The organism is Clostridium moutaii (genome assembly GCF_041205085.1).
GTDB lineage: Bacteria > Bacillota > Clostridia > Clostridiales > Clostridiaceae > Clostridium_B > Clostridium_B moutaii.
Map to the genome: position 1 here is coordinate 1 of NZ_JBGEWD010000003.1, position 56,671 is coordinate 56,671.

The 56,671-nt window shown below is 31.3% G+C and carries 71 protein-coding genes and 1 pseudogene (1 of these 72 cut by a window edge); 63 read left to right on the top strand and 9 right to left on the bottom strand.

The features are described 5' to 3' along the window. The first annotated feature begins 310 nt into the window (after positions 1-310). From AB8U03_RS04250 to AB8U03_RS04265, 4 genes are all read left to right on the top strand, one after another. Positions 311-1,369 carry an FAD:protein FMN transferase gene (locus AB8U03_RS04250; protein ID WP_369703311.1) on the top strand — a complete coding sequence of 353 codons (1,059 nt, stop codon included), beginning with the start codon at positions 311-313 and terminating at the stop codon, positions 1,367-1,369. Positions 1,370-1,590: 221 nt separating this feature from the next. Further along, positions 1,591-1,899, top strand: a complete 309-nt coding sequence (locus AB8U03_RS04255; protein ID WP_369703312.1) for a hypothetical protein — start codon at positions 1,591-1,593, stop codon at positions 1,897-1,899. Between the two features lie 13 nt (positions 1,900-1,912). Continuing rightward, positions 1,913-2,827, top strand: coding sequence for a GH25 family lysozyme (locus tag AB8U03_RS04260; protein ID WP_369703313.1), 915 nt, complete (start codon positions 1,913-1,915; stop codon positions 2,825-2,827). Positions 2,828-2,911: 84 nt separating this feature from the next. Beyond that, positions 2,912-3,520, top strand: coding sequence for a hypothetical protein (locus AB8U03_RS04265; protein WP_369703314.1), 609 nt, complete (start codon positions 2,912-2,914; stop codon positions 3,518-3,520). A gap of 72 nt (positions 3,521-3,592) precedes the next feature. Here AB8U03_RS04265 and AB8U03_RS04270 read toward each other — a convergent pair whose 3' ends face one another. Then, on the bottom strand, positions 3,593-4,072 hold the full coding sequence (locus AB8U03_RS04270; protein ID WP_369703315.1) for a GNAT family N-acetyltransferase: 480 nt from the start codon (positions 4,070-4,072) through the stop codon (positions 3,593-3,595). Positions 4,073-4,215: 143 nt separating this feature from the next. Here AB8U03_RS04270 and AB8U03_RS04275 point away from each other — a divergent pair, with 143 nt between their 5' ends. From AB8U03_RS04275 to AB8U03_RS04305, 7 genes are all read left to right on the top strand, one after another. After that, positions 4,216-4,971, top strand: coding sequence for a DNA adenine methylase (locus tag AB8U03_RS04275; RefSeq protein ID WP_369703316.1), 756 nt, complete (start codon positions 4,216-4,218; stop codon positions 4,969-4,971). A 100-nt stretch (positions 4,972-5,071) separates the two neighbouring features. Continuing rightward, a complete protein-coding gene (locus AB8U03_RS04280) occupies positions 5,072-5,458 on the top strand; it encodes a hypothetical protein (protein ID WP_369703317.1) in 387 nt (128 codons plus the stop codon). Between the two features lie 144 nt (positions 5,459-5,602). After that, positions 5,603-6,358 (top strand): adenylate/guanylate cyclase domain-containing protein, encoded by a 756-nt coding sequence (locus AB8U03_RS04285; RefSeq protein ID WP_369703318.1) that lies wholly within the window; start codon positions 5,603-5,605, stop codon positions 6,356-6,358. Between the two features lie 24 nt (positions 6,359-6,382). Further along, a complete protein-coding gene (locus AB8U03_RS04290) occupies positions 6,383-6,952 on the top strand; it encodes a hypothetical protein (protein WP_369703319.1) in 570 nt (189 codons plus the stop codon). 26 nt (positions 6,953-6,978) lie between these two features. After that, positions 6,979-7,689 carry an adenylate/guanylate cyclase domain-containing protein gene (locus AB8U03_RS04295; protein WP_369703320.1) on the top strand — a complete coding sequence of 237 codons (711 nt, stop codon included), beginning with the start codon at positions 6,979-6,981 and terminating at the stop codon, positions 7,687-7,689. Between the two features lie 387 nt (positions 7,690-8,076). After that, positions 8,077-9,369 carry a cell wall-binding repeat-containing protein gene (locus tag AB8U03_RS04300; protein WP_369703321.1) on the top strand — a complete coding sequence of 431 codons (1,293 nt, stop codon included), beginning with the start codon at positions 8,077-8,079 and terminating at the stop codon, positions 9,367-9,369. Between the two features lie 34 nt (positions 9,370-9,403). Then, a complete protein-coding gene (locus AB8U03_RS04305; protein WP_369703322.1) occupies positions 9,404-10,513 on the top strand; it encodes a thermonuclease family protein in 1,110 nt (369 codons plus the stop codon). 42 nt (positions 10,514-10,555) lie between these two features. On the opposite strand, the gene AB8U03_RS04310 is transcribed toward AB8U03_RS04305, so the two are convergent. After that, complete coding sequence (locus AB8U03_RS04310; RefSeq protein ID WP_369703323.1) at positions 10,556-11,155, bottom strand: helix-turn-helix domain-containing protein; 600 nt, start codon at positions 11,153-11,155, stop codon at positions 10,556-10,558. Between AB8U03_RS04310 and AB8U03_RS04315 the strand changes: the two genes are divergently transcribed. From AB8U03_RS04315 to scpB, 41 genes are all read left to right on the top strand, one after another. Continuing rightward, positions 11,072-11,743, top strand: coding sequence for a GspE/PulE family protein (locus AB8U03_RS04315; RefSeq protein ID WP_369703324.1), 672 nt, complete (start codon positions 11,072-11,074; stop codon positions 11,741-11,743). The genes AB8U03_RS04310 and AB8U03_RS04315 overlap by 84 nt on opposite strands. Beyond that, positions 11,731-12,948 carry a type II secretion system F family protein gene (locus AB8U03_RS04320; RefSeq protein WP_369703325.1) on the top strand — a complete coding sequence of 406 codons (1,218 nt, stop codon included), beginning with the start codon at positions 11,731-11,733 and terminating at the stop codon, positions 12,946-12,948. Before AB8U03_RS04315 ends, AB8U03_RS04320 begins: the two co-directional genes overlap by 13 nt. A gap of 34 nt (positions 12,949-12,982) precedes the next feature. Beyond that, positions 12,983-13,402, top strand: coding sequence for a type II secretion system protein (locus AB8U03_RS04325; RefSeq protein ID WP_369703326.1), 420 nt, complete (start codon positions 12,983-12,985; stop codon positions 13,400-13,402). Next, on the top strand, positions 13,392-13,859 hold the full coding sequence (locus tag AB8U03_RS04330; protein ID WP_369703327.1) for a type II secretion system protein: 468 nt from the start codon (positions 13,392-13,394) through the stop codon (positions 13,857-13,859). Before AB8U03_RS04325 ends, AB8U03_RS04330 begins: the two co-directional genes overlap by 11 nt. Further along, the gene (locus AB8U03_RS04335) at positions 13,859-14,329 is read left to right on the top strand and encodes a type II secretion system protein (RefSeq protein ID WP_369703549.1); all 471 of its coding nucleotides are present in this window, start codon (positions 13,859-13,861) and stop codon (positions 14,327-14,329) included. The genes AB8U03_RS04330 and AB8U03_RS04335 overlap by 1 nt, the downstream gene beginning before the upstream one ends. Continuing rightward, positions 14,292-14,795 (top strand): prepilin-type N-terminal cleavage/methylation domain-containing protein, encoded by a 504-nt coding sequence (locus AB8U03_RS04340; RefSeq protein WP_369703328.1) that lies wholly within the window; start codon positions 14,292-14,294, stop codon positions 14,793-14,795. Before AB8U03_RS04335 ends, AB8U03_RS04340 begins: the two co-directional genes overlap by 38 nt. Before the next feature lie 56 nt (positions 14,796-14,851). Beyond that, positions 14,852-15,196, top strand: coding sequence for a hypothetical protein (locus AB8U03_RS04345; protein WP_369703329.1), 345 nt, complete (start codon positions 14,852-14,854; stop codon positions 15,194-15,196). Between the two features lie 6 nt (positions 15,197-15,202). Next, on the top strand, positions 15,203-15,934 hold the full coding sequence (locus tag AB8U03_RS04350; protein WP_369703330.1) for a hypothetical protein: 732 nt from the start codon (positions 15,203-15,205) through the stop codon (positions 15,932-15,934). 89 nt (positions 15,935-16,023) lie between these two features. Next, positions 16,024-16,464, top strand: a complete 441-nt coding sequence (locus AB8U03_RS04355; RefSeq protein WP_369703331.1) for a hypothetical protein — start codon at positions 16,024-16,026, stop codon at positions 16,462-16,464. 58 nt (positions 16,465-16,522) lie between these two features. Beyond that, on the top strand, positions 16,523-16,939 hold the full coding sequence (locus AB8U03_RS04360) for a hypothetical protein (protein ID WP_369703332.1): 417 nt from the start codon (positions 16,523-16,525) through the stop codon (positions 16,937-16,939). 232 nt (positions 16,940-17,171) lie between these two features. Further along, positions 17,172-18,248, top strand: coding sequence for a M24 family metallopeptidase (locus tag AB8U03_RS04365; RefSeq protein ID WP_369703333.1), 1,077 nt, complete (start codon positions 17,172-17,174; stop codon positions 18,246-18,248). 293 nt (positions 18,249-18,541) lie between these two features. Further along, the gene (gene efp, locus AB8U03_RS04370; protein WP_369703334.1) at positions 18,542-19,099 is read left to right on the top strand and encodes an elongation factor P; all 558 of its coding nucleotides are present in this window, start codon (positions 18,542-18,544) and stop codon (positions 19,097-19,099) included. A gap of 38 nt (positions 19,100-19,137) precedes the next feature. After that, a complete protein-coding gene (locus AB8U03_RS04375; RefSeq protein ID WP_369703335.1) occupies positions 19,138-19,548 on the top strand; it encodes a CD1247 N-terminal domain-containing protein in 411 nt (136 codons plus the stop codon). A gap of 261 nt (positions 19,549-19,809) precedes the next feature. Continuing rightward, the gene (gene spoIIIAA / locus AB8U03_RS04380) at positions 19,810-20,727 is read left to right on the top strand and encodes a stage III sporulation protein AA (protein ID WP_369703550.1); all 918 of its coding nucleotides are present in this window, start codon (positions 19,810-19,812) and stop codon (positions 20,725-20,727) included. Between the two features lies 1 nt (position 20,728). After that, positions 20,729-21,247 (top strand): stage III sporulation protein SpoIIIAB, encoded by a 519-nt coding sequence (gene spoIIIAB, locus AB8U03_RS04385; RefSeq protein ID WP_369703336.1) that lies wholly within the window; start codon positions 20,729-20,731, stop codon positions 21,245-21,247. A 58-nt stretch (positions 21,248-21,305) separates the two neighbouring features. Then, a complete protein-coding gene (gene spoIIIAC / locus AB8U03_RS04390; protein ID WP_294181305.1) occupies positions 21,306-21,503 on the top strand; it encodes a stage III sporulation protein AC in 198 nt (65 codons plus the stop codon). A 9-nt stretch (positions 21,504-21,512) separates the two neighbouring features. Beyond that, complete coding sequence (gene spoIIIAD / locus AB8U03_RS04395) at positions 21,513-21,896, top strand: stage III sporulation protein AD (RefSeq protein WP_369703337.1); 384 nt, start codon at positions 21,513-21,515, stop codon at positions 21,894-21,896. Positions 21,897-21,904: 8 nt separating this feature from the next. Next, positions 21,905-23,125, top strand: coding sequence for a stage III sporulation protein AE (gene spoIIIAE / locus AB8U03_RS04400; RefSeq protein WP_369703338.1), 1,221 nt, complete (start codon positions 21,905-21,907; stop codon positions 23,123-23,125). Positions 23,126-23,141: 16 nt separating this feature from the next. Beyond that, the gene (spoIIIAF, locus tag AB8U03_RS04405) at positions 23,142-23,738 is read left to right on the top strand and encodes a stage III sporulation protein AF (RefSeq protein ID WP_369703339.1); all 597 of its coding nucleotides are present in this window, start codon (positions 23,142-23,144) and stop codon (positions 23,736-23,738) included. A 14-nt stretch (positions 23,739-23,752) separates the two neighbouring features. Then, positions 23,753-24,397 carry a stage III sporulation protein AG gene (gene spoIIIAG, locus AB8U03_RS04410; RefSeq protein ID WP_369703340.1) on the top strand — a complete coding sequence of 215 codons (645 nt, stop codon included), beginning with the start codon at positions 23,753-23,755 and terminating at the stop codon, positions 24,395-24,397. Between the two features lie 58 nt (positions 24,398-24,455). Further along, on the top strand, positions 24,456-24,986 hold the full coding sequence (locus AB8U03_RS04415; protein WP_369703341.1) for a SpoIIIAH-like family protein: 531 nt from the start codon (positions 24,456-24,458) through the stop codon (positions 24,984-24,986). A 125-nt stretch (positions 24,987-25,111) separates the two neighbouring features. Continuing rightward, the gene (locus tag AB8U03_RS04420) at positions 25,112-25,504 is read left to right on the top strand and encodes an Asp23/Gls24 family envelope stress response protein (RefSeq protein WP_369703342.1); all 393 of its coding nucleotides are present in this window, start codon (positions 25,112-25,114) and stop codon (positions 25,502-25,504) included. Between the two features lie 266 nt (positions 25,505-25,770). After that, a complete protein-coding gene (gene nusB / locus AB8U03_RS04425) occupies positions 25,771-26,232 on the top strand; it encodes a transcription antitermination factor NusB (protein ID WP_369703343.1) in 462 nt (153 codons plus the stop codon). A 39-nt stretch (positions 26,233-26,271) separates the two neighbouring features. Further along, a complete protein-coding gene (gene xseA / locus AB8U03_RS04430; protein ID WP_369703344.1) occupies positions 26,272-27,468 on the top strand; it encodes an exodeoxyribonuclease VII large subunit in 1,197 nt (398 codons plus the stop codon). Between the two features lie 14 nt (positions 27,469-27,482). Beyond that, positions 27,483-27,701, top strand: a complete 219-nt coding sequence (locus tag AB8U03_RS04435) for an exodeoxyribonuclease VII small subunit (protein ID WP_369703345.1) — start codon at positions 27,483-27,485, stop codon at positions 27,699-27,701. Positions 27,702-27,769: 68 nt separating this feature from the next. After that, entirely contained in the window at positions 27,770-28,651 is an 882-nt protein-coding gene (locus AB8U03_RS04440; protein ID WP_369703346.1) for a polyprenyl synthetase family protein, read from the top strand. Between the two features lie 75 nt (positions 28,652-28,726). Next, complete coding sequence (dxs, locus tag AB8U03_RS04445; RefSeq protein ID WP_369703347.1) at positions 28,727-30,601, top strand: 1-deoxy-D-xylulose-5-phosphate synthase; 1,875 nt, start codon at positions 28,727-28,729, stop codon at positions 30,599-30,601. A 19-nt stretch (positions 30,602-30,620) separates the two neighbouring features. After that, positions 30,621-31,442 carry a TlyA family RNA methyltransferase gene (locus AB8U03_RS04450; RefSeq protein WP_369703348.1) on the top strand — a complete coding sequence of 274 codons (822 nt, stop codon included), beginning with the start codon at positions 30,621-30,623 and terminating at the stop codon, positions 31,440-31,442. Then, entirely contained in the window at positions 31,439-32,302 is an 864-nt protein-coding gene (locus tag AB8U03_RS04455; RefSeq protein ID WP_369703349.1) for an NAD(+)/NADH kinase, read from the top strand. The genes AB8U03_RS04450 and AB8U03_RS04455 overlap by 4 nt, the downstream gene beginning before the upstream one ends. Next, a complete protein-coding gene (locus AB8U03_RS04460) occupies positions 32,289-32,741 on the top strand; it encodes an arginine repressor (protein ID WP_369703350.1) in 453 nt (150 codons plus the stop codon). The genes AB8U03_RS04455 and AB8U03_RS04460 overlap by 14 nt, the downstream gene beginning before the upstream one ends. 11 nt (positions 32,742-32,752) lie before the next feature. Beyond that, positions 32,753-34,447: a DNA repair protein RecN gene (recN, locus tag AB8U03_RS04465; RefSeq protein WP_369703351.1), complete on the top strand. Its 1,695-nt coding sequence runs from the start codon at positions 32,753-32,755 to the stop codon at positions 34,445-34,447. A gap of 201 nt (positions 34,448-34,648) precedes the next feature. Continuing rightward, positions 34,649-35,755: a SpoIVB peptidase gene (spoIVB, locus tag AB8U03_RS04470; RefSeq protein WP_369703352.1), complete on the top strand. Its 1,107-nt coding sequence runs from the start codon at positions 34,649-34,651 to the stop codon at positions 35,753-35,755. Positions 35,756-36,035: 280 nt separating this feature from the next. After that, a complete protein-coding gene (gene spo0A, locus AB8U03_RS04475; RefSeq protein ID WP_369703353.1) occupies positions 36,036-36,851 on the top strand; it encodes a sporulation transcription factor Spo0A in 816 nt (271 codons plus the stop codon). Between the two features lie 60 nt (positions 36,852-36,911). After that, positions 36,912-37,082 (top strand): hypothetical protein, encoded by a 171-nt coding sequence (locus AB8U03_RS04480; RefSeq protein WP_369703354.1) that lies wholly within the window; start codon positions 36,912-36,914, stop codon positions 37,080-37,082. 67 nt (positions 37,083-37,149) lie between these two features. After that, positions 37,150-37,671 (top strand): NUDIX hydrolase, encoded by a 522-nt coding sequence (locus AB8U03_RS04485; protein WP_369703355.1) that lies wholly within the window; start codon positions 37,150-37,152, stop codon positions 37,669-37,671. A 72-nt stretch (positions 37,672-37,743) separates the two neighbouring features. After that, entirely contained in the window at positions 37,744-38,394 is a 651-nt protein-coding gene (spoIIM, locus tag AB8U03_RS04490; protein WP_369703356.1) for a stage II sporulation protein M, read from the top strand. A gap of 256 nt (positions 38,395-38,650) precedes the next feature. Beyond that, the gene (gene xerD, locus AB8U03_RS04495) at positions 38,651-39,529 is read left to right on the top strand and encodes a site-specific tyrosine recombinase XerD (protein ID WP_369703357.1); all 879 of its coding nucleotides are present in this window, start codon (positions 38,651-38,653) and stop codon (positions 39,527-39,529) included. A gap of 121 nt (positions 39,530-39,650) precedes the next feature. Further along, positions 39,651-40,862, top strand: a complete 1,212-nt coding sequence (locus tag AB8U03_RS04500) for a D-alanyl-D-alanine carboxypeptidase family protein (protein ID WP_369703358.1) — start codon at positions 39,651-39,653, stop codon at positions 40,860-40,862. Between the two features lie 102 nt (positions 40,863-40,964). After that, positions 40,965-42,152: a tRNA nucleotidyltransferase/poly(A) polymerase family protein gene (locus AB8U03_RS04505; protein WP_369703359.1), complete on the top strand. Its 1,188-nt coding sequence runs from the start codon at positions 40,965-40,967 to the stop codon at positions 42,150-42,152. Further along, the gene (locus AB8U03_RS04510; RefSeq protein ID WP_369703360.1) at positions 42,153-42,908 is read left to right on the top strand and encodes a segregation/condensation protein A; all 756 of its coding nucleotides are present in this window, start codon (positions 42,153-42,155) and stop codon (positions 42,906-42,908) included. Then, a complete protein-coding gene (gene scpB, locus AB8U03_RS04515; RefSeq protein ID WP_369703361.1) occupies positions 42,892-43,461 on the top strand; it encodes an SMC-Scp complex subunit ScpB in 570 nt (189 codons plus the stop codon). Before AB8U03_RS04510 ends, scpB begins: the two co-directional genes overlap by 17 nt. A gap of 233 nt (positions 43,462-43,694) precedes the next feature. Here scpB and ytfJ read toward each other — a convergent pair whose 3' ends face one another. Next, positions 43,695-44,156: a GerW family sporulation protein gene (ytfJ, locus tag AB8U03_RS04520; protein ID WP_369703362.1), complete on the bottom strand. Its 462-nt coding sequence runs from the start codon at positions 44,154-44,156 to the stop codon at positions 43,695-43,697. A 32-nt stretch (positions 44,157-44,188) separates the two neighbouring features. Next, positions 44,189-44,728, bottom strand: coding sequence for a DUF2953 domain-containing protein (locus AB8U03_RS04525; RefSeq protein WP_369703363.1), 540 nt, complete (start codon positions 44,726-44,728; stop codon positions 44,189-44,191). Between the two features lie 163 nt (positions 44,729-44,891). On the opposite strand from AB8U03_RS04525, the gene AB8U03_RS04530 reads away from it, so the two are divergent. Together AB8U03_RS04530 and AB8U03_RS04535 are read left to right on the top strand one after the other, a co-directional pair. Further along, positions 44,892-45,995: a D-alanyl-D-alanine carboxypeptidase family protein gene (locus AB8U03_RS04530; protein WP_369703364.1), complete on the top strand. Its 1,104-nt coding sequence runs from the start codon at positions 44,892-44,894 to the stop codon at positions 45,993-45,995. Between the two features lie 199 nt (positions 45,996-46,194). Beyond that, positions 46,195-46,587 (top strand): annotated as a pseudogene (locus tag AB8U03_RS04535) (cell wall-binding repeat-containing protein); the annotation flags it as partial. A gap of 42 nt (positions 46,588-46,629) precedes the next feature. On the opposite strand, the gene AB8U03_RS04540 reads toward AB8U03_RS04535, so the two are convergent. After that, positions 46,630-47,109: a hypothetical protein gene (locus tag AB8U03_RS04540; RefSeq protein WP_369703365.1), complete on the bottom strand. Its 480-nt coding sequence runs from the start codon at positions 47,107-47,109 to the stop codon at positions 46,630-46,632. A 284-nt stretch (positions 47,110-47,393) separates the two neighbouring features. Here AB8U03_RS04540 and AB8U03_RS04545 point away from each other — a divergent pair, with 284 nt between their 5' ends. The 7 genes from AB8U03_RS04545 (at position 47,394) to rnfB (ending at position 52,993) form a co-directional block, all read left to right on the top strand. Continuing rightward, positions 47,394-47,810, top strand: coding sequence for a SoxR reducing system RseC family protein (locus AB8U03_RS04545; protein WP_369703366.1), 417 nt, complete (start codon positions 47,394-47,396; stop codon positions 47,808-47,810). 140 nt (positions 47,811-47,950) lie between these two features. Further along, positions 47,951-49,315 carry an electron transport complex subunit RsxC gene (gene rsxC / locus AB8U03_RS04550; RefSeq protein WP_369703367.1) on the top strand — a complete coding sequence of 455 codons (1,365 nt, stop codon included), beginning with the start codon at positions 47,951-47,953 and terminating at the stop codon, positions 49,313-49,315. A gap of 18 nt (positions 49,316-49,333) precedes the next feature. Continuing rightward, the gene (locus AB8U03_RS04555; protein WP_369703368.1) at positions 49,334-50,329 is read left to right on the top strand and encodes an RnfABCDGE type electron transport complex subunit D; all 996 of its coding nucleotides are present in this window, start codon (positions 49,334-49,336) and stop codon (positions 50,327-50,329) included. Positions 50,330-50,335: 6 nt separating this feature from the next. After that, on the top strand, positions 50,336-50,893 hold the full coding sequence (locus tag AB8U03_RS04560) for an RnfABCDGE type electron transport complex subunit G (RefSeq protein WP_369703369.1): 558 nt from the start codon (positions 50,336-50,338) through the stop codon (positions 50,891-50,893). 2 nt (positions 50,894-50,895) lie between these two features. Beyond that, positions 50,896-51,534, top strand: a complete 639-nt coding sequence (gene rsxE, locus AB8U03_RS04565; protein WP_369703370.1) for an electron transport complex subunit RsxE — start codon at positions 50,896-50,898, stop codon at positions 51,532-51,534. Continuing rightward, entirely contained in the window at positions 51,534-52,115 is a 582-nt protein-coding gene (locus AB8U03_RS04570) for an electron transport complex protein RnfA (RefSeq protein WP_369703371.1), read from the top strand. The genes rsxE and AB8U03_RS04570 overlap by 1 nt, the downstream gene beginning before the upstream one ends. 17 nt (positions 52,116-52,132) lie before the next feature. After that, positions 52,133-52,993, top strand: a complete 861-nt coding sequence (gene rnfB / locus AB8U03_RS04575; protein WP_369703372.1) for an RnfABCDGE type electron transport complex subunit B — start codon at positions 52,133-52,135, stop codon at positions 52,991-52,993. A 159-nt stretch (positions 52,994-53,152) separates the two neighbouring features. Here rnfB and AB8U03_RS04580 read toward each other — a convergent pair whose 3' ends face one another. Further along, on the bottom strand, positions 53,153-53,668 hold the full coding sequence (locus AB8U03_RS04580; protein WP_369703373.1) for a Gx transporter family protein: 516 nt from the start codon (positions 53,666-53,668) through the stop codon (positions 53,153-53,155). A gap of 33 nt (positions 53,669-53,701) precedes the next feature. After that, the gene (locus AB8U03_RS04585) at positions 53,702-54,085 is read right to left on the bottom strand and encodes a NusG domain II-containing protein (protein WP_369703374.1); all 384 of its coding nucleotides are present in this window, start codon (positions 54,083-54,085) and stop codon (positions 53,702-53,704) included. 213 nt (positions 54,086-54,298) lie between these two features. Between AB8U03_RS04585 and AB8U03_RS04590 the strand changes: the two genes are divergently transcribed. Beyond that, positions 54,299-54,940, top strand: a complete 642-nt coding sequence (locus AB8U03_RS04590) for a lactate utilization protein (protein WP_369703375.1) — start codon at positions 54,299-54,301, stop codon at positions 54,938-54,940. 63 nt (positions 54,941-55,003) lie between these two features. Here AB8U03_RS04590 and AB8U03_RS04595 read toward each other — a convergent pair whose 3' ends face one another. Both AB8U03_RS04595 and AB8U03_RS04600 read right to left on the bottom strand, forming a co-directional pair. Further along, a complete protein-coding gene (locus AB8U03_RS04595) occupies positions 55,004-55,663 on the bottom strand; it encodes a DUF4397 domain-containing protein (protein WP_369703376.1) in 660 nt (219 codons plus the stop codon). 91 nt (positions 55,664-55,754) lie between these two features. Further along, complete coding sequence (locus tag AB8U03_RS04600; protein ID WP_369703377.1) at positions 55,755-56,234, bottom strand: DUF4883 family protein; 480 nt, start codon at positions 56,232-56,234, stop codon at positions 55,755-55,757. A 127-nt stretch (positions 56,235-56,361) separates the two neighbouring features. Between AB8U03_RS04600 and AB8U03_RS04605 the strand changes: the two genes are divergently transcribed. Then, positions 56,362-56,671, top strand: the 5' portion of a protein-coding gene (locus tag AB8U03_RS04605) for a Cof-type HAD-IIB family hydrolase (RefSeq protein ID WP_369703378.1). Its footprint extends 515 nt past the window's final position; the window shows 310 of its 825 coding nt (coding positions 1-310); its start codon is at positions 56,362-56,364; its stop codon lies off the right edge, out of view.

Below are 56,671 nucleotides of genomic sequence, written 5' to 3' on the forward strand. Positions count from 1 at the left end.
GGAAGCAAATTAATAGATAGTTTGGATAATCAATTTGAAGTTAGGGTGATGGTACCAAAGGGCTAGAGATAGCTTTTTTATTTTTGTCTTTTTTAATAATAGTATGGTAATATTAAGTTGCAGTTTTAAGTTATCACGACTTAAGAATTAATGCTTAAATGATGAATTATATAATATGTAGTACAGGATTTTTTAAGTTACAATTAAACCTTTGAAATTATGAAGCTTTAATTAATGTATAAGATAATTTAGAAGACGAAAGTCTATATAACATCTAAAGCAATATATCAAATACAATGGAGGGATACTAATGATAAAAAAGGTTTGTATAATATTAGTATGTATATTATTTGTCTTACCTCTCAGTGCATGTTCTAATAGCGACAGTACTAGCAACCAACCATACGAACGAACATTTATAACTATGGATACAGTTATGAAATTAAGGGCGTATGGGGATAATGGAAAAAAAGCATTAGATGAAAGTGAAAAAAAGTTATATGAGCTTAATGATATGGCAAGTTCTACAATAGCAACCAGCGATGTAAGTAAAATTAATAATGCTGCAGGAAAAAACTATGTAAAGGTTCACTCAGAAATAATAAAAATGATAGTAGCCTCACAAAAATATTCAAAAATAAGTAATGGAGTATGGGATATTACTGTCGGTCCTCTAGTAAACCTATGGAAAATAGGAACTGATAAAGCCAGAAAGCCTTCAGATGAGGAAATCAAATCGAAGCTACCACTGATTGGGTACAGTAAAATTAGCATCAATGAAAAGGATAATAGTGTTATGCTTATGCAACCAGGTATGTCTATAGATCTAGGTGGTATTGCAAAAGGCTTTGCGGTTGATGAAGTATTTAAGATATATAAAAAGTATAATATTCAAAGTGGGCTGATAGATCTAGGTTCCAGCTCTATATATGCTGTCGGAAAAAATGGCTCAGGGGACCCATGGTCAATTGGTATTCAACATCCCAGAAGTGATCAAAGTGGCAATTATCTTGGTATTGTAAAAATCTCGGATGAAGGATTATCTACTTCAGGCGATTATCAACGTTATTTTATACAAAACGGTAAAAGGTATCATCATATACTTAACCCATTTACAGGGTATCCTGTAGACAATGGTGTTATGAGTGTTACAGTTATAATTGATGGTAGCGTACCGGATAATGGGATGTTGGCAGATATTTTATCATTAACTGTTTTCGGACTTGGACCACAAAAGGGTATTGACCTTATAAACAGTATGAAAAATGTTTCTTGTGAAGTTACCACAACAAATTATAAGATTTACACATCAGTAGGGTTTAAAAATAAATTTTCAAATTTAAACAGTGATTTTAAGTTTTCCAATTAACCGTTATAACTGAGATTATACCAAAATAATATCATGTTATAAGTATTTTATTCTATAACTTAAGCATTTAATTAAATCAAATATTTACGTTAGAATGAAAATAATTAATAATTGGATTATAAGATATTTTGGCTTGTAACATTCTTATACTATGAGCTAAAACATAAAGAGTTTTGGAGAAATCCAGAGCTTTTTTTATATTAAAAAATAGGAGGCTAGGAATGAGTGAATGTTATGATGCAAAGTTATGTGAGGAAAGACATAAACAAATAAATGAGACTTTTGATTTACATGAGAGAAGGTTGAATGACCATTCATCCAGATTAAAAAAGATAGAGAATGAAAATGTAGGTACTGCAAAAGATGTTCAAAATTTCAAGGATACACTTGAGGATATAAAGCAGCTTATAGAAAAAATGACAATGCAATTAGAAGGTTTAAAAGAAAAGCCAGCTAAGAGATGGGATAGTCTAATAAATCAGATTATTACCGTATTAGTTGGCATTATTATTGGTAAGTTTTTAAAGTAAGGAGGAATAATTTATGTTAAAAGGGGTAGACATAAGCAATCTTAATGGCCCTGTAAATATGGACCTTATTAAAAATGCAGGTAATTCCTTTGTAATCGCAAAGGCCACCGAAGGGAGTACTTTTGTAGATAAATACTACGAACGGAATATTAGAAATGCTAAAGCCCTGGGACTTGTTACCGGGGCTTATCATTTTGGCAGATTTACAACCATAGCAAAGGCCATCCAGGAGGCAAACTTTTTCAAGCAAATTGCTGCAGGAGCCAATCCGGATTTTGTAGTCCTGGACTTTGAGCAGCAGTGCAGCGGGGACATGACAGATGCATGTCTGGCATGTCTGGATACTATCTCAGCTATAGCACCAGCACTTATCTATTGTAATCCAAGCTATATAAAGGCATATTTGAACAGCAAAATAACCAAGCATCCTTTATGGGTGGCTCATTACGGGGTTAGTTATCCAAATATTGTTCTGTGGAATGAATACGCTATATGGCAGTATTCCGAAAAGGGGCAAATACCTGGCATAGGTGGTTATCTGGATTTAAATTATATGTCAGAGGATTTTTACAAGAGTCTGGGAGGTACAAGACAACCAGATCCACTTGTGGAGCAGATAAGGGCGCTACAGTATGATCTAAACTCTGAATACAATGCTGGATTGGTTGTAGATGGAGTAGCAGGGCCGGCAACCATGGCAGCATTAAAGGGGATACAAAATATTATTGTAAAAGGTCATAAAAGTTATGTAGTCCTTTGGGTACAACAGAAGTTACAAAGTTATGGCTATTTAAAGAAAGATTCCTATGAAGAAAAAGTATATGATGAACCAACTTTCCAGGCTGTTACTAATCTACAGAAAAATTGGGGAAGGCCTACGGATGGAGTTCTAAGACCAGAAACATGGAGTATATTTTTAAATAACTAGAATAATTTACAACATGTCCTGTAAAGTCAGGGCGAATTTTTTATAAAAATGTAAAGTAAAAAATGATAATGGAGGAATGTAAAAATGACAAATTTAAATGTATTATTTATAGTTTTAGGGTTGGCCGTGGGAGTAGGAGCTACAGTATTAGTTCTGCTTCCTTTTTTAAAGAAAAAGGGTGTTAACACAGCAGATGTTTTACAAAAGGTTGATACTGGCTTGCAAGAGGTTAAAAAGTATACAGATGCAGCGAAGGCACTGGTGCCTGGAAGTAAATTTTTAAATATATTAAGCATCATAGAACACTATGCAGAAATAGGAGTGGGACAGGCTGCACAATTAAATGTATCTTCACAACTCCCTGCAGACCAGAGGAAAAAGAGTGCAGAAGATTATGTATATAATGTATTGAATAAACTGGGCATAGGGGTGGATGATAATGTCAAGACCATAGTTTCCGGAGTTATTGAGAATAAAGTATATGATTTAAAAACTCCAGAAGAAAAGAAGTCAGCTGGGCAAACGGCAGTTCAAACTCAGGTATCTCAGCTTCAAACTCAAAACACGCAGCTTCAAAGTGAAAAAAGCCAACTACAACAAGAAAATGAAAAATTGAAGCAAACTATTGCTAGTATACAAGGAGCTGTAACTCCCGTGCAGAATACAGCAGCTCCAGCCAATACAGCTCAATAATTTTAGCCCCGGGTCATTAATTTGGCTTGGGGTTTATTTTAGTTCATAAAAATAGAATATCATGTGATAAAATTATAAATTTAGTTCCATTTTTCTATTTCTTGTTGACATTCCCAATGTTTTGTAAAACTTAATAGCATTTTTATTAAATTCACTTACGGTCAACTGTATAGATGAAGCGCCTTCTGATTTTGCATAATCTACTATGTGGTTGAATAATAATTTTCCAATACCAGCCTTTTGATGGTTTGATTTAACGCAAAAATCATTTATATAAACAAATTTAGATGGTACAAGTAACTGAATATTTTTTTGATGCATAATTTGAACAATGCTATATGCTATCAACTCGTTGCTATAGATATCTTCTACTACAAATAACTTTGTATTGTTACTATTCAATAAATCTTCAAATCTATCTTTCATCAAAGGATTATCAACTTCCAAATAAATATCTGGTCTATTTTTGACATGTAACTTATGTACCTCTCTAACAAGATTACTAATGTGAATATAATCATTTGCAATCGCTTCTCTTACTTTTAAATTCATAAAAATCCCTCCTTTAGTAATCCATAATAATTTATTTTTATGAATAATATAAATATCATAACATATTTGTTATCCATATTCTACCTTGAAATAGAACATCTGTTTGTATATAATAATATTATCTGGAACATAGGAGGTACTGTATGAATAGTTTTATAGGATGGATAGGTGGAAAGAAATTACTCAGGAAGGAAATAGTTAAAAGGTTCCCTGAAAAGTTTAATAGATACATAGAAGTATTCGGGGGTGCAGCATGGGTTCTTTTCTCAAAAGACAAACTGACCAACATGGAAGTATACAACGACATAAATGGTGACCTGGTCAATTTATTTAGGTGTGTGAAATTTCACTGTGGAGAGCTGCAGAGAGAACTCTCATTTATGTTGAATTCAAGAGAGCTGTTTTATGATTTTGCAAGTCAGTATGATACCAGGGGAATGACAGATATTCAAAAGGCAGCACGATTTTTTATGCTGATAAAGACAAGCTATGGGAGTGATCACAGGTCTTATGGATGCGTAAAGAAGAATGTAAATGTAATGATTAAATATCTTACTGATATTCAGGAGAGGCTTTCTGATGTTGTAATTGAAAATAAAGATTTTAAGGATTTGCTTAAAGTCTATGATAAAGAGGATGCACTTGTATATCTTGACCCGCCGTATTATGGCACAGAAAGATATTACCAGGTGAAATTTTCTAAAGAGGATCACAAGAGGTTATGTGAAGTACTTAAGAATATAAAAGGAAAGTTTATTCTTTCGTATAATGATTGTGGATTCATAAGAGACTTATACAAAGATTTTAATGTAGATGAGGTTCAGAGAAATCATAATCTTATGGGAAAGTATAAGGATAAAGAGCACAGGTATGATGAATTGATTATTAGGAATTATTAAACACCAATTTTAGAACGATTAAGATACTATTGGTAAACTTTATTTTTTACAGAGGATTTTATAGAATTTATTGATATAAAATATGAAAGAAGGTATTTAGATGGATGTGAAAAGTATAAGTAAGGGTGAATTGATCGAAATATTTGCAAAGAGTATTGGCTGTTTTTTAATGTGTATTGGTTGGAATAAAGATAAACTAGCAAAATTATCAGGGATTGATTCTCAGACTATTGAATATATACAGAATGGAAAAGTTAAATTAAGTACAACTCAATTTGTTGTATTAGCTGGAATAATAGATAATCAATTAAGGAATAATAGTTCTTTGATTAAATGTCTTGATACAGTAAATGAAAAGAAATATTCTAATTTATTTTTAAAAGAACAATTTCATTCAATGGAGCAAATAGCTCCTGGCGGTTCCAGAAGAGATGAAATAAATAAGTATATAATTGATTTGTGGATAGAAGTAACACAGAATAAATGACTAACATTTTATTAAAAGAAATATAAATTTTTAGTTTATCGCCTAGAGTAAAATGCTCTAGGCTTTATTTTATTTGTAAAATTAAGCAGGAATATAGTAATTTATGGAGAAATGTTAATTAGGTTTATAAAAGGTGGTGAATGAATGGAACTTTTAGATATAGACATTAATGAATTAAAAAGGGAAGTCACTGAAAAGTTTGAATTAGCTAAAAAAAATGTTTTAAATGAGTTAACTATTGATAAAAAATTTGCTAAAGATATATCAAATAATATACCTAATTATGATATTAACAAAATGAAATTTGGAGCTTATGAAAAGGATAAATTTGTTAGCTTTTTTGCTGACATGAGGGATTCAACTAATAGAGCAATGGATATAGGAGCTAAAGATACATTTTTAACAATCCATGCTATTATGCCTGCAATGATATATATTATAGAAGCATATGGAGGAAGTATAGTTGATTTACCTGGCGATGGAGTTATGGCATTGTTTAAAGGTAATCCTAAAAACATACGTTGGGTAGTAGGTGGAAAATATTTAAATGAAGAATCATTAGCAGTAGGTTGTGGGAAAGATCTTTTAACGACTTTTGAAGAAATAGTTAATCCTATATTAGTTGATAATAATATTAAATCGGTTACTTTTGGAGTTGGCATAGATACTGGAGAAGTTATAGTTACTAAAGTTGGGACAGATAAAATTAGAGATATAAAAGCAATAGGAAATTGTATAAATAATTCGTCAAAAAATTCTGATGGTAGCAATGAAATATGGATTTCAGTAGATACATATAATTCTATGGATGAAAGGTTAAAGAAAAATTTTTATTTATCATACAGAGTAGATAAAAAAACGGGAGAAAATATAAAAATATATAGGCAAAAAATTGATTAATGCATTAAAAGGAGGTAATTACAAATGACAAATAGTGATAATCTTAATTTTGTCTATAAAGCTATAGATGATACGTGTAATACTATTAGAGCATTAGATGTTAAAATATACTATATTTTTGTTACTATGGGATTAGTTTTTGGACTGATAGGTGTAACTTTTGATAAAATTTTACAATTCTATAATCAATATAAATATATACCAATTATAGATGGGTCTTTGCTATTATTAATAATAGTTTATGGTACTATGACAGCTAGAGCCATTTGGTATGGTTATAGGACATTAGCTCCAGAGAATAACCCCTTAGAGCATATAGATTATGGTGATATAAAGCCTAATCAGTTATGGTATTTAACTAATAATGAAAAAGGTAAAATTTCAATTCCGTTAGATGAATATTATAAGAAAATAAGTTGTTTAGGCATAAATGATTTGTTATTATCTGCTTCATTTGAATTGATGAAATTAAGTTTTATGAGAAATACTAAGCTTAATTATGTGAATAAGAGTATTTTTAATTTTATGGTATCTCTATTTTCATTTATAATTATTCTTGCATTTGTGTTTATTTATAATTTCATAATTGTTTAATTATAAAGTGTATATGAGGTGGGACAATGGTTGATATTATAGAGATAGAAAAAATCGCTAGAGAGAAATTTAATAATGCAAAAGACAATATACGAAAAGTTAAAGGATTATACGAATTTGCTAATAAGGCTATTTCAGATGGGATACCAGGATATAAAGCTGATCTTTTAAAATTTGAGAGTTTTGACAGTGATAATTATTCGGTATTATTTATTGATATAAGACAGTCTACTAACAGGGCAAAGACTATTGGACCAGAAAAGACATATATGTCTATGCATGCTTTTATGCCAGCTATGTTGGAAGTTATTAAATATTATAGGGGTTATGTAATAGATCTTATGGGTGATGGAGTAATGGTGTTCTTTGGTGGGAAAAAATCGGGGATATCCAAAATACAAGCGACTCAAAATGCAGGATTATGTGGTATCGATATGCTAAATGTTTTGAAATTAGTTGTAAATAAAATTTTAAATGAAGAAAAAATATGGCAAATAACATGTGGCATAGGTATAGACTATGGTAATGTTATTGTTACTAAGATAGGTATAGATGGTATATTTGATGTAAAGGCATATGGAGATTGTATTAATACAGCATCTAAGTATTGCGATGAGGCAGTTAGCCAAGTTTTAGTAAGTGATAAGATTGAAGAAATGTGGCCTATTGGAAAGCATGGTAAAATGACGTTTAAAAAACATAAAAGTGGTGCTAATATTTTAATAGAGGATAAATAAATTTGTTTCTTTTTTTGTTTCCGATAGCTTGATATAAATAAGAATAGATGACATATATTAAAAAGTAAAATAGCTATATACCAGAGATTGAGGAGCATTTCAAATTATATAAATATGCTCTTCGAAAACAGGGTTCTATAGTTCAAATCTGATTTTGGATACCTGTGAGAAGTAAATAAGTAGAAACTTCCACCAAAATTAAGCTGGAGTTATGTTTTGCCGTCAAAAATTCGTCAAAAATAATTTACAAATTACTGATTTTCCTCCTAAAAAGGAGGATCTTTTTACATATTTAAATAAAATTTAGCAGGAATATACATATTATTGTAGAATGTTAAGTATGAACAAATTGTTACAATATAGTAAATTTCAATAAGGGGGATTATTATGTATAAGAAATTTTTAAGTATTATGGCTACATTGGCATTAAGCATATTGTTGATTATGCCTAGTCAAATAGTTAACGCAGCATCATTTAATCAAAGATTAGCCGGGCAAACTAGATATGAAACTGCGGTAAAGGTTGTACAGCAAGGATGGACAAGTTCTGATTATGTAGTATTGGCAAGTGGACAAGATTTTCCTGATGCATTGAGTGCAGCACCTTTGGCTAAAAAATATGACGCTCCAATACTTTTAACTGGAAAAAGTACGTTGGATTCTAATGTTAAAAGTGAATTGCAAAGTCTTGCTACAAAAAATGTATTTCTAATTGGAGGCACTGGCTCGATATCTTCTAATGTTGAATCACAATTAAAAGATATGGATATTACAGTAACTAGAATTGCGGGATCAGATAGATTTCAAACTTCTTTAGCAGTTGCTAAAAGCTTAGGAGATTTTACTGGAGTAGTTTTAGTAAATGCATATGGATTTGCAGATGCATTATCTATAGCACCAGTTGCAGCAAGTCAAGGAATGCCAATAATTTTAACAACACCGAACGCTTTGCCTTCTGAAGCTAAATCATTTTTAGATAGTAGTAATTATAGTAAAAGTTACATACTAGGTGGAAATGGAGCTGTAGGCAATACCATAGCTTCTCAACTAAAGAATGTTACAAGAATTGGCGGCCCAAATAGATATGCTACAAACGCAGCCGTATTAAAACAATTTGAAGATAGTTTTAATTATGATAAAGTTTACGTAGTATCAGGTGAAAATTATCCTGATGCACTTTGTGGGAGCGCGCTAGCAGCTAAGTACAATTCACCATTAATTTTAGTCGGTAGTTCAGTTGATACTTCTGTAATAGATGCAGTAAAAGCAAAACTTAGCTCATATGGAAGTGTTATAGCACTTGGAGGTAAGTCTGGGGTATCTGATTTAAATGCTGGAGATATTTCTAAGGGAAGTATAACCCAAAAGCCTACACCAAAACCTGAACCAATACCACAGCCAGAACCTATGCCAGTTGTTACTCAAGTAACTGCAAGTATAGATAATGCTAATCCTAAAAAGAATTCTACTATATATTTAACAGTTACAGGATCCATAGGATCAGGAGTAACTGCTGTATGTAATTATAAAACAACTACGACACCATATAGTGGAACAATAGGAAGTGATGGAAAAGCAGTTATTCCAATTAAAATAGGAAGAGCAACATCAGGTTATACAGTAGTTATAGATGTTACTGTGGGGAGTAGCAGTGTACAAACTTCATTTACTCCACAATAACTAAATAGCATTTAATATTTAAGGGGATGAGCAATTGAAAGATATTTTAAAGCATATACCTGGATTTAGATCTGGGAAAAAACCTAAAATGATAGTCGCTTCAATCTATTATTTTATTTGCTTAGCAGCTCTTACATCAAGCTTTTGGACTTTTTTGGCTGTAGTAGCATTACCTTTTGTAGTTTTTTCTGCCATAGATGCATTTAGAAATAAATCTAAGAAATCAATTGCAGCATTATTGGTTTCTTTCATAATAATGTGGATTGGAGCATTTAATATGCCTGATACTCAGTCCAAAGAATCCAACGTGGTCTCTAATGCACAAACCCAAAGTACTACTTCTAAAAAATCCAATACACCAGTTAAGAGTGCAGTTAAAACTACCAAAACAGATACCACTTCGACTAAAACTCAGGAAATTAAATCACCAATAAAGCTAGAAAAAGCCACTGTAACCCATCATACAGATGGTGACACCATAGGGGTAACATTAGAAAATGGGCAATATGAAAAAGTCAGATTTATCGGTGTAAATACTCCTGAAAGCACAACAAAGCACGAGCAATATGGAGAAGAAGCATCTAATTATACGAAGTCACAATTGTATGGGAAAACGGTATATCTGGAAAGTGATGTAGGAAATACAGATACTTATGGAAGGTTGCTTAGATATGTGTGGATTGAGCCTCCGACTGAAATAACTGAAGATGAAATTAGGAATAAGATGTTTAATGCCATATTAGCCTATAATGGTTATGCTGAACAGATGACTGTACAACCTAATGTAAAATATGCTGAATATTTTAGGGAATTTTGTGCAAGCGCCAGAGAAAATAGCAGAGGACTGTGGACCATAAATCCTAATGGTACCACTAAAGGAGACGGTATAAGTGCGCCTTCAAGTTCCAGCTCTGCATCAAGCACTAGCAGTAGCAACAATCAAAAAACTTCAACTATACAGCAACAGGCTCCTACACAGTCATCCACAACAAATCAAAGCGAAACTGTCTATGTAACCAAAACTGGTGAGAAATATCACAGAGCAGGATGTAAATATTTAGCTAGAAGCCAAATACCAATATCATTAGGAGATGCTAAATCACAAGGATATACGCCTTGCAGTATTTGCAACCCACCTCAATAATAGAAAGCCTTGGAGAAATCCAGGGCTTTCTAAAAACTTACATTAATATATAATGTATTTTTTCATATCATAAATTTTCAATTTAAATAGAGCATTTCTTAATTTAATATAATTTATCTTTGAAATTTTAATACCTTTTTGCCATGTTAAATAGTTAGATAAAGAAAACCCAAGAATATTTTTTATGTCTCTATAAGTCCAATCATTTTTAGCTTTTAATTCTATAAAAAAATTTTTGTAATTTGGGTTATATATAAATAGAAGATAATCATCCATAAACTGTTTAGCATCAATTTTAAAAATCTCTGCCATTTTGTTTAGTAGCTCTAATTTTGGGCATAATTTGTTATACTCAAAAGAATATATGCGTGTCTTAGATGTTTTTGTTAGCTTGGCTAATTTTCTTTGGGAAAGATTACTAATTAGCCTGTATTTCTTAATTTTATCTCCAACCGTGTTTGTTGTTATTTGACTGTCTTTTAAAATAGTAATTGCTTTGAATGTCGCAATTTTGTTCCACTGCCTACTGGCAGCGGAAAAACCACTACGGTTTATTCCATGATTAATAATATAAATTGCAGGGAAAAGAATATAGTCAGCATAGAAGATCCTGTAGAATACATACTGGATAATGTAAATCAAGTAAATGTAAATTGGAAAATAGGACTTGATTTTGCACGGGGACTTAGGAGCACGTTAAGGCAGGATCCAGATGTTATAATGCTTGGAGAAATAAGAGATGAAGAAACAGCACATATGGCCGTAAGGGCAGCAGTGACGGGGCATCTGGTTATAAGCACACTGCATACAAATAATTCAGTTGAATCCGTAATAAGACTTAAAGACATGGGGATACCGGAATACTTTATACAGGATGCACTTATAGGTGTAATATCTCAAAGATTGGTCAGGAAAATATGTCCCTATTGTAAAACGAAATACCAAGCTTCTCCAGAAGAAATTATAAAATTGAATCTGTCTTCTCAGCAAGCTTTATATAAGGGAAAGGGATGTGTTAAGTGCAACTACAAGGCATACAAGGGCAGGACAGTGATATATGAGATTTCCTATAGAGATAATGATGTGAGAAATTTTTCTGAAAGCAGTAAATTGAGTCTTGAAAATAGTATAAAAGAGTCAAGCGGGGTTTCCATGAAGGAAAATTGCATACAACTTGTTAAAGCAGGTGTTACTACTTATGAAGAGTTTCTCAGAGTGTGTTTGCAGTAAAGGAGGTGAATATTATAATAAAGTACTGGGCAATAAATACCAGCGGTAAAAAAATTAGGGGTAAATGTGAAAAATATAAATTCAGCCAATTAAAAACCTCTTTAAGAGAAAAACAATATTTTATATATAACAAGGTATATGTAAAAAAATACAATGAGATATTTTTTAAAAAACCTAACATGATGGATATAAGTATTTTATGCAGCCAATTAAGTATTATGTTAGGTGCTGGAATATCTGTATCCAAGGCATTTGATGACTTGGAAAAACAGTGCAGTAAAAGTTTAATGAAAAGGGCTTTGGGAATTGTAAAGGAAGAAGTAACAAAAGGAAAAAACTTGTATGAAAGCATGGCGGAATTCAGAAATACATTTCCGATTTTTATGGTAGAGATGATTAAAATAGGTGAGGAATGTGGAAGAATGGATGAAATATTCAAAAAATTATCTGAATATTATGAAAAATACTACGGCATCATAAGCGCTATAAAGGCTTCTCTTATATATCCTGTAGTTACATTTACAACTTCTATATTTGTCATGTTGTTTTTAATGGTTGACATAGTACCTCAGTTCATGAATATTATAATTTCTAATGGAGGAAAGGTACCTGTTTTAACTAGAATTGTCATATACAGCTGTCAATTTTTTAGGCTTTACTGTATACAGATTTCAGCAATTTTGATCTTCATGTTGATGATGTTTTATAAATTCCGTAAAAGCTATAGCGGTATTAGAATGTTGGAAAATATAAAAGTTAAAATCCCTTATTTTAATAAAATTTACAATGATCTGATGATTTTTAAAATATGCTCATCAATGGCCATACTTATTAAATCAGGAGTTAACATAGTTAGAGCTCTTAAAATTACCAGTAAGCTTATGGAGAATAAAATCATGTCCAGAAAAATAGAAGAGTCAATAAAATATATAGAAGGAGGGGAAAATTTATATGAGGCATTTAGTAGAACAAAAATCAATGATAAATTATTCTTATCTTTGATTTCCACGGGAGAAGAGACAGGAGATATGGATAATATGTTTTTAAAGCTGGAACAATTATTTGGAAATAAATTGGATAGATGTTTGAAGAAAATGAGCAAGTTCGTGGAACCTGTTATAATAATATTTTTGTCACTGTTTGTAGGAGTATTTATTATATCAGCACTTATGCCCATCTTTACTATAATGGATTCCACATTGTAGTTTTTAAATAAAATTAAAAGAAGGTAATTAAAATATGAAAAGAACATACAGGTATAAAATAAAAAAGGGATTTACTCTTATAGAACTCATGTTAGTGGTTGCTATAATTCTAGTACTTTTAGGTTTTATGGTCCCTAAATTTTCTGCTTATCAAGATAAAGTCAGAACTACCAAGGCCATAAACACGGCTAAGCAAATAGAAACGGCAGCTATGGCCAGTTATGGTGATAATGATGGAAAGTTTGATGAAACTAATGTGAAAGAATGTATATCAGCACTTACTTCCGCAGAAAAAACAAACATTTCAGCAGGCAGTGATGATCAGCTCATTAATATAAGCTATGAGAGTGATAACAATACATACACGTTGCAAATCAATGCTGCGAACAATTCTTATACAGTTAAAAAGGGAAATAGTCAGATATTCCCTAAGAATGTCTCGAATGAAGAGTGAATTTGTGATTTGCAGAATTAAAACAAAAGGTTTCACATTATTGGAATTACTTTTGGTGATGAGTATATTTTCCATACTCTTAAGCTTCAGTTTGATTAATTTAGGCGCTTTTAGCAAGATTACAAATAAGGTAGAGGTGGATCTAACTGATAATAACATTATAAATTTTATAAATAAATCTAAAGCCTATTGCAGGGACAATGGAAAAGAAGGTGGATACATTTATTTTGATGAAAATAATGAAAGTATAACTTTTATTATAGGTCTGGATGAAATATTCAAAATGAAATTGCCGGATGGATTTATTTTAAATAAGGTAAGAGATGACAATAAAATAAAAATAGATAATCGTGGAATAACTCAGGATGCTTGTAGTATAAAGTTTAAAGACAGGAAAGGAGAAATCCATTGTCTTACCATGTGCGTAGGTACTGCTTATGTGGAGATAAAGTATTGATGTTGAAATTAAGAAGAAATGATATAGATAAAGTCATGGTTAATAAAGGTTTTACTTTAATAGAGGTATTGTGCAGTATAACAGTTTTTTCACTGCTGTTCATGACAGCTCTTTTTATACAGCTAGATACTGTTAAAGTAAAAAAATACAATGAGGGGGTAAGTAGCTGTACTTTAATTATGGAGTATGTAAAAAACAATATCATATATAATTTTAGTCGTGAAGATATTCTGGATTTATACAAAAACGGCAGAATATATATAAATTGTAATGAAATAAAATTCGAAGATATTGAAGAGATAGAAGCCGGTAACTTATTTTCAGATGTGAAACCTATGAAAGAGCCTTATATTGTTTTAAATGTAATGGAGAATAATGTGTTAAAGATAAATTTACAGCTTTATAGAAAAACATATGGGAAAATCAAGGTGGATGAGTGTGAATTTTATAAGGGAAATTATAAAAAGTAAAATAGGATTAAAAAAGGGTTTTACAATCATAGAAATGCTCATAGTTGTGTCATTAGTGGCATCCATAACTACCATACAGATAAAGGTTATATCAAAATATATGAAACTTCATAGGGAGGAAATAAATTATAGCAGGGAATGGTTTTATGTTAATGAGGCATTTATGATAATAGAGCATCAGGTAAAAAGTGCAAAATATACGGATATAAAAGACAATATGATTATTTTAAAAAGATATGATAATAGGGGCTATGATTATATAAAAAGATACAGAAACACTGATATTGTTATTTCCTATGGTTCTAGCAATTCATCCACCTTGAATAATGTATTAAAAGGAATAAAGGATTTTAAAGTGGAAAGACATGGAAGAGTATTTTACATATCCATAAGTACAGAGAAAGGTAATGTTTATAAAAGATGTTTTGTAATAGAGAGAGAAAAGCTGAGAGAGGATTTATACTGATATATGTATTGTTTATAGGGTGCATTTGTATTTTTATTTCCCTCGGATGCTATAGCATGGAGATGAATATAAGATCAAATAATTTGAATGATTATAAAAAATGCCTTCAAGTGGATATAACTGAAAAGTATAGAGAATATCTTTTAACTGAATTAGATAAATATATGGCGGAGAATATACCTTATGAAGAAGATAATTTAAAAGAGAATATATGCTCTATGGATAATATTAAGATATATTTTGAAGAATGTTATATATATTATGATAGTAATATAGATTGTTTTAAGGCAGAGTACATATTTAATGGAAAATTTTATAAAGAAGAAACCTATGAATATGAGCTTGGAAAAACTGGATTTGTGTATAGTTGTGTAGATTATTCCTTTGATAAGGGAGTGTAGATAAAAATGCATAAAAAGATATTTTTAGAAGTAAATAATAAAAATATAATGTATAGAGAAATATCCAATAAAAATTCCATATTTGATCTATTTAATAATAATAAGATTAATAAAAGTGTTATTTCCATAAAAGATATTAAAGTGAAATTGAAAAATAGGAATCTAATTATTTTGGTCCATGGAGAAGAAATATATATAGTATTTATGGAATTGCCCAAAATGAATAGGGAAAATCTTTTTAGAATTATAAAAGAGGAGCTTGAAAATAAATTCAAAAAAATGGATAATATAATGTTTTCATACGAAATAATCAGACGTTATAAATATAGATTAGAGATAATGGTGTTTTGTATGAACTGGCATAACATGAAGGTAGCAGAGAAATGTGATGATGTTGGATTCCGTATTAAAGGTATAGTGCCAATTCAATTTTACATATGGGAAAATTACAAGGATAAGATAATAAATGAAAATTATATATTTATTTTAATGAGAGATAAAATTATTTATTTTATAGCATGTCATAGGGGTAAAATTGTATTTAATAATGTATTTAAAAATATAAGCAAGGATGGTTTTTTCGATATTTTAGAACAATTTCGGGTGAAATTAAGTATTTTAATGCCTGATCTCAGATTTTCTCATATATTTTTTGTGGATTTTCCATATAAAGATATAATAGAAAAATTATCTGAAAATTATATGTGCAAGGATCTGGCAAAATTCATTATGAAATGATAAATACGGGTACACGCATTTACCTGATCAGTATTATAAGAATAGCTGTAAACAAATATGGAAATATTCAATTGAGAGGTAGTTTGGTTATGAAAAGTTTATATTTTTTACCTCAGTGGTATATAGAAAAGATAAAAATAGAAAAGAATAAAAAACTTAAATTTACCATTATATTGTTTTTAATAATAAATTTAATACTAGGGAATATATTCGTAATAAATAAAAATAAGCTCAATGATGTGTCTGATGAATTAAAAAAGTCAACTCTTGTGGAAAAGTCTGTTTATTATAAAAGTATTACATTTGAGAGCTTTTTAAATTTTTATAAGTACATATGGCAGGGAAGAGATATTAAAAACATAAACGTTCAAAATAAAGATATAAATTTTAATGTGGAAGATGAGGAAGATTGTTTTTCTCTAATTAAAAAAATAGAAGAGTCAGATAAATTTATAATAAAAGATTTAAAATGTAAGGATATTACAGAAGAAAAAAAGAAAATTTGGGAGATTAATTTAAGGTTGAAATAGGCAGAAAATAAGTTATTTAAAAAAGAAAGATAAATTTATTTAAGGTGGAATAGTAATAGTGAAGAAGGCAAATAATATATATATAGGTATCATATTATTCTTAATTTGCAGCTGCATGTTTTTTTTATCAGAAAATTATACTCTTATTAAAAATTTAAATGGGAAAAATAATGCGCTTCAATTGCAAAAAAAAGAGCTAAGGGAAGAGGAAAAAAAGAAAAGTGAAATAAACTACAGTGATATTTTGCAAAAATTAAATCATATAGAGGGAGTGCAAATACTGGACTTTGCAAGGGATAATGGAGGAAAAATAACTGCACATGTTAAAATATCAGGGGATAAAGCTAAGATTGTAAATGCTTTGAAAAAAGTAAGGGAAAAGAAGAATTTTTATAGTATAGACAATATTAGAATGGAGCAGGATAAATATAAAAATATAAAAGCAAGTGCAGATGTTAATTTTATGTCACAATAGATATTTTGAGTTTGCAAATAATCACAAATTTTGATAAAATAACATTGTTTGAGTATAGTGATATGTAGAGCTTTATTAAGATTTTTAAATTTTATAGGTAGAATATATAGTTTTCTAATTCCAGTTGTTAACCAAATTGATTTTAGGTTTAATAGAGAATAATTACGGTATTGGTATCAGGATTTTTAGGTACGGTTATAAATTGTTATGCCTTATTAATGGGGGGATTGTAGTGTTTAAAAAAAGAATTGCAAAGTTAAGAAAATGTATGGATAAAAAAAACTTAGATGCAGTTTTGTTAATTGGAGATCCAAACAGAAATTATTTAAGTGGGTTTACAGGTAACGAGAGTTTTTCACTTATAACAAAGGATGAGGCTTTTTTTATAACGGATTCAAGGTTTACAGAGCAGGCTTCAGATCAAGTTAAGGATTATGAAGTTTTAGAATACAGTAAAGGTATTTCTTTTGTAGATTTTTTATCAGATTTAATAAATAAAAATAACATTAAAAAACTTGGATTTGAGGAAAATATAGTTTCTTACAGTCAATATGTGATCTATGACAGCAAATTGGATTGTCAGCTTGTTCCTATGGAAGGAATGATAGAAGAAATAAGGATAGTAAAAGATAAAGATGAATTAAAATTAATAGAAGATGCAGCTGCAATTGCAGATAAGGCTTTTGGGCACATGGTGAAATTTATAAAAGCCGGGATGACGGAAAGAGAAATTGGATTGGAATTAGAATTTCAGATGAAAAAACTAGGCGCCAGTGATTTATCTTTTCCATCTATAGTTGCATCAGGGGTAAGATCCAGTCTTCCTCATGGGCAGGCTACAGAAAAGGTAATAAACAGGGGAGAGTTTTTAACCTTGGATTTTGGATGCATTTATAAAGAGTACTGTTCTGATATGACTAGAACAGTTGTAATAGGTGAGCCATCACAAAAAATGCTGGAAATATACAATATAGTTCTAGAAGCTGAGCAATTGGCTTTAAAGGAATATAAGCCAGGTGTACCTGCAATAGATGTAGATGCTATTGCAAGAAACTATATAGATAAAAAAGGATATGGAAAGAACTTCGGACATAGCCTTGGACATGGAGTAGGTAGGGAAATTCATGAAGCACCTGTAATTGGTTATAAAAATCATAGAAAACTGGAAGCAGGCATGGTAGTTAGTGATGAACCTGGAATATACATACCGGGTTTTGGTGGAGTGAGAATAGAAGATTTACTTGTAGTAACTGAACATGGTGGAAAAGCTTTATCAAAATCACCTAAAAACTTGATATGTATAAATTAAACAGGTAGTATTACTATGGTTAAATAATATTTAATGATATATAATGTTAAATAGAAAGCTCTATAAAATTGGATAAAAATTAGAACAGGTCTAATAAGAATGAGAAAGGGGTTAAAACCGTTATTTCAATGCTATTTCTAGCATTGAGGTTGTAGGGTGAATTACATCCGAATTTACGTCCTTGGAGTGTGAGACCAAACGAAAAATAGCTATAATTGCTAAACTTCGGGCACTATGAATGGGAAAATAAGCTTAAATTTAGTAACAAAAGCTTATATAACGGTACGCATAAAATGATATCAGCAGGAGATTTAAGAAAAGGGACTACTTTTGAACAAGATGGACAAGTGTATACAGTACTGGATTTTCTCCATGTAAAACCTGGAAAGGGAGCAGCATTTGTAAGAACAAAGCTTAGAAATGTTATTACAGGATCAGTTACTGATACTACTTTTAATCCGACTGTAAAATTGCAAGAAGCAGTTATAGAAAGAAAAGAAATGCAATATTTATATTCAGATGGTGAATTATATTATTTTATGGATCAGGAAACTTTTGAACAAATTCCATTGGAATATGAAAAAGTACAGGATGCAATAAAATTTTTAAAGGAAAATATGTTTGCCATAATAAAATTTTATAAGGGAGAAGCGTTTTCCGTAGAAGCTCCGAATTTTGTTGAACTACAGGTAACTCATACTGAACCAGGGGTTAAAGGAAATACTGCTACTAATGTTTTGAAACCAGCTACTATGGAAACTGGAGCAATTGTATCAGTACCTATATTTGTAAATGAAGGTGAAACTATAAGAATTGATACAAGAACTGGAGAATACATGGAGAGGGTTTAGGAAATACTAAAGTGAAATAACATTGAGGAAGTGATATCATGGATTCCATTAAATCTAAAGTATCTTATATTAGCGGGCTAATGGATGGATTAAAAATTGATAAAAATACTAATGAGGGAAGAATTCTTTTGGAAGTTTTAGATGTACTTAAGAATATGGCAGAGGAGATAGAAAATATATCTGAGGCTCAAAAACATACGGAAGATTATATGGATGCCATAGATGAAAACCTAGCATATTTACAAGATGATTTATATGATGAAAATTATGAAACATATAAGGATATGGAAGGAAATTTTGAGGAAGTTAAATGCCCGAATTGTGATGATACCGTATATGTAGACAAAGATATATTGAGTCAACGGGAAAGTTTAACATGCCCGAATTGCCACAGCAATATATCCCTTAAGGATATCCATGCTAATTGTGATAAACCAAGTGATTCTTAGGTTTGATGAAACCTTCTCACAAAGAATGATTTCAGTACCAACCCTTATAAGAACCAATTCAGGGTTGTAGCAGTGCTTATCATCCCCACTTTACAAAAGTTGGGGTGTTAGCAATGGTAGCTTTCGGATAGAAATTAAATAAAATAAAAATCCCATTAAAGTGATCTAACTTTAATGGGATTTTTATTTTATTTTTATTTATATGGAATAATTTTTTGAAAATGAAAATAGGAATTAATATAAAGGAAGGAGATGAGAGAGATATATACTAAAGAGATTTTAAATATTTTGCCTGAAAATTTAAAAACTGCTATAGGAGATTTAATAAAGTCACCTCATTTGCAGGAAATAAGGATAAGAGTTAATAGATCATTGATACTTCAATTAGGGCCCAAAGAAGTGGTATGTGGATATATACCTAGGTTAGAGGATTTAAAAATAATAATTCAGAGGATGAGCAATTATTCAATATATGCCTTTGAAGAAGAAATCAAACAGGGATATATAACTATTAAAGGTGGTCATAGAGTTGGAATATGCGGAAGATGTGTTATTGAAAAAGGTGAAGTTAAAACCATAAAAGATATTGCATCCATAAACATTAGAATATGCAGGGAGATTATCAAGTGTTCGGATTCCATTATGAAGTTTTTGATAAAAGGAGATGAAATAATAAATACCATAATAATTTCACCTCCTAAAGGCGGAAAAACCACTCTTGCCAGAGACATTGTAAGAAATATCTCTGGAGGTATGCAGAGTATAGGTCTTACTGGGAAAAAGGTATGTGTAATAGATGAAAGAAGTGAAATAGGGGCCAGTTTTAATGGAGTACCTCAGATGAATGTTGGAGTTAGAACTGATGTATTGGATGGGTGCCCTAAGAGTCAGGGTATAATTATGGCTATTAGAAGCATGTCACCGGATGTTATAGTTTGCGATGAAATTGGAACCTATAAAGATATGGACAGTATTTTAACAGCATTGAATTCTGGGATAAGTTTAATTGTCACAATTCATGGCTATGGTATAGAAGATCTGTATGGCAGACCGGTTTTCAAGGAAATAGTAGAAAATAAGATATTTAAGAGAGCAATAGTATTGAGCAGTAGGAAGGGATCTGGCACAGTAGAATACGTGTATGACTTTACTGACAATTCGGTAGTATGGAGGGGGTAAAATGTTGAAGCTTTTAGGTTGTATTATGATAATATTTGCTTCCACTGGAATGGGATTTATTTATGGGCAAAGTTTTAAAAGAAGAGTGGAACAGTTAAAGGAAATACAAAGGTGCATTCATCAGCTTCAGAATGAAATAATATATACACATACTCCACTGCCGGATGCTATCCTTAATACAGCATCAAAAAGTACGAAACCCATTGAGGATGTCCTTAAAGATATATCATCTATGTTGGAGAAAAACTCTGTTGACAACGTATATGAGGCCTTTAGATATGCGTTTAAGGATAAAAGAGATAATTTAAGCTTAAAAAATGAGGATATAAATGCAGTATTGGATTTATCAAAAACACTTGGAGAATCAGATATAGATGGACAAAAAAGGATGTTTTCGCTAACTTTAGATAACATAAAAAATCAAATTGAAGTTTCAAAAATTTTAATGAGTAAAAATTTAAAGATGTACAGATGTCTTGGATTTTCATTGGGAGCCGTAATAGTGATAATTTCAATTTAGATGGTAATATGTGTATTTAAATAAATTTCGTAGAGAAATGAAAAGGGGAGAAAATCAAATGATGGACATAAGTTTAATTTTTAAAATAGCCGGAGTAGGTATAATTGTCATACTTATAAATAAAGTGTTAGAGGCCAGCGGCAAAGGTGATTATGCAGTGTTAACAAATCTGACAGGAATTTTAATTGTACTTATGATGGTGATAAATCTGGTGAGTAGACTATTTAACACTGTTAGAACTATGTTTCAACTTTAGGAGAAAATTATGGAGATAATTAAGATAGTAGCTTTTGCCTTTACTGCTTTGTTTATAGTTTTGCTGTTTAAAGGAAAAAGGGATGATATAGCAGTCTATATAAGTATAGTTGCCGGAGTCATGATATTTTTATTTATGATAACAAAGATAACGGCTATACTTCAGTTTGTTCAACAATTAGCAGTTAAGGCAAATATAGATTTCGTTTATTTAAATACCGTATTTAAAATACTTGCCATTGCATATTTAGCTTCTTTCTGCAGTGAAATATGCAAAGACGCTGGGCAGGGAAATTTAGGAGCAAAAGTTGAATTTGCAGGTAAGATTTTGATTCTAGTACTTGCAATCCCTATACTTATGGCTGTATTACAGTCAATTTTAAAAATTATGTAGGTGTTGATATGAAAAATATTATAGTGAGTTTACTTGTGGGTTTATTTGTGGTTTTATTAGTGGGCTTTAATGTACAAGCTTTTGACACCAGTAATATGGAAACAGATATACAAAATAGTGCTCAGATGGGAAATACAGGGCAGGATAATGGAAAAGATCAAGAAAGCAAAGCTCAAGAACAACAAATAGAAAGCTTTTATGACTATATATCAAATATGAAAACAAAAAATGAACTCCTGAAAGATCTGGATGCAAAAACTTATGTGAAAGATTTTATAAAAAGTGGAGATGGAAAAGTATCTTTAAAAAAAATCATGGATGTGATGATATCCTACGGAGTTAGAGAAATAGCAGCTTGCTTGAAACTTCTAGTACTTTTGATAATTATTGCCCTTATATGTACACTACTCACAAATTTACAAAGGGCTTTTAGTGGAGAGGGCTTATCTAATATAGCATATTTTGCCTGTTATTCACTTATCATAATAATAATGGCAAAGAGCTTTTATATAGGTGTGGATATTGCAAGATCCACTATAAAAGAGATGACAGATTTCATGGTAGCGCTAATACCAGTACTTATAACTTTAATAGCAGCCGTAGGTGGATTTGTAGAAGCATCTGTTATGGATCCAATTATAATAGGTGCAATAACTGTAAGTGCAAATTTATTTATGGATATTATAATACCAATAATATCTATGTCTTTTGTGCTTCAGTTTGTAAACAACCTATCTTCAGAATATAAAATAGATAAACTGACCAAGCTTTTAAATCAATGCGCACTGTGGGCTCAGGGAATTATAATGACCATATTCATAGGTATCATGACAGTAAGGGGCATTACTTCCAAGAGCATTGATGAAGTTACTGCAAAGACAGCTAAATTTGCAGTGGACAATTTTGTGCCAGTAGTGGGCAAAAGTCTTTCAGATGCAATAGCTACTGTAGCAGGGTATTCATTTTTATTGAAAAATGCATTGAGCAGCCTGGGACTTGTAATTATCGTAGTAATATTGCTTTTCCCAATAATTAAACTGATTATTATGATAGTTTTGTATAAGCTTACTGCTGCTCTGATAGAACCTATAAGTGATGGAAGATTGGTAAATTGTATAAACTCTGCAGGGGATTCTCTTATACTGGTAATGGCTTGCCTAATATGTGTATCCGTAATGTTCTTTATAATGATAGCCATGTTAGCATCAGCGGGAAAAGTTATGATATGAAAGAAGGTGAAAATGTATGATTCAATCCTTAAGAGAATGGCTGATAAGTGTGTGTACCGCTGTATTTTTCGTAATAGCAGTGGAGATGATCCTGCCAGATAACAGTATGAAGAAATATTGTAAATTTGTACTGGGATTAATTTTGATTACAGTGTTTATCAATCCAATAATAAAAATATTTAATAAAGATTTCAATATAAATAGCTATACTGAAAAGGCCATAGAAAATTTTGATAAAGATTTTGGCACTGGAAAATCTTCCAGTGAATTCAATAATTATAAACAAAAAAATATTTCGGATACTATAGAGGCATTTGAAATGAATTTACAAAGCAGTTGTGAAAAAAATCTTAAAGAAAAGTATCCTGAAGAAAAGTATGAAGTTAAGGTAGGAGCAGAGTATGATGAAAAAAATAATATGGTATGTATAAAAGATGTAAATGTAAAAGTTCAAGATGGAGCTGTAGAAAAGATAAAAAAAGTTGATATAAGTGATGAAACTACTTCTGTAAGCAGTACGAATTCTGAAAACAGTGAAGAAGCTTTAAAGATAAAAACTTATTTAAGCCAAGAATTAAATGTATCTGAGAATATTATACATGTAAATTCTTAGTAGGAGGTAAATCTATGAATTTTAAAAAGTGGTTGAACAAAATTATTAAGGACAATAATCATAAAATTTATACTGATAAAAAAAATATTGTAAATTTAGCCATAGTATTTCTGGTAGGGATACTTATAGTTGCTGCTGTTAGCCTTTTTAAGGATTATGGAAAAAATACGTCTAGCAATTATATAAGCAGTGACAATGTGCAAAATAGTAATAGTCAACAATCTAAAGTTCAAAGTCAAACTTCACAAGATAGTTCTTCTGATAATTATGAAAAATCTACACAGGAAAATTTAAAAAGTACTTTAGAACAAATAGATGGAGTGGGAAAGGTAGAAGTTATGATAAGTTTTGAAAGTGGAGAGGAGCATGTACCAGCAGTTAATATAAATGATTCAACCAATACTACTGAAGAAAAAGACAATACAGGCGGCACAAGAAATTCCACTCAACAAAATAATGGGAGTACAGTGGTTACTACAAATGACGGCAGCAAGTCAGAACCACTTATATTAAAAACCTATAATCCCAAAGTATTGGGAGTGTGTATTGTAGCTGAAGGAGCTGAAAATAAGATAACTGAGCTTAGAATATCCAAGGCTGTAACTGATTTGTTCGGTATATCCGAAGATAAAGTAAATGTATATCCTATGAAAAAATAGTATATAAATATGTTTTTGTGCATATAATTTTTTAGAAGGTAGATAGGGGGAATTAAAAATGAATAAAAAACAAGCTGTTATTATTGTGACTCTTTTAGCACTGATTATCTGTGTTGGGGTTGTTGCTACAAAGTTAAATAGTCCTATAAATTATGTAAATGGAGTGGATAATGGAAGCGGTAAAAGTACTATATCTCTTAACAACAGTGATAGTAAAAAGACAACACAAACTCAGTCCAAGTCACAATTTTTTGAGGAAACAAGACTTACCAGAGATCAAAAAAATGCTGAGACGCTTCAAACCTTAAAAAGTCTTATAGATGACAATAATGCATCTAAAGAAAATCGTGCGGATGCTGAGAAAAAGTATACCCAACTGGCAATGAACACAAATTATGAAATGAAAATAGAAACTACTTTGAAGAGTAAGGGATATGAAGATGTCATATGTTCCATAGAGAATGACAAAGCCAGGGTAATAGTTAAAGGAAAAGATAAATTGGCAGACAAGGATACAAGGGTAATAAAGGATGTAGTTATGAGTGTATCCCAGATTCAAGATGTGGAAATCGAAATTAAACAGAATTAAAAATTAAGGATAAAAGGGCTTTGAAGGTAATTACATAAAATAAATAATTGTAAAAAAAATATTCATTTGCTATAATATAAGTAATGTGAGTCTTTCGATGATGTAAAAATCTAGGAGGTGCAACAATGGAAGAAAATACGAACAACGAAATTGATATGGGTATTGTGAAGATATCCGATGAAGTTGTAGGTGTAATTGCAGGTCTTGCTACTACTGAAATAAATGGAATAGTTGGAATGAGTGCCAGTCTTGTAGGAGGAATTACTCAAATACTATCAGGTAAAAAAAATTTATCTAAAGGCGTTAAAGTAAATGTAGGAGAAAATAGCGCAGCTATAGATTTATATGTAGTAGTAGAATATGGAGTTAGGATTCCGGATGTAGCTTTAAAGGTTCAAGAGAATGTAAAAAGAGCGGTTGAATCTATGACGGGCCTGGATGTTTCGGCCATAAACATACATGTGCAAAATGTTATGATTCCAAAAACAGAAGAGAGCAATGATGGCATAGAAGAATAAAATAGATAATGCACCCTCTGATTCAGGGGGTGCATTATTTTATCCGATGCTAATACCTCAGTTTTGTAAAATGGGGTATGATAAAGCAATGCTACGCCCCTGGATGGTCTTTTCTAAGGTACGGTACGAAAAGAATTTCTTATTGGCAAACTCCACCGAACCTAAGAATTACTTGATAAGCTTGAACTAGCATATTAGTTTAAGTATAATTATATCTGAAATGACAATAATTATTTTTATAAACTACATACAAGTAGGAGGAAAACATGAATAGAAAAAAATCTAGAGAATTGACAATGAAATTATTGTTTCAAATGACTATAAATAAGGAAGAAGCCAGCAGTGTTATAATGAATTTAAAAGAAAATACTGTGGGAGAAGGGGAAAATTCAATAGATGATAATCAGGAAGGGTTTTATGGAGAAAAAAGCGAGGATTTAAAAGATGTGGACATAAAATATGTAGTAAGGGTTTTAAATGGCATAGAAGAAAATAAGAATGTTCTTGATGAGCAAATTGAAAAGTATTTGAGAAAATGGAAATTAAACAGATTATCTAAGGTGGATGTGGCAATTTTAAGGATTTGCACTTATGAGTTTTTATATGAAGATGATATACCAGAAAAGGTATCTATAAATGAAGCTATAGAACTGGCCAAAAAGTACTCCTCGGATAAATCTGCATCTTTTATAAATGGGGTACTTGGAAATATGATAAAGGACAGATAATAAAGTGTAAGGGATAAAAGCATTAAGGGGTTAAATATTATGTATATTAAGACATTGACGGTATCTGATATTAATAAATACGTAAAAAAGACATTTGACAGTGATTTTATACTTGCCAATTGTTCTATCAAAGGAGAAATTTCTAATTTTAAACTTCACAGTAGTGGACATATGTATTTTTCTTTAAAAGATGAGTACAGCAGAATAAGTTGTATTATGTTCAAAAACTCAGTTAAAAGTTTAAATTTTCTGCCTGAAGACGGAATGAAAGTTGTAGTTAAAGGCAGGATATCTGTTTATGAAAAAGAAGGGGTATATCAACTTTACTGCAGTGAAATGAAGCCAGATGGTATGGGAGAACTATATCTGGCCTTTGAAAAGTTAAAAGCTGAATTGGGTGAAAAAGGACTATTTGATGAGCAGCATAAAAAAGAAATACCTTCCTATGCTTTAAAAATAGGGGTTATTACCTCACCTACGGGAGCAGCCGTAAGAGATATAATAAATATTGCTAAAAGAAGGAATGACAAAGTTCAGCTTTTAATCTATCCTGCATTAGTACAAGGAGCAAATGCAAGTGAAGATATAATAAAAGGTATCTATGAGTTAAATTCCATTGAAGAGGTGGAACTTATAATTATAGCCAGGGGAGGAGGCTCCATAGAAGAACTTTGGTGTTTTAATGATGAAAAGTTAGCAGAAGCTATATATAATTCAAAAAAACCAATAATAACGGGAGTTGGACATGAGATTGACTATACAATAGCAGATTTTGTATCGGATAAGAGGGCACCGACTCCTTCTGCTGCTGCCGAAATTGCAGTATTTAATATGAATCAATTTTTGCAGAGGTTATTAAATTATAAGAATATGCTGTCTAAGTATATTGAAAACAGAATAAATGGTGAAAAAGATAAACTGTTTCTCATGAAAAAAAGTTTAAAGTCTTATAATCCATTGGTATATATAACAAATCAATATGAAACCATAGATAAGCTCAGGCAGATTTTGAATTTTAAGATGGACACAAAGCTTCAGGAAAAAAAGGAGAGACTTGTTAAAATAAATTCCCTACTTTCAGCACATAACCCGTTAAATGTATTAAACAGAGGGTATTCTGTAATAGAGGATGAACATAAAAATATAATAAGTTCTATAGAAGAACTGGATAAAAAAAGTGAAGTGAAAGTTATAATGAAAGATGGAGATGGCAAATTTAAGTTTGTTCGCTTTTAAAAAGGAGGGTATTTATGCCTAAGAAAAAGGAAAGCTATGAAAGCGTGATGCTGGAATTGGAAGATATAGTGAATTCAATGGATACAGGTGGGTTATCCCTGGAAAAAAGTATGAAGAGCTATGAAGACGGGATAAAACTCTGTAATAAATTATATAAAATGTTAAATGAAGCTGAAGGTAAGATAAAAGTTCTTAATGAAAGCGGGGAAGAAAATTTTGACAGTAAACTGTAGAAATTTTCTAACCACAAGTAATATGCCAATAGGTGGTAAATAGATGATATGAATGGGGAGAATTTATTATGAAGTCCAATAGTATAATTGAAAAATTAAAGGGTGAATTAGATGAATATTTGAAAAATTATATGAGAGGAAAAGGTTCTTATAATAAAAGGGTATATGAGGCTATGGAATACAGTTTAAATGCAGGGGGCAAGAGAATAAGGCCTCTATTGTTTCTTTTAACCTATAAACTCTATAAAGATAATTACAGTGAAGTTATGGAGATAGCATCAGCCATAGAGATGATACACACTTATTCTTTAATTCACGATGATTTGCCGGCTATGGACAATGATGATTTAAGAAGGGGTAAAGCTACAAATCACAAAGTATTTGGCGATGCTATTGCCATACTGGCAGGAGATGGCCTTTTAAATGAGGCCATGAATTTGATGTTTAAGCACTGTATTGGAAAAGGGCAAAATTCTATAAAAGCCTGCAGTATTATTTCTGAAAGTGCTGGTGTTGAAGGAATGGTAGGAGGTCAGACGGTAGATATTTTAAGTGAAAATACTAAAATACCAATAGATCAACTTTATTATATGCATAGTAAAAAAACTGGGGCTCTTATAAGGAGTTCTATAGTTTCAGCAGCAGTATATGCAGCTGCGGATAAACAAGAGATAAGTAAACTGGATTATTATGGGCAAAAATTAGGATTGGCCTTTCAGATAAAGGATGATATATTGGATATAACAGGAGATACTGCTGTTTTAGGTAAAAAGATAAAAAGTGATTTGAATAACAATAAAACTACATTTATAACTACTTATGGGTTGAATAAATGCAGGGAAATGTGCAATTCAATTACAAGTGAATGTATAGATGTACTGGAGAAGATAAAAGGGGATACTTCCCAACTGAAAGATTTAACTTTGTTTTTATTAAATCGAGAAAAATAAATTTGCTATGTAAAACATTTATAATACAGCTATATTAAAAAAATAGGGAAGCTGTATAAAAAAGGATAGATGAAAATGCTTAGTTTATTGGATAAATATAAAGATGTAAATGATATAAAAAAAATGTCCTTAAAGCAGCAAGAACAGTTTGCAGGTGAAATCAGAGAGTTTTTAATTGACAAGGTATCTAAAACAGGAGGACATCTAGCTTCTAATTTGGGAGTTGTAGAACTCACATTGAGTTTATTCAATGTATTTGATTTGAATCATGATAAACTTATATGGGATGTAGGTCATCAAGCCTATGTGCATAAAATTCTCACGGGAAGAAAAGATAAATTTGACACCTTAAGGCAGTTTGGGGGAATAAGTGGATTTCCTAAAAGATGTGAGAGTATATATGATTTTTTTGAAACCGGACACAGCAGTACTTCAATATCTGCAGCTCTTGGTATGGCAAGAGCAAGGGATCTATGCCACAAGCATTATAATGTAGTTGCAGTTATAGGAGATGGAGCTTTAACAGGAGGAATGGCACTGGAGGCTTTAAATGATGTAGGATATAGGAAAACAAAACTTATAATAATATTAAATGATAATCAGATGTCCATAGGAAAGAATGTGGGAGGAGTATCTAAATATTTAAATAGGCTGAGAATAGATCCGAAATATAACAGGTTTAAGGAAGAAGTGGAAAGTAAGTTAAAGAGAATACCAAATATCGGCGAGGGAATGGCAAAATATCTTGAGAAACTTAAAAATGGGATAAAACAGATGGTGGTTCCTGGAATGTTTTTTGAAGATATGGGAATAAAGTATTTGGGACCTATAGATGGACATAATATAAAAGAACTTACAGAAGTTCTTACCTCAGCTAAAAGAGTGAATGATCCGGTTATCATACACATAATAACCAAGAAGGGAAAGGGATATGAATTTGCGGAGAAAAATCCTGGTAAATTTCACGGTATAGGTCCGTTTAATTGTGATAACGGAGAGCTTATAGGTGCTTCAATTGATACATACTCTAAGACCTTTGGAAATGAAATGAGTAGGTTGGCAGAAAAAAATAAAAAGATAGTGGCCATAACGGCTGCAATGAGAGATGGTACAGGGCTTAAAAAATTTGCAGAAAAGTTTCCAGAAAGATTTTTTGATGTAGGTATAGCAGAGCAGCATGCGGTTACATTGGCTGCGGGAATGGCTAGATCAGGCTTGAAACCAGTTTTTGCAGTTTATTCCACCTTTCTTCAAAGAGCTTATGACCAGCTGCTTCACGATGTCTGCATGCAAAATCTTCCCGTGGTTTTTGCAGTAGATAGGGCTGGAATTGTAGGAGAAGACGGAGAAACACATCAGGGTGTATTTGATCTATCATACTTAACTGAGATGCCAAATATGACTATTATGTCACCTAAGTGTATAGGTGAATTGCCTCATATGTTAGAATGGGCATTAAAGCAAAATTATCCTGTGGCTATAAGGTATCCCAGAGGAGGAGATGCCATACCACTTCAGCCATTAAAAACTTTTAGTAGGGGGAAGTGGGAATGCATATCAAATAAAGGTAAAATAGCATTGATAGCCCAGGGTAAAATGGTACAGCATGCAATTTTAGCGGCACAAAGGCTTAAGGATAAGGCTATAGATGTTAAAATTATAAGTGCCTGTTTTGCAAAACCTCTTGATAAAATTATGCTCAATAAGTTAATAGAAAAAGGGGTCACTATTATAACCATTGAGGACAATGTAATAAGAGGAGGATTGGGTTCTTATATATTGGAATATGTAAATACTACAGGCAGGAAAGTCAAGGTAATAAATTTAGGGTTTGAAGATGAATTTGTACAGCATGGGAAAACGGATATATTATATAAATTGTATGGATTGGATGCAAGAGGAATTGAAAATAATGTGCTTAAAACAGTAGAATTGAGTCATACATTTTAAAGGTGTGAGGGAGTTTATTATGTCGGAATCAAAAGAGAGATTAGATGTACTTTTAGTGAGTAAAGGTGTATTTTCTTCCAGGGAAAAAGCTAGAGCTAGTATTATGGCTGGAGAAATATTTGTAGATGGGCAGAGAGTTGATAAATGTGGACAAAAAGTAAAAGAGAGTTCTAATGTAGAATTTAGAGGAGAAAGACTTCCCTTTGTAAGTCGTGGGGGATTAAAATTACAAAAGTCTCTAGAAAAATTCAATATAAATTTAAAAGATAAGATATGTATGGATATAGGGTCATCTACAGGTGGATTTACTGATTGTATGCTTCAAAATGGAGCTAAAAAGGTGTTTTCCATAGATGTTGGATATGGCCAGTTTGCATGGAAGCTTAGAATAGATAAAAGGGTAGTGTGCATGGAGAGAACTAACATAAGATATGTAACACCCCAGCAGATAGGTGAATATTCAGATTTTGCAAGTATAGATGTTTCTTTTATATCCTTGAAAAAAGTTATACCGGTGGTTGTAAATTTATTAAAAGATAATGGCAGTATAGTAGCACTTATAAAGCCGCAGTTTGAAGCAGGAAGAGAAAAAGTAGGGAAAAAAGGTGTAGTTAGAGAAAAGTCAACTCATATAGAAGTTATAAGTGGTATTGTAACTTTTTTAAGAGAAAATGACTTAAAAATAATTTCATTAGATTACTCTCCAATAAAAGGTCCACAGGGAAATATAGAATATCTCATATATTTTACTAAGAAGGATTTTAATGAATCATTTAAATATGAAGATATAACTAAGGTAGTAGGATTATCACATGGTAGGCTCAATGGGGAGGAACTATGAGAAATATAGGGATTAATGTTAATACAACAAAAGACTTAAACAAAAAAATGCTAAACTTTATAATAAAAAGTATACACAATATAGATAAAGGTATAAATATAAAGGTATACGAAGACTGTATTGGATTGGACGAAAATGAGTGCAATACATTGGATGTGATTATAGTATTAGGCGGAGATGGTACTATACTGAACACATCTAAAAATATACTCAAATCAAATACACCTATATTGGGGATAAATATAGGTCATCTGGGATTTTTAGCCCAGGTGGAAATAAATAGTGTTAAAGAAGCTTTAGACAGGTTATTTAGGGAAGAATATATAGTTGAAGAAAGGGATATGCTCCAGTGCAGTTATGATGATGGAAATGAAATTAAAAGATATGATGGATTAAATGATGTGGTGTTGTGCAAAGGAATAAGTTCGAGAATACAAAGATATGATGTCTATATAAATGATACTTTCTACAATACATTTAATGGAGATGGAATTATTGTGTGTACGTCTACAGGATCCACTGGATATAATTTATCTGCAGGAGGCCCCATAATACATCCATCTTTGGATGTATTATGTCTGACACCTATGTATTCACAATCTTTAACTGCCAGAACTATTGTACTGGACAGTAAGTCACGTATAAGCATAGCAGCGGAAAAAAAATTTGAAAATGTATATTTATCCATAGACGGACAACAGTGTATGGAAGTAAGCGGATTGGAACCTATAAAAATAAGAAGATCTCAAAATAAACGGAGACTTATTAAATTTGATAATAATGATTATTTTAATACGCTTAAGGAGAAAATTACATTTAAGATAAAGGAATGTGAAGGTGAAATATATGAAGGTAACTAGACATGCTAAAATACTGGAAATTATTAATTCAAATGACATCGAAACTCAGGAGGAACTTGCAGAAAGGCTTAAAAAAAGTGGTATGAATGTGACACAGGCAACTGTATCAAGAGATATAAAGGAATTAAAACTCATAAAGGTATTGTCTGATAATGGAAGGTATAAGTATGCTACCATATCACATACCGAAAATGTTTTGTCAAATAAACTTATAAATATATTTAGTCAAACGGTTATATGTGTTGAAAATGTAGATAATTTCGTAGTGGTAAAAACTATTTCAGGTTCTGCACCGGCAGCAGCAGAAGCTATTGATTCTTTAAATTTTATTGGGATAGCGGGAACTTTAGCAGGTGACAATACAATATTTGTAATGGCAAGAGATAATGAAAAGGCCCAAGATATAACTCAAAGGATGAAAAAAATAATTTCTGGGTAGGAGGGTTGCTTATGTTGCTCCAATTGAACATAAAAAATTTTGCACTTATAGAGAAATTGACTATATCTTTTGAATCCGGTTTTAACGTACTTTCTGGAGAAACAGGAGCTGGTAAATCTATACTCATTGATGCTATAAACTACGTTTTGGGAGGGAAATTCAATAAGGATTTAATAAGAACTGGAGAAAATAAGACTTTTGTTGAGGCAGTTTTCACTATACAAAATCCCAAAACTCTGGAAATTTTAAATAAGGAAGAAATTGACTCGGATGAAAATTTGGTTATAATAAGCAGAGAATCTTTTCAGTCCGGCAGGACTGTGGCAAAGATCAATGGAAAATCCATTTTGATGGTGAATTTAAAGCATATAAGCAGTACTTTAATCGATATACATGGACAACATGATAATCAAAATTTACTTTCAGAGGAAAACCATATACATTACCTGGATTATTATGGAGAAGATTCTATTTACAACATGTTAAAGGATTATGAAAAAGATTATGAAGGCTTGAGCCATATAAAAAATAAAATATATGAGCTTTCAGGTAAAAGTGAAGATAGAGAAAAACTTGTTGATTTTTTAAAATATCAAATAGATGAAATTGACTCTGCCAATTTAAGACAAGGGGAAGAAGAAGAATTAAATGAAAGATTTAAGATCCTATCAAATTCTGAAAAAATAAGCAGTACGATAAGTAAGTGCTATATGAATCTTTACGGTGGTGGAGAGGATGATAATTCCATATATGATAATTTAGGGGTGGTTATAGGACAGCTTGCCTCTATAGAGAATATTGCACCGCAGATAAAAAAAATATATACTTCCCTTAAGGACAGTTATTATAATATAGAAGGAAGCATAGAGGAAATAAGAGATATAAAAGATAATTTCAGTTTTGATGAAAAGGAATTGGAAGCCATAAACAGCAGAATATACAAAATAAATGGTTTTAAAAAAAAATATGGGAGTAGTATAAAAGAGATATTAGATTATAAGGATAAGGTAAAAAAGCAATATGAAGAGATGAAAAACGTTTCAGAGGTAATAGAAAATTTAAATTTGGAAAAACTAAAATTAGAAGATAAAATGAGATTGAAGAGTAAAGATATCCATGAATTCAGATGTAAGATAGCTGTGGATTTAGAAAAAAACATTAAAAATGAACTGGAATTTGTGGGACTTGAAAAGTGCATGTTTAAAATAGAAGTTAAGTTGGAAGAAAAATTCAATTTGAAAGGTATGGATAAAGTAACTTTTTATATATCGACTAATCCGGGAGAACCATTAAAACCTCTTCAAAAAGTTGTATCTGGAGGAGAATTGTCCAGAATAATGCTGGCATTGAGAACTGTATTTGCTGATAGAGATCACATCCCATCTATTATATTTGATGAAATAGATACTGGAATAAGTGGGAGAATAGCACAGCGTGTGGCTGAAAAAATGTATAATATATCAAAGGAACATCAGGTATTTTGCGTTACCCATTTGCCCCAAATTGCATGCATGTCCGATAACCATTACTGGGTTTCAAAAAAGGTTTTTAAAAATAAAACTTACACTAAAATCAAAAAAATGAATAAACAGGAAAAACAATATGAAATAGCTAGAATGATAGGAGGAGTTGAAGTTACGCCACTTACTTTGGAACATGCTAAAGAGCTTGTTAGAATGGCAGATTTAAAAAAATTTGAAAAATAGAATTATGGAAGTTACCTCTATAGCAAATTAAAGTAAAATATTTACTTTAGATATGTTTAAAAGGTGACTTTTAACTTTCTGTATAAATTTATATTTAAAAACAATACATTAACTATAGATGCAACTATATGATAGCATAATAACATATTTAAAAGGGCAACTTAATCGTAGAAAAAGCAGTGTAAGACGGGAGGTAAAAGCATGAATAAAAAAATAAAAATCACATTGCGTTGGATGTTAATTCCCATCCTGTTTATGATGTCAGTTGCTTATTATAAAGTTGAAAATATAGATAAAGGTATTAATTTGGCTCAAACATTTAAGACAAAGTCCACATTTAAAACAGTTGCAGCCGGTGGTATCAGCGTATACCCCGGAGGTCAACCAATTGGAATAAAGTTAAATACTAAAGGAGTACTTGTAGTGGCTCTTTCAGATATAGAGACTTCTCGGGGAAAGGTTACCAGTCCAGCAGCATTGGCTGGTATACGAATAGGAGATAATATAATTAAAGTAAATGATACCCTTGTAAAAAATGCGGAGCAAACTCAAGCTGAGATAAATAGAACAAAAGGAAAAGATATAAAAATAGTGGTGGAGAGAAATGGAAATAAAATTGAGAAGACAGTAAAGGCTGTAAATGGATTAGAAGATAATAATTATAGAATAGGACTTTGGATAAGAGATTCCACTGCAGGAATTGGAACTCTAACCTTTTATGATGAAAAAAGTGGAATGTTTGCAGCATTAGGGCATCCCATAGTGGATATAGATACGGGAACAAAGTTAAATATAAATTCTGGGGATATAGTTGATTCTTCCATAGTATCTGTTAAAAAGGGAATAAAGGGGAATCCAGGAGAGTTAAAAGGTATATTTGTAAATGAAGAACTTAAATTGGGTGACATAAGTAAAAATACAGAATGTGGAATTTTCGGAAAAGGAAATATAGAGCTTAAAAATAAAAGCTGTAAGCCGCTTAAGATTGGTCTTAGAAATGAAATAAAAGAAGGACCTGCCAAAATTCTTACCACTATATCCGGAGGGACACCAGAGTACTATGATATAGAAATAGAAAAATTATTAGTTCAGGATTTACCCGGACCTAAAAGTATGGTTATAAAAGTTACAGACAGCAGGCTATTAGATAAAACTGGTGGAATAGTTCAGGGCATGAGTGGAAGTCCTATAATTCAAAATAATAAGTTAGTTGGAGCTGTGACTCATGTACTTATAAACAGACCAGAAGTAGGATATGGTATTTATATAGACTGGATGCTAACAGATGCAAATATTTTATCAAAATAGAAAATATAAAAAATTAACAATAAAATAATATAAAATATAGAAAAACTTAAAAAAGTATATAAAATATGTTAAAATAAGATTATGCAATTATAAAGATAGCATTTTATATGCTATCTTTATAATTGCATAAAAAAGCACAAACCCTTCATTATTAAGATAATCCACAAATAGATATATAAAGTATAAAAATTTTTACAAAAAAAAGAAGGAATTAAAATTCCTTTGTCGAATTTATTATTTGTTAAGATATGGGAATTAATTAGGAAAAGGGGAGTAAAATATGGAGGATTCAAAAATAAGTGTAATTATAGCAGATGATAATAAAGAATTTTGTAACATTCTAAATGATTATCTTCTAAACCAAAAAGATATATTGGTTACAGGTATTGCTAAAGACGGAGTGGAGGCTCTTAATTTAATTGAAGAGAAAAAACCGGATTTAGTAGTACTAGATATAATAATGCCTCATCTTGATGGATTGGGGGTTTTGGAAAGATTAAATAGTATGAATATGGATCCAATGCCCAGGATAATAGTTTTATCTGCAGTTGGGCAGGATAAGATAACTCAAAGAGCTATAACTTTGGGTGCAGATTATTATGTAATAAAACCTTTTGATATGAATGTGCTTACAAGAAGAATCAGACAAATGTTCAACAATACCATAATCAGTGGAGATGAAATTAAAAAAACTATGTCATTTATGGATACTGATGAAATAAAGTTTTCCAAGGACAATCCTATTGATTTAAAGCAGGAGATAACAAATATAATTCATGAAATAGGTGTTCCTGCACATATAAAGGGCTATATGTATTTAAGGGAAGCAATAACTATGGTTGTAAATAATATGGAACTTTTATCAGCAGTTACAAAAGAATTGTATCCTTCTATAGCTAAACAATACAATACTACTGCCAGCAGAGTTGAAAGAGCTATAAGACATGCAATTGAAGTTGCATGGTCAAGAGGTCAGGTAGAAACTATAAATAAAATTTTTGGCTATACCATACATAACGATAAGGGCAAACCAACAAATTCCGAATTTATTGCAATGGTTGCCGATAAACTCAGACTTAAAAATAAGGTTAGTTAAACTTAAAGACTTCCGTTCATTCTAAATGAATGGAAGTTTTTGTAAGGAGGCTATATTAATATGAAAATAGAGCTAGAATTAGAAGAAATAAAAAACATACAAAATTTAATTATAAGTAGAGTAAATGAACTTAGAGAAAAGATATCAAATGATCTGGACAGGGAAGAGGAATTAAAAGCAATTATAAGATATTATAAAAGACTAGTGGAAAAGATAGAAAGTCAGCTATAATTGACAATTACGGTTGTAAAGTATAAAATTGAAACCAATAATTGGTTTGTATTAGGAGTGTATAAACATGGATCTTTCTGAAAAAACTATAAAAAAAGATATAATATACAGTGGTAAAATTATTGAAGTAAATTTGCAGACTGTTAAGCTTCCCAATGGTAGGGAGAGTAAAAGGGAAATAGTAAATCATCCAGGTGGGGTGGCAATACTTGCCTATAAAGATAGTGATACACTGTTTATGGTGGAACAATTTAGAAAACCTATAGAAAAGAGTATTCTTGAGATACCTGCTGGTAAAATTGAAAAAAATGAAGATATAAAAGTCTGTGGTATGAGAGAACTGGAGGAAGAAACAGGTTATAAAGCCAGGAAGTTTGAATATATTGGTAAGGTAGTTACAAGTCCAGGATTTTGTGATGAGTATATATATTTTTTTAAAGCTGAAGATCTATACAAGGGAAGAAATGATATAGGCGATGAGGATGAATTTATAAATGTTAAGGAAGTTAAAGAAAGCAGAATTAAAGATATGATAAAAAAGGGAGAAATAATAGATGCCAAGACCATATGCGCTTTTATGATGATATAAATATAGTCATATAACTCTTTTGTAAATCATAGATTATTTAGAGAAGATGATTAACAAAAGGGGGATGAAATTGTGTTAGAAAATAAAGTTTCAGGCTTGATAAATAAACATATTAAAAATAATTTCTGGCTGTATGTTATAAGTCTATTATGTCTTTTTACAGGTATAGTGTTGGGAATATACAGTGTTAGATATATGGGAGGATTTGAAAAAAGTGATCTAGTAAATTATCTTAAAAATTTTACGACTACCATAGATTCCGGAAGTGTAAATTATAAGTCTATTCTATTTCAAACTTTAAAAAATAATATCCCTGTAATTTTAGCTGTATGGTTTTTAGGACTTACAATGATAGGAATACCAATAATACTTATTATAGATATAATAAAGGGATTTACCATAGGATTTTCTATAAGTTTTATAATAAGCGAGATGGGGATAAAAGGGATATGGATTTCTCTGCTGGGTGTATTGCCTCAGAACATAATATACATACCTTGTATAATACTTTCATCTGTATTTGCCATGGAATTTTCACTAATGATATTTAAAGATAGATCCAAGGTCCAATGGAAATCGCATATTCTAGTGAGCATTACATCTTATTCCATTTCATTTTTGATAGTGGCAATGATAATGTGTATAGGTTTTTTTATGGAAGCTTATTTAACTCCCAATATGATCAAGTTTGTTGCAGTAAGTCTTGAGGGAATATTGCTATGATCTTCAATGAAGAAAAATCAAATTTTATTATAGGAGTATTAAAATGCTTTTTCATATTGATATTTTTTGGAATATTTCTGCCTAAATTTATAGATGTTATTTTATATAATTTTATTATCAAACCCCATTCATATGACAACAGCATATTGGTAAATGGTATATTCAGTAGAAATATAGATCTGATATATAATTATATCAGTGTCTTTAATCAGTTTTTAAAATTTTGAATTCTAACTCTAAAGAGCAGGTGATAATTTTGAATGGCCTTTTATTGGGTTATACAAAAGAATTGGAAAAGAAACATATGAGTAAAAATACTATGGATGCATATGTAAGGGATATAGATAAATTTTATGACTTTATAAAAGATAGAAAGGAAAATATAGAAGGGGTAGAAATTATATCTATAATGGCATATGTACAATATCTTCAAAAGGCAGGTAAAGCTATTTCTTCAATAGTGAGAAATATTGTGTCTCTTAGAAACTTTTATAAATATTTGATGCTTAAGGGAATTATAAATGAAAATCCAATTTTGTATTATCAAATTCCAAAAGTAGAACACAATGTGCCTGAAGTACTGACCATAGAAGAAGTAGACAAGCTCCTTGATTCCCCAAATCTGAGTACTGACAAGGGAATAAGGGATAAAGCCATGCTGGAGGTAATGTATGCTGCAGGAATGAAGGTAATGGAACTTTTAAGTTTAACTATATATGATATAGATTTAAAGTTGTCATATATAAAATGTAATAATTCCAAGAATAAAGAAAGAATAGTGCCTATAGGTTCTGTGGCTGTAAAATATTTAAAAAATTATTTAAGTGTAAGACCGGAATTAAATGTATACAATTTAGATGTTTTATTTCTAAACCTAAAGGGAGTGAAAATGAGCCGTCAGGGATTTTGGAAAATAGTAAAATATTATGCAAAAGAATCTAAAATAGATAAAAATATAAATGCCTTTACCTTAAGGCATTCTTTTGCAGTACACTTGCTTCAAAATGGAGCTGATATTAAATCTGTACAGGAGCTTTTAGGCCATAAAGATCTATCTGCCACTCAGGTGTATTCATCGGTTCTAAAAAGAAATAAAATTGCTGAGGTCTATAAAAAGTCCCATCCGAGAGCATAGTGAAAATAGGAAAAATACATCAGTATTAAATTTTTAATACTGATGTATTTTTTTATTGCATTTGTGTGATAATATTACTAATTTCGGGAAAAATACATTTTGAAGGAAGGAGAAAGGTAAAATGAAAAAAAAACAGAGGACCCTAATTTTAACAAGCATAATGTTAAGTTTATTTCTTATAATGGATGTATGGAACATATCTGTTAGAGCTGAACCTTTAACTAAATCAGATAAAGCAGAGATTAAAGCTATAAAATCAGACTTAAATGTGGATGCTAAGTCTGCATTGCTTATAGAACCCGTAAGTGGCAAGGTAATATTTGAAAAAAATTCTCATGAAAAATTAGAACCAGCTTCTGTTACTAAAATAATGACTATGCTTTTAAGTATGGAAGCCGTGGATTCCGGAAAAATATCCCTGTCAGATAAAGTAACTGTCAGTGAAAATGCAAAAAAAATGGGTGGAAGTTCTATGCTGCTGGATACAGGGGAAGTCAGGACTGTAGAGGATTTGCTAAAGGGAATAGGAATAGCATCGGGAAATGATGCAGCAGTTGCTATGGCAGAATATTTAGGAGGCAGTGAAGAGGCATTTGTAAATCTTATGAATAAAAAGGCAGCACAATTGGGAATGAAGGATACGGAATTTAAAAATTGTACGGGATTAAGTGAAGAAGGACATTATACCACTGCTTATGATGTAGGGATTATGTCCAGAGAATTATTAAAACATTCTACCATATTAAAGTATACGGGGACATATATGGAAACTATATCCCAGGGGAGAAAAAGCCCTATAGAGTTGGTAAACCACAATAAGCTGGTTAGGTTTTTTAATGGTTGTGATGGATTGAAGACCGGATTTACCAGTTCGGCAAAGTATTGTATATCAGCCACTTCTGTTAGAGATGGAGTGAGAATGCTTGCAATAGTGATGGGATCGCCCACCTATAAAGTGAGAAATAAAGATGCAAGTATGCTTATGAACTATGGATTTTCAAAGTATTCTTCCAAAAGTATTTTTAAAAAGGAAAAAGATGTAGAGAGAGTTAATCTAAACAAAAAGGGAGATAGATTTTTTATTGCTAAAGCCTCATCTGATTTAACCGTTGTAACCGAGAAGGGAAAGGACAGTAAAATTACTTATAAATGTGTAATAGATAAGAATAAAAAGAAATATGAAAAGGGAGAAAAAGTTGGATATTGTGATGTATATGTAAATGGAGAGCTTGCAGGTAAAATTGATTTGCACAGTGATAGAAATGTGAAGAAGCCAGGAATATTTTGGAACCTAAAAGATAATATCAGGAATGTTTTACCTCAAGGAATATAATATATATGTTTTTAGTGCAGGTAATATATAGTATAATAAAGGCAGAAAATTCAATTTGAGTTTTCTGCTTATTATTTAAAAATTGTAGGAGAAAAATAGGATATGGATATTTTGAGGGCATTTACTTATAGTGAGTTAGAGAGTATAAACTCAATAAGAGATTTGTGCAGTCATAAGGGAATAAAGTGTTACATAGTTGGTGGTGCTGTTAGAGATGCTATTTTAGGAAACCAGATAAAAGATATTGACATATGTATAGATGGCAGTCCCAATGATATTTTAAATGAATTACAGGGATTAAAATATTGTCAGTATCATATCAAGTTTCAAACAGCTTCACTGGTATTTAAAAATGGTGTTAGTATAGATTTAATAAGATGCAGGAAAGAATGCTATTTTAGAAATGGAGCACTGCCTACTATTTCTCCATCATATATACATGAGGATTTATATAGAAGGGACTTTACTGTAAATGCATTGGCCTATGATATTGAAGGGGAAGATATCATAGATATCTATGGAGGCATGCAGGACTTAGGAAATAAAGTCTTGAGGAAAATACATTCTAATAGTTACAGAGAGGATCCTACTAGGATATTTAGGGCCGTAAAATATGCTGTCAGGTATAATTTCAAGTTGGAAGATAGGGATGAAATAAAAAAATGCATTGATAAAGGTATATTTAATACCATAAGTAGTGATAGAATAGTAAAAGAAATATATCTTTTGTGTTGTGAAGATGAGTGGATAAAAAATATTTATCTATGTAATGATTTAAAAATATTTAGCATAGATAAACACTATTTAGGAAATAAAGTCATAAATGGCATTGAAAATGAAACCAATTGTGCAAGTGTAGATGTAAGAATTCTTAGGTTGTTTTACTCTCTGCGAGATGAAAAGTATGCCCGAATATTAGTTGAAAACTCAATTTTAGATAGAAAATTGAGAAGTACTATGAAATGTTTTATCGAAAATTCTTATAAAGTAGTTGATTTGCTGACAGATACAATGGAAAATTATAAATTATATACCATATTGAGAAAGCTAAATGATTATGGGCTTATATTTTTGAGCTGGAATCCTAAATTGGAATATAAAATATATAATTACATTGATAATTTACGTAATTATAAGACTTCCTTAAATGGAAATAATATAGTTTCTCAGGGAATAAAAGATGGAAAATCTATAGGAAGAATTTTAGAACGTATAATGAAAATTGAATTAAATACCGGAATAAAATATGGACAAAAATATTTAGCTAAAAATTTAGGAGAGAGTATCTAGATGTCTTTGAATATAAAAATAGAAAATTTTGAAGGCCCTTTTGATGTATTGCTTCATCTTATAAAAAAAAATAAAATGAATATATATGATATAAAAATTTATGAAATTACAGAACAGTACCTAAAATATATAAATGATATGAGGGATATGGATTTAAACATAACATCTGAGTTCATAGTTATCGCAGCTTCACTTATAGAAATAAAGTCAAAAACTCTTCTCCCAAAAGTAAGTTTAGATGAAACTGATGAAAATGAAAAAGAAGATCCTAGAAAAGAATTAGTAGACAAGCTTCTTCAATATAAAAAATTTAAAATGGCAGCTGAGTTTTTGAGAAGTCGATGTGACAATATAGGTAGAATGTATGGAAAAAAGCCAGAGATAATAGAGGTAAAGGGAAAAGATATATCAGAGATTTTAAAGGGTATAACTATGTTGGACATGTATAAAAACTATACCAGGATGATGAAAGAGTATGCAAGTAAATTTAATAATGAAACTGTGTTGTATAAAAAGATATCTATGGATAAATTTAAATTAGAAGATAAAATAATTTATATAAAGGATATTACATATAAAAAGAAAAAAGTTGAATTTTCATCTATTATGAAAAATTGTCCTTTTAAAATAGAAAAGATAATTACATTTCTTGCACTTCTAGAGCTTATAAAGCTTAAAGTAATATTTGTAGTGCAAAGTAAAAATTTTAGTGAAATTTATATAGAAAGGGTAATTGAAAATGAAAAACAAAAGTGATAAAAATGCTTATGAAATTCTAGAAAAGAAGAGATTGTCAAAAAGTAACTATTTTTCTATAATAGAATCACTATTATTTGTTTCCGGCGAGTCTCTTCGTATTAAACAAATTGCATTAATAATAAAATGTGATATAGAATTCACAAAAAATTTACTCAGTGAAATGATAGCTACATATAAAGAAGGCTGCAGAGGTATAAAGATTTTAAAAGATAATGACAGATATAGCCTGGTCACAAAATCTGAAAACAGCAGTTATGTTGAAAACCTGCTGGGAAATAACTCAAAACAATCTTTATCTCAAGCATCACTGGAGACTTTAACTATTATTGCGTATAAGCAGCCTATAACTAGAATAGATATAGATGAAATAAGAGGGGTAAAAAGTGATAAAGCTATATCCACTTTGATTGAAAAGAGACTTATAAAAGAAAATGGAAAGTTAAATGTTCCTGGAAGGCCCATATTGTATGGTACTACAGAAGAATTTTTAAAGTATTTTGGACTTGAAAATGTAGACAATATTCCAAGTTTAGATTCTTTAATTGTATAGTATTGGTTCAAATATGAAGTAATTCTAAGGTTCAGATGGAGTCTTCTCATAAGGAATGTTTTGCACCTGAAATTTGGAAGAATTTATACAGAATCATAGCAGCGATTACCACCGCTTTACAAAGCTAGGGTTGCTTTAAGCAATGGCAGCCTTGAAATAAAGTGATATTAAAACATAATTATTTAAAATTATGTTTTAATATCACTAAAATGCATCAGATATAATAAGTTATTTTAGGAAAGATTATCTTCGCTGTGATCTTTTTCAGCTTCATTTTCATTTCTTGCCTTGTGATAGGAATCTTCTTTGGTTTTTTTACACTTGGAAGACATCATTCCCCGAAGTAAATCCATTATTTGAGGAATGGAATCCACTACCTTTTCACAGGTGTTATTTTGATTTAAAGACAGGAGTCTTACAGATTCACCTTTTGTAACTAAAAAAGCTACAGGTTTTACTGTTACTCCAGCCCCTGAACCTCCACCAAAAGGGTAGTCGGGTTTAGATACGTCATCGTGCTGCAGATCAAATTCGCTTCCACCAGATGCAAATCCAAAGGACACTTTTGAAATGGGTATTATGATAGAGCCATCTTTTGATTCAACTGTGTCTCCCACTATGGTGTTTACATCTATCATTTCCTTTAAATTTTCCATTGTGCTTTTTAATAAATTTTCTATAGGATGATTATCCATAAAAACTCCTCCTTATAATTCTTAAATTAGTACTATGCAGAATTTCCTGATATTGATTTGTTTAATTTTTTAGATTGGTTCTTATAACTAGATAATTTTATATATACATAGATAATTTTGACTAAACTCATATAAATTATACTGTTTACTTCTAGTTTAAAATAAAAATTATTAAAATCAGGTTTTATATGGAAATTATATTGTTTTACAAGAAATATTTTATTCAGCTTATTAAAGAGAAATGCTTTTAATGATGACATGACGCCGTATATCAATGCTGTATATGCAGCATCATTAAGACCATAGGCGAATTTTATATTCACTTTAATAGGGGACTTCATCTTTATTTCTTTGAAATCCTGTGATCTAAGTTTATTTATAAAAAAGAACAATCCATTGTTTTTTGTGGAATTATTGGAAGAACGTTGATCTTTATTTAAATTAAATTTATGTTTAATGTTTAAATTGTAAATTTTAATAGTAAATTTTTTATCAGCATATCGTATTTTTATTTTTAAAGGTATTGGAAGAAATAAAATAACAATAAATATTAAAATAAGTGATATAACCATGAATTTATTCCTCCAATTTACAGTATCCCAATCTCTAATAAGTATTACCTTAATAGTAAATTATATACTAATTTAGAATAAGTTTTAATAGTAATATATTTATTTAAGGAAAAAATATTCATAATAGTATATTCAGTAGAGAAAGGGGTAATTTACAATAATTATGAGAACAAGAAAAATTTTTGTATATAGTATAATATTTTTTATTATTTTTAATATGTTTCCAAATAGGGCGCTGTCCCAGGATGAAGATAAATCTTTTCAAAAACCTAATATAGATGCGAGGTGCGCTGTAGCAGTAGATAGTAATTCCAAAATTCTGCTATATGAGAAAAATGCCTACGAGTTAGTTCCAATGGCAAGTACTACTAAAGTAATGACTACATTGGTGGCATTAAAATATGGCAAATTAGATAAAAAAATAAAAATTTCTTCTAAAGCTGCTGGTGTAAAGGGATCCACAGCAGGCTACAAGAGTGGAGAAGAAATAACTTTAAGAGAACTTTTATATGGACTCATGCTGAGATCGGGTAATGATGCAGCTGTGGCCATTGCAGAGGAAATAGGAGGCAGCATAGAAGGTTTTGCCAAACTTATGAATGAGTATGCCGGTGAAATTGGAATATTAAATACCCACTTTGAAACTCCCCACGGACTTGACAGAGAAGAACACTATTCCACCGCATATGATCTGGCTGTGGCTACTTCTGTAGCCAAGAAGAATCCGATATTCAGTGAAATTGTAAGTTCAAGAGATGTAGATGGGAAAGAAAAGGGATTTACCAGAAGTTATCACAATATAAATAAAATTCTCTGGGAAATTCCAGATGCAAATGGAGTTAAGACAGGGTATACGGGAAAGGCAGGAAAATGTCTGATAACTTCTGCGCCTATTCAGGGAAATGATGTCATAATAGTAGTTTTAAATTGTCCCAAGAGATGGAAAGAAACTGGTAGAATATATGAGTATGTAGACAAAAATTATAATTTCAAAAAATTATTTTCAAAAGGTGATATTGCTGCAGAGTTAAAAGTAAATAAAAAAGATTTAAAACTGAAATATGAAAATGATGTTATAATTCCCACAAAGAAAGAATGCAAATATGTGACGAAAATTATAAAACCTAAAAAAATAAACTATACAGTAAATAAAGGGGAGAGGATAGGTATGATCTGCATATATGAAGATGGCAAAATAATATATAAAAATTCATTAATAGCCTCTGATACTGTAAAGGTAAGAAGATTTTTGGACTGGACTTTTTAAAACCTGTCATTAATTTAAGGGCAGTCCCATTAGACATACAGGACATATTTCTGAGTTAATATTATGAAATATGTCTTTGTCTATCTATAAATCAGAACAAATGGACAAACTGTTAATAGAATGTTACAATATGTTTAAAAAAAATCGTATATAGACTAGAGGCGACAAACAATGAACAAAAAAACATAATACTTCCCTTAAAATAGCAAATGAATATGCAGGCGGTGACTTTAATAATGCGGTTATATCCTATGGATATAATTTTGCAGATGCACTGGCAGGCAGCACGTTGGCCAAAAAATTAGATTGCCCTATATTTTTAGTAAATGACATAAATGATAGTTTATTAACTTTAGCTACAATAAGAGATAATATGTTGATAGGATGTATACAAAATTTTATTGCAGACAATAAGATTAAAAATATATACTTTCTAGGAGGAAAAGCTGTTTTATCACAATATACCCTCAATAAAATAGCCCTTCCTGAAGAGTATGCCAGAGACTATCCTAAAATAATGAGGCTGAAAGAATTTAGATATTACAGGAATGGGGATGGCACGTCACTTGGAATTATGCCTCCAGGAGTTTAACCGCCGTTTAATTGATGAATTTTACAGTAGAGGGAGTAATATTTAACGGCAGTAAAATAGATTTTCTTTTTTGGAATCTTCCATTAAGCTAAATCTTTTTACAGGCCCAAAAGTATTATTTCGTATATTTTCAAGTATGTTTTTCAAAAATTTATCACTGAATTTAATTTGAGAATCCACAGTTAATTCTCCATGCATTATATAATCCATATGCTCAGGAACATTGCTCAATACATAAGTGGGGAACAGATGACTTATAGCTTTGTTTGTAAGAGCATATTCATATATGGAGGCATCTATAATAATGCCATTGTAGATATTAAAACAGTGGGCAAAACTTCTGCTGTAATTTTCGCTTATGTGTATACGTATTATGCCATGTATAGCAGGAACGTCCATGTCTACATATTTGCACAATTGACATATGAGAGATGATATTAAAGGTCCGCTGTTTAAGAGCATGTATTTTCCCATACAGTATTCACATATATTTTTTAAAAAGATCTTCTTAGAATTTTTCATGAATTTACCTTCCTAATGGTTACTTTTTTAAAATATCTACTTATAAATTTTTGAATTTTATAATATTATAAATATATTATAATGTGTTTTTAAAAAAAATACCATAGTGGGTAAAAAAAGAAGGCCAATATTGTAAACAATATATTTTGCTCAAAATTAGTACAGTTATAAAAAAAATAATAATACAGAGCAAATTTGTGATTTTTATGGTATAATATTATAAACGGAATAATGGGAGGTAGACATTGTGAAAACGCTAACAAGTGAGCAAGGAGATGTCAAAAATGAAAAAGGTATCAGAAGGTGTCGTAATTGAAATAGGACAAGATTTTGCTAAAATTAGGGCAAGTAAACATGGAGATTGTAAAAGCTGTGGATTGTGTGCAGGCGAGAATGCAACCATAGTGGATGCAAAAAATCCTGTTGGAGCCAAGCCTGGACAGCATGTTATCTTTGAAGTAAAAGAGAGAAATATGTTAAAAGCCGCTTTTATTGTATATATTTTGCCACTTATTGCAATCTTTATAGGCGCACTATTGGGAACATGGATAGGAAATCGTATTGGATATTCTGAAAGAGCATTTCAAATAGGAGGCGGGGCAGTACTTTTTATTATATCATTATTGTATATAAAAATATTTGATAAATCTACAAGTAGAAATGATGCTATGAAACCTGTTATTAAACGTGTTTTATTTTAATGATGTTTGATTTTTGATATATTTACTGGAGCATAAAGATATATAGCAAATTATGAAGTATAAAATTCGTAATTTGCTATATAAGCTATTTTTATAAATAATATTTTCACATTAAAAAATATTGAAAGAGGTGTTAAAGAGTGTTAAAAAGTTTTCGAGGTGGAGTGCACCCTAATGATAGTAAAAAGTATACAGCCAATAAGCCTATAGAAAAAGCACCTGTGCCTGACAAGGTGTATATACCTGTAAGGCAACATATTGGGGCACCTACATCTCCTATAGTAAAAAAGGGAGATGAAGTAAAAAAGGGGCAGCTTATTGCAAAGAGTGATGCTTTTGTTTCAGCCAATGTGCATTCATCTGTTTCTGGAAAAGTTGTAGATGTGACTGAATATCCACATCCGTCTTTTGGAAAATGTTTATCCATAGTCATTGAAAATGACGGAAAGGATGAATGGGTGGAAGGTATACCAATTTCACGTAATTGGAGTGACTTAACTGAAAAAGACATAATAGGCATAATAAGAGAAGCAGGTATTGTAGGAATGGGAGGAGCAACTTTCCCAGTCCATGTAAAGCTTTCACCACCGCCAAATAAGAATATAGATGTTTTTATTTTGAATGGGGCTGAATGCGAACCTTATTTAACTTCCGACTATAGATCAATGCTGGAATATGCTGATAGAATAGTATCAGGTGTTAAAATTATTATGAAGGTTTTGAAAGTGGAAAAAGGATTTGTGGGTATTGAGGATAATAAAAAAGATGCTATTGAAAATATGAAAAAGGCTTTTCAGGGAACTAATGTACAAGTTGTTGGTCTTCCAACTAAATATCCTCAAGGTGCTGAAAAAATGCTTATAAATGTTTTAACAGGTAGGGAAGTACCATCAGGAGGTCTTCCTATGGATGTGGGAGCAGTTGTCCAAAATGCAGGTACATGTATTGCAGTAAGTGACGCTGTAGAAAGAGGCATTCCTCTTATACAGAGAATTACAACTGTAAGTGGAGGTGCTGTAAAGGAACCTAAAAACCTATTGGTAAGAGTGGGAACCACATTTAAAGATGTTATTGATTTTTGTGGGGGTTTTAAAGAAACTCCTGTTAAGGTACTTTCAGGTGGACCTATGATGGGAATGGCTGAGTCAAATCTTGACGTACCTATAATAAAAGGAGTTTCAGGAATACTTGCACTTACTAAAAATGATGTAAATACCGGAGTGGAATCAGCCTGCATAAGATGTGGCCGATGTTTAAAAGCCTGTCCTATGGGATTGAATCCTAGTATGTTGAGTATTCTTGGACAAAATAATTTATATGAAGAAGCCAAAGAAGACTATAATCTTTTAGACTGCGTAGAATGTGGAAGCTGTGTATATACATGTCCTGCTAAACGAAATATTGTACAATACATTAAATATCTAAAATCTGAAAATGCAGCTGCAGCAGCTAGGGAAAAGGCTAAGGCAGCTAAGGAGAAAGAGAAAGAAAAAGTTTTAAAATAATAAGGGAGTGATTTAAAGATGGCGGAAACACAAATAAAGAAAGATGTTCTTACGGTTTCAGCATCACCGCATATTCGCTGTGATGAATCTATTTCTAAAATAATGTGGAGTGTTAATTTAGCCTTGACCCCAGCTGCAATTTTTGGCATATATCATTTTGGACTACCGGCCTTAAAGGTAATTGTAACTGGAATAGTTTCTGCTGTAGTTACAGAATACTTTGTTCAGAAGGTTAGAAAAAAACCTGTAACTATTTCAGATGGAAGTGCCTTTTTAACAGGATTTTTGTTGGCTATGTGTTTGCCACCAGATATTCCAGCTTATATGGTGGCTGTAGGATCTTTTGTGGCAGTAGCTATAGCTAAACATTCCATGGGAGGCCTTGGTTACAACATATTTAATCCTGCTCATATTGGAAGGGCGGTACTTATGGCTTCATGGCCTGTAGCCATGACTACCTGGTCAAAATTGACTGCCAGTGGTGTAGATGTAGTAACCACTGCCACACCTCTTGGAATTTTAAAATTGGACGGCTACTCAAAATTGGTTGAAACTTTTGGCGGCACAGGAGCACTTTATAAAGCATTATTTTTGGGAACACGTAATGGTAGTATAGGTGAAACTTCTACTATATTGCTTGTTTTAGGAGGAATTTTTCTTATATATAAACGATATATAAATTGGGAGATTCCTATAGTGATGATAGGCACTGTAGGAATACTTACATGGGCTTTTGGAGGAAATGCAGGATTTTTTACAGGAGATCCTATTTTTCATATGATGGCAGGCGGACTTGTAATTGGAGCTTTTTTTATGGCAACGGATATGGTAACTGTTCCTATGACCAATAAAGGGCAGATTATTTTTGCTCTAGGTGCAGGGGCGCTTACTTCGCTTATAAGGTTAAAAGGCGGATATCCTGAAGGAGTATGTTATTCCATATTGCTTATGAATGCAGTTACCCCTCTAATAGATAAATTTACACAACCTGTTAAATTTGGCGCAAGGAGGTAGGTTTTTATGGCTAACGATAAAGATAAAAGTAATATTTTCGCAATTACTAAGAATTTGACTATTACATGTTTTATATCCGGAATTATATTGGCTGGTATTTATTATGTGACAGCACCGGTGGCAGCACAAAAACAGGTTCAAATAAAAAATGATACTATGAAGGTTTTAGTTAGTAATGCAGATAACTTTAAGGCTGTAAGCGGTAAGAAAGATTGGTATTCGGCTCAAAAGGGGAATAAGACAATTGCTTATGTAGTACCTGCTGTAACCAAAGGATATGGTGGAGATATAAATATGCTGGTAGCAGTTACTCCAGATGGAAAAGTCATAGACTTTAATATTATATCCCACAATGAAACTCCAGGGCTTGGAGCTAATGCTTCCCAGGATTCCTTTAGAGGACAGTTCAAAGATAAAAAATCTGATGATTTGACAGTTACAAAAGATAAATCCAATAAGAAAAATATCCAGGCTATGACTGGAGCTACAATTACCTCAAGAGCTGTAACTAAAGGGGTTAAAGAAGCAGTTCAACAGGTTACTACGTTTACGGGAGGTAAGTAGATATGAAGTTATGGAATGTATTTAAAAAAGGATTAATTGCAGAAAATCCTATATTTGTTCTAGCCCTTAGTTTATGTCCGGCACTGGCTACTACCAGCACAGCTTTAAACGGACTTACAATGGGACTTTGTGTTTTATTTGTTATAACCTGTAATAATACTGTAGTGTCTATAATTAAAAATGTTGTAAATCCTAAGGTTCGTGTACCTGTGTACATTACCTGTATAGCAACAATAGTTACAGCAGTTGAGCTTATAATGCAGGCCTATGCACCCTTACTTTATAAACAGCTAGGTATTTATCTGGCACTTGTAGTTGTATTTGCCATAATACTTGCCCGTGCAGAAGTGTTCGCATCTAAAAATCCAGTAATACCATCTTTCCTTGATGGACTCGGCATGGGATGTGGGTTTACGCTGGCACTTCTTGTAATAGGTATAATACGTGAATTATTTGGTTCTGGTACCATATTTGGTATACATGTAATGTGGGCTTCCTATAATCCGATGATGATTATGATTCTTCCTCCGGGAGCATTTATACTTATAGGCTATTTGGTTGCTATAGTAAAAGTTTATAACCAACATGTAGAAGAAATTAAAATCGCCAAACTAGAAAAGGCAAATGGAGGTGAAGTATAATGGCTGCTTATTTTACTCTTTTTATAAGTGCGGTAATTGTAAATAATTATGTTTTGACAAGATTTCTGGGTCTTTGTATATTCTTTGGAGTTTCTAAAAACTTAAATGCTTCAGTGGGTATGGGTATGGCCGTTACTTCTGTTATAACATTGAGTTCAATGCTTGCATGGGTAGTATATCATTTTGTGCTTGTACCTTTTAATCTAACATTTTTAAGAACAGTTGTATTTGTACTTCTTATAGCAAGTTTCGTACAACTTTTGGAAACTATTATTAAAAAGCAGGCTCCTGCATTGTATAATATGTGGGGAATATATCTTCTTTTAATAGCTACAAACTGTATTGTACTTGCTGTGCCTCTTTTAAATGCTGATTCCAACTTTAATTTTTTAGAAAGTGTAGTTAATTCTATAGGATCTGGGTTAGGATTTGCCATGGCTATAATTTTAATGGCAAGCCTTAGGGAAAAATTGAGATTAGCAGATGTACCTAAACCGTTGGAAGGGCTTGGAGTAGCTTTTATACTGGCTGGAATGTTAGCCCTGTCATTCTTGGGCTTTTCAGGTATGATTTCTCTATAGAAAGGAGATTATGATATATGTATACTGCAATTATGGTCGTAATCGTAATGACTATTATAGGTTGTGTGTTTGGACTTGTTTTAGCTTACGTAAACAAGAGGTTTGCTATGGAAGTAAATCCACTTGTAGAACTTGTAGAAGATATACTTCCTAAAGGACAATGTGGAGGCTGTGGATTTGCAGGATGTAAAGCTTATGCAGAAGCAGTTGTGCTAGACGAGAGCGTTCCTCCAAATCTTTGTGTCCCGGGTAAAGCAGCAGTTGCAGAACAAGTGGCAAAGCTAACTGGTAAATCTGCTCCAGCTATTGAACCTAGAGTTGCCCATGTAAGATGTGGTGGTGATTGTACAAAATCAGTTAGAAAATATGACTATAAAGGAATAAAAGACTGCACTGCGGCAAATTTACTTCAGGGAGGACCTAAAGCCTGTCAGTATGGATGCCTGGGTTTTGGAACTTGTGTAAAGAGTTGTCCTTTTGGTGCTATGGCTATGGGATCAAAGGGTCTGCCAATAATTGATATGGAAAAATGTACAGGTTGTGGAACTTGTGCCAGCGCATGTCCAAAACAAGTAATTGGATTCAGACCTGTGGGTTCAAAGGTTATGGTTAACTGTAATTCCAAGGATAAGGGTGGAGCTGTACGTAAAGCATGCAGCGTAGGATGTCTTGGCTGTGGTCTGTGTGTGAAAAACTGTCCACATGGTGCCCTTAAGGTTGAGAACAATTTAGCAGTAGTAATAGATCATCATATTTGCACAGAAAAATGCAGCGAGGCTACTTGTCTAGCTAAATGTCCTACAGGGGCTATTAAGGCTGTTGTAAGCGGCATAGACTTACAGGAACAGAGCAAAAAAGAAGCTGCAGCAAATGTATAATATTGTTTATGAAAAAAATTAAACTATAAAAGAGGTTGTCTCAAAATAAATTTTGAGACAACCTCTTTTGAGTTAAGAACTAACAGCGAATAGTGAATGAGGATTTTCGGTATTCACTGAAAATCGGCCATAACTCTTAATTATAGGTATGTACAAAATCTAATCGTTTAAATTTTTGAACATAGGGATTTTATACAAGTTATTAATTAAGAACTTGGTACACCATCCTATAAAGTATCCAGTAATTATGGCGGAGATCAAAAGCACAGGCAGATAAACGTATATTCTAAAATCCTGGATTATAATGGAGGCTACTAGTAATTGTCCAATATTGTGGAATATTGATCCGCATATGCTTATGGTAGATAGGCTAAGAGAATTTCTGAAATATTTGTATAAGATAATCATCACTATATTGCTTAGGATTCCTCCTGCTATACTGAACAAAAAAGCTGACATTGTTCCACCGAACATTGAGCCTAGGAGTGTTCTTAAGAACATTACGGTTAGGGCCTCTTTCCAGCCGAGAAGTATTAATGTGGCCAGGGAAACTGTATTTGCAAGCCCAAGCTTTATTCCTGGAAATAAAACAGGAATTTGAGACTCTATTATATATATAACTAAAGCTATACCAACTAGAAAACTTAAGAAAACCATTTTTTTTACTTTACTCATACTTGCACCTTTGCTTCTAAATTCATATGGATTTTAACTTGAAAGTTCATCATATTTTGAGTTGTTTCCCTGTATATTAATTATAAGTTTGTGGGGAAGACACACAATGCTTCCACCAGGTTCTGATATCCAACCAGTTTTTACGCAGATTTTGTCAGGGCAATCTGCATCTACTATTCGTATTTTACCTTTTTCAACTTCTACTAAATTAAAATGAGAGGTATCGTACTTTATTCTAAACTGTTGTTTACCCTTTACTTTATCTAAATCTATGGTATTTATGATTTTGCCATCCTGTTTTATTACTGCTATTTTATGATAACCTTTAACATATAGTTTGTATGAAAAAACTCCAATGAAACTTGATATTATTAGAATCAATATTGCTATTGCAGCTATTTTATCACCTTTTTTCATTTTATTTCTCCTCGTATTTATATAATTATACCAAATTAACGTAACAATCTTCTTATAATTTTACTATAACAAAAGATTATTTACAATGTTTTTACAGTGGAATTTCAAGCCAAGATAAGGTGACTAGTCAGAACTTTGTGATATAATATATATTGGTAATGTGAAGATTTAGGAGTAAAATCCTATTTGAATTTTAATATAGGGGGTAATATTATGGATGAAAATGCGAAATGGGTAGTTGCCCAGAGGGTTAAGAAGACTATGGAAAATTTAGAAAGAAACAATATGGAAGCTTATTTTGTAGATAGCAAGAAAGAAGTTATAGACAAGCTTAGCGAAATCTTAAAAGAGGGGGACACGGTTTCTGTGGGAGGATCCATGTCTCTTTTTGAAACAGGTGTAATTGATTTTTTAAGAAATGGAAATTATAAGTTTTTAGACAGATATGCTAAAGATTTAAAACCTGAAGGCATAAAAGAGATTTTTAGAAAGAGTTTTTTAGCGGATGATTATATAGTAAGTACAAATGCCTTAACTGAAGATGGAGAACTTTATAATGTAGATGGAAATGGAAATAGAGTGGCTGCCATGTTGTACGGACCTGATAAGGTAATAGTAATTGCAGGTGTAAATAAAATTGTATCAAGTTTACATGAAGCTGTAAATAGAGTTAAATATTGTTCAGCGCCTGCAAACGTTAAAAGATTAAATGCGGACAATCCATGTGCTAAATTGGGGTATTGCGTGGATTGCAGCAGCAGCGGCAGAATATGTAATGAATATACATTGATAAAAAGACAGAACCACAAAGGTAGGATAAAAGTCATAATAGTAAATCAGGAATTGGGATATTGATTTTATTGCAGGGACCTGTATTTTCAAACAGGTCCCTTTAAAAATGAAGTGCTTTATATGAAGTTAAAATTCAAGATAACTGTTGCCGTCAAGAGGAATTAATGCTTGAATTTCAGGAGAACTTGATAAGTTCCCCACGGAATATATGCTATAAAATCTATTAGGAGCTAATCGCACATTAGGTACATGGAGAACCCTGTTATGAGAGTGAGAAGTGTTGATTTCCATAGTATATACGCCAGGTGTCATAGGTATATATTGAGTGACTTCTTTATAAGATACATTTGGGAAAAGTATATTTCCATTGGATAATCCCAGATCTAGACTGGAAGAATCAGAAGTTAGGTTTACAAATCTTATAAGTGCTCTATTGGGGATTTTAGGACGGCGTATATCTTCTATAGGTAATAGATTTATATTTGGGTAATTGTCTACAGCAGCAATAGTAAATATTTTTTCAGCTGGTATGAATAAGCTTTTGTCTATAATTGGATTTTCAGCACTTCCGGTTGGAAATACTCTTATGTTGTAAGTCCCATGAGGTATATTTACATAATCGGAAAAGGATTTATAGGCTAGATTTTTAAATAGTAGACGTTCATTTAAATATACATCTACTGCAGGAGAATTGGGGCTGGCGTTTAAAAACCTTATATAGGAAACAGGATTGATTTCAGGCATTCTATAAGAACATCTATATGCAAAATAAGGACAAATGAACATTTCGCTCACCTTTCATTACATTTATACATTTATAATATATGTATATTGATACAGCTGTGATACAATAATATAAAATTTAAAAATAATAGATTTAATAATTCTTAAAAATGTATTTACCCAGATAGTATAGGTTTAAAGATATTGGAATTTTACTCATATCTATATAGTCCATAGGATAATTCCCATCCCAGGGATAAATGGACAGATATTTTTCATTATATACGTTTATAATCAGTTTTTCCTTATTAAAGGTAAAAGTGATTTTATAGGCAGTTCTATTGGGAAGATCTTTTGGCCTATCTATAAAATTATTTTTTTTAAGAATCTTCAGCATGCTTTTTATATCTGAAATATTTTTTTCTTTTAAATCTGTTTCATCATGAAAATTACTTTCTTCTATAATACATTTTTTAGGGGAAGATAAAGCTAAATTCTGGGCAAGTAAATTTGTATAATAAAAATTATTTGGTTTCTTGTAAGAAAGTATTGTATTATCTAATTTATAATTACATGCTATAAAAGAAAAGATAATAATTAATATGGTACTTAAAAGTGGGAAAAGTTTTTTCATCATATCACCTTCTATAGAGTATTATAAATAAAATTTATGTTTTTAATTTAAAGTTTATACCTTGCAACAGGATAATTATTTAAATACAATAACTGCAAAAATAAAGTATAAAATTGGAGTGTTATATATGAATTATAAAATTATTGCCATGGATATGGACGGTACGCTGTTAAATGATGAAAAATTTATATCTGCATACAATAAAGAGATGATACTCAGGGCAAGCAAGTTAGGGGTAAAATTTGTAATGTCCACGGGAAGATTGCCTGAATCATTGAAATTTTACTCTCACCCATTGTTTGAAAACCAACCTATGATATGCTGTAATGGGGCTCTCGTATTAGATGAAAATAAAGATATCATTAAGTCTACCCCCATGGATAAAAGTGAAGTTTTAAAAGTTATAGACATTTTAAGAGAAGAAAAAGATACTTATT

Bases quoted from the DNA above. Each gene is read 5' to 3' on its own strand.
- AB8U03_RS04250 (WP_369703311.1), top strand. From the start codon at position 311: ATGATAAAAAAGGTTTGTATAATATTAGTATGTATATTATTTGTCTTA.
- AB8U03_RS04255 (WP_369703312.1), top strand. From the start codon at position 1,591: ATGAGTGAATGTTATGATGCAAAGTTATGTGAGGAAAGACATAAACAA.
- AB8U03_RS04260 (WP_369703313.1), top strand. From the start codon at position 1,913: ATGTTAAAAGGGGTAGACATAAGCAATCTTAATGGCCCTGTAAATATG.
- AB8U03_RS04265 (WP_369703314.1), top strand. From the start codon at position 2,912: ATGACAAATTTAAATGTATTATTTATAGTTTTAGGGTTGGCCGTGGGA.
- AB8U03_RS04270 (WP_369703315.1), bottom strand. From the start codon at position 4,072: ATGAATTTAAAAGTAAGAGAAGCGATTGCAAATGATTATATTCACATT.
- AB8U03_RS04275 (WP_369703316.1), top strand. From the start codon at position 4,216: ATGAATAGTTTTATAGGATGGATAGGTGGAAAGAAATTACTCAGGAAG.
- AB8U03_RS04280 (WP_369703317.1), top strand. From the start codon at position 5,072: ATGGATGTGAAAAGTATAAGTAAGGGTGAATTGATCGAAATATTTGCA.
- AB8U03_RS04285 (WP_369703318.1), top strand. From the start codon at position 5,603: ATGGAACTTTTAGATATAGACATTAATGAATTAAAAAGGGAAGTCACT.
- AB8U03_RS04290 (WP_369703319.1), top strand. From the start codon at position 6,383: ATGACAAATAGTGATAATCTTAATTTTGTCTATAAAGCTATAGATGAT.
- AB8U03_RS04295 (WP_369703320.1), top strand. From the start codon at position 6,979: ATGGTTGATATTATAGAGATAGAAAAAATCGCTAGAGAGAAATTTAAT.
- AB8U03_RS04300 (WP_369703321.1), top strand. From the start codon at position 8,077: ATGTATAAGAAATTTTTAAGTATTATGGCTACATTGGCATTAAGCATA.
- AB8U03_RS04315 (WP_369703324.1), top strand. From the start codon at position 11,072: ATGATTAATAATATAAATTGCAGGGAAAAGAATATAGTCAGCATAGAA.
- AB8U03_RS04325 (WP_369703326.1), top strand. From the start codon at position 12,983: ATGAAAAGAACATACAGGTATAAAATAAAAAAGGGATTTACTCTTATA.
- AB8U03_RS04330 (WP_369703327.1), top strand. From the start codon at position 13,392: ATGAAGAGTGAATTTGTGATTTGCAGAATTAAAACAAAAGGTTTCACA.
- AB8U03_RS04335 (WP_369703549.1), top strand. From the start codon at position 13,859: ATGTTGAAATTAAGAAGAAATGATATAGATAAAGTCATGGTTAATAAA.
- AB8U03_RS04340 (WP_369703328.1), top strand. From the start codon at position 14,292: ATGAGTGTGAATTTTATAAGGGAAATTATAAAAAGTAAAATAGGATTA.
- AB8U03_RS04345 (WP_369703329.1), top strand. From the start codon at position 14,852: ATGGAGATGAATATAAGATCAAATAATTTGAATGATTATAAAAAATGC.
- AB8U03_RS04350 (WP_369703330.1), top strand. From the start codon at position 15,203: ATGCATAAAAAGATATTTTTAGAAGTAAATAATAAAAATATAATGTAT.
- AB8U03_RS04355 (WP_369703331.1), top strand. From the start codon at position 16,024: ATGAAAAGTTTATATTTTTTACCTCAGTGGTATATAGAAAAGATAAAA.
- efp (WP_369703334.1), top strand. From the start codon at position 18,542: ATGATATCAGCAGGAGATTTAAGAAAAGGGACTACTTTTGAACAAGAT.
- AB8U03_RS04375 (WP_369703335.1), top strand. From the start codon at position 19,138: ATGGATTCCATTAAATCTAAAGTATCTTATATTAGCGGGCTAATGGAT.
- spoIIIAB (WP_369703336.1), top strand. From the start codon at position 20,729: ATGTTGAAGCTTTTAGGTTGTATTATGATAATATTTGCTTCCACTGGA.
- spoIIIAC (WP_294181305.1), top strand. From the start codon at position 21,306: ATGATGGACATAAGTTTAATTTTTAAAATAGCCGGAGTAGGTATAATT.
- spoIIIAD (WP_369703337.1), top strand. From the start codon at position 21,513: ATGGAGATAATTAAGATAGTAGCTTTTGCCTTTACTGCTTTGTTTATA.
- spoIIIAE (WP_369703338.1), top strand. From the start codon at position 21,905: ATGAAAAATATTATAGTGAGTTTACTTGTGGGTTTATTTGTGGTTTTA.
- spoIIIAF (WP_369703339.1), top strand. From the start codon at position 23,142: ATGATTCAATCCTTAAGAGAATGGCTGATAAGTGTGTGTACCGCTGTA.
- spoIIIAG (WP_369703340.1), top strand. From the start codon at position 23,753: ATGAATTTTAAAAAGTGGTTGAACAAAATTATTAAGGACAATAATCAT.
- AB8U03_RS04415 (WP_369703341.1), top strand. From the start codon at position 24,456: ATGAATAAAAAACAAGCTGTTATTATTGTGACTCTTTTAGCACTGATT.
- AB8U03_RS04420 (WP_369703342.1), top strand. From the start codon at position 25,112: ATGGAAGAAAATACGAACAACGAAATTGATATGGGTATTGTGAAGATA.
- nusB (WP_369703343.1), top strand. From the start codon at position 25,771: ATGAATAGAAAAAAATCTAGAGAATTGACAATGAAATTATTGTTTCAA.
- xseA (WP_369703344.1), top strand. From the start codon at position 26,272: ATGTATATTAAGACATTGACGGTATCTGATATTAATAAATACGTAAAA.
- AB8U03_RS04435 (WP_369703345.1), top strand. From the start codon at position 27,483: ATGCCTAAGAAAAAGGAAAGCTATGAAAGCGTGATGCTGGAATTGGAA.
- AB8U03_RS04440 (WP_369703346.1), top strand. From the start codon at position 27,770: ATGAAGTCCAATAGTATAATTGAAAAATTAAAGGGTGAATTAGATGAA.
- dxs (WP_369703347.1), top strand. From the start codon at position 28,727: ATGCTTAGTTTATTGGATAAATATAAAGATGTAAATGATATAAAAAAA.
- AB8U03_RS04450 (WP_369703348.1), top strand. From the start codon at position 30,621: ATGTCGGAATCAAAAGAGAGATTAGATGTACTTTTAGTGAGTAAAGGT.
- AB8U03_RS04455 (WP_369703349.1), top strand. From the start codon at position 31,439: ATGAGAAATATAGGGATTAATGTTAATACAACAAAAGACTTAAACAAA.
- AB8U03_RS04460 (WP_369703350.1), top strand. From the start codon at position 32,289: ATGAAGGTAACTAGACATGCTAAAATACTGGAAATTATTAATTCAAAT.
- recN (WP_369703351.1), top strand. From the start codon at position 32,753: ATGTTGCTCCAATTGAACATAAAAAATTTTGCACTTATAGAGAAATTG.
- spoIVB (WP_369703352.1), top strand. From the start codon at position 34,649: ATGAATAAAAAAATAAAAATCACATTGCGTTGGATGTTAATTCCCATC.
- spo0A (WP_369703353.1), top strand. From the start codon at position 36,036: ATGGAGGATTCAAAAATAAGTGTAATTATAGCAGATGATAATAAAGAA.
- AB8U03_RS04480 (WP_369703354.1), top strand. From the start codon at position 36,912: ATGAAAATAGAGCTAGAATTAGAAGAAATAAAAAACATACAAAATTTA.
- AB8U03_RS04485 (WP_369703355.1), top strand. From the start codon at position 37,150: ATGGATCTTTCTGAAAAAACTATAAAAAAAGATATAATATACAGTGGT.
- AB8U03_RS04500 (WP_369703358.1), top strand. From the start codon at position 39,651: ATGAAAAAAAAACAGAGGACCCTAATTTTAACAAGCATAATGTTAAGT.
- AB8U03_RS04505 (WP_369703359.1), top strand. From the start codon at position 40,965: ATGGATATTTTGAGGGCATTTACTTATAGTGAGTTAGAGAGTATAAAC.
- AB8U03_RS04510 (WP_369703360.1), top strand. From the start codon at position 42,153: ATGTCTTTGAATATAAAAATAGAAAATTTTGAAGGCCCTTTTGATGTA.
- scpB (WP_369703361.1), top strand. From the start codon at position 42,892: ATGAAAAACAAAAGTGATAAAAATGCTTATGAAATTCTAGAAAAGAAG.
- ytfJ (WP_369703362.1), bottom strand. From the start codon at position 44,156: ATGGATAATCATCCTATAGAAAATTTATTAAAAAGCACAATGGAAAAT.
- AB8U03_RS04525 (WP_369703363.1), bottom strand. From the start codon at position 44,728: ATGGTTATATCACTTATTTTAATATTTATTGTTATTTTATTTCTTCCA.
- AB8U03_RS04530 (WP_369703364.1), top strand. From the start codon at position 44,892: ATGAGAACAAGAAAAATTTTTGTATATAGTATAATATTTTTTATTATT.
- AB8U03_RS04540 (WP_369703365.1), bottom strand. From the start codon at position 47,109: ATGAAAAATTCTAAGAAGATCTTTTTAAAAAATATATGTGAATACTGT.
- AB8U03_RS04545 (WP_369703366.1), top strand. From the start codon at position 47,394: ATGAAAAAGGTATCAGAAGGTGTCGTAATTGAAATAGGACAAGATTTT.
- AB8U03_RS04555 (WP_369703368.1), top strand. From the start codon at position 49,334: ATGGCGGAAACACAAATAAAGAAAGATGTTCTTACGGTTTCAGCATCA.
- AB8U03_RS04560 (WP_369703369.1), top strand. From the start codon at position 50,336: ATGGCTAACGATAAAGATAAAAGTAATATTTTCGCAATTACTAAGAAT.
- rsxE (WP_369703370.1), top strand. From the start codon at position 50,896: ATGAAGTTATGGAATGTATTTAAAAAAGGATTAATTGCAGAAAATCCT.
- AB8U03_RS04570 (WP_369703371.1), top strand. From the start codon at position 51,534: ATGGCTGCTTATTTTACTCTTTTTATAAGTGCGGTAATTGTAAATAAT.
- rnfB (WP_369703372.1), top strand. From the start codon at position 52,133: ATGTATACTGCAATTATGGTCGTAATCGTAATGACTATTATAGGTTGT.
- AB8U03_RS04580 (WP_369703373.1), bottom strand. From the start codon at position 53,668: ATGAGTAAAGTAAAAAAAATGGTTTTCTTAAGTTTTCTAGTTGGTATA.
- AB8U03_RS04585 (WP_369703374.1), bottom strand. From the start codon at position 54,085: ATGAAAAAAGGTGATAAAATAGCTGCAATAGCAATATTGATTCTAATA.
- AB8U03_RS04590 (WP_369703375.1), top strand. From the start codon at position 54,299: ATGGATGAAAATGCGAAATGGGTAGTTGCCCAGAGGGTTAAGAAGACT.
- AB8U03_RS04595 (WP_369703376.1), bottom strand. From the start codon at position 55,663: ATGTTCATTTGTCCTTATTTTGCATATAGATGTTCTTATAGAATGCCT.
- AB8U03_RS04600 (WP_369703377.1), bottom strand. From the start codon at position 56,234: ATGAAAAAACTTTTCCCACTTTTAAGTACCATATTAATTATTATCTTT.